This window comes from Pseudomonas sp. G7(2022) (genome assembly GCF_052660475.1).
The window spans coordinates 5,606,126-5,661,822 of sequence record NZ_CP109659.1 but is presented as its reverse complement, the minus strand read 5'-3'; the positions used below and the strand labels follow the sequence as shown (position 1 = coordinate 5,661,822).

59 protein-coding genes, 6 tRNA genes and 3 rRNA genes (2 of these 68 running past the window's edge) are annotated in these 55,697 nt (G+C 55.8%); 59 read left to right on the top strand and 9 right to left on the bottom strand.

The window, feature by feature from the left end:
* Positions 1–1,242, bottom strand: partial view of a peptidoglycan DD-metalloendopeptidase family protein gene (locus NE357_RS26000; protein ID WP_169432140.1) — the 5' portion only. It extends 183 nt beyond the left edge of the window; the window shows 1,242 of its 1,425 coding nt (coding positions 1–1,242); it begins with the start codon at positions 1,240–1,242; its stop codon lies off the left edge, out of view.
* Between the two features lie 210 nt (positions 1,243–1,452).
* Between NE357_RS26000 and tyrS the strand changes: the two genes are divergently transcribed.
* The 56 genes from tyrS (at position 1,453) to bfr (ending at position 45,130) form a co-directional block, all read left to right on the top strand.
* Positions 1,453–2,652 carry a tyrosine--tRNA ligase gene (tyrS, locus tag NE357_RS25995; protein WP_085731729.1) on the top strand — a complete coding sequence of 400 codons (1,200 nt, stop codon included), beginning with the start codon at positions 1,453–1,455 and terminating at the stop codon, positions 2,650–2,652.
* Positions 2,653–3,205: 553 nt separating this feature from the next.
* Positions 3,206–4,742, top strand: a 16S ribosomal RNA gene (locus tag NE357_RS25990).
* Between the two features lie 81 nt (positions 4,743–4,823).
* Positions 4,824–4,900 (top strand) — tRNA-Ile (locus NE357_RS25985).
* 30 nt (positions 4,901–4,930) lie between these two features.
* Positions 4,931–5,006, top strand: a tRNA-Ala gene (locus NE357_RS25980).
* A 247-nt stretch (positions 5,007–5,253) separates the two neighbouring features.
* A 23S ribosomal RNA gene (locus NE357_RS25975) occupies positions 5,254–8,144 on the top strand.
* A gap of 165 nt (positions 8,145–8,309) precedes the next feature.
* Positions 8,310–8,425 (top strand): 5S ribosomal RNA (gene rrf / locus NE357_RS25970).
* The 16S, 23S and 5S rRNA genes sit together here with 2 tRNA genes alongside, the layout of an rRNA operon.
* A 131-nt stretch (positions 8,426–8,556) precedes the next feature.
* The gene (gene birA / locus NE357_RS25965) at positions 8,557–9,510 is read left to right on the top strand and encodes a bifunctional biotin--[acetyl-CoA-carboxylase] ligase/biotin operon repressor BirA (protein ID WP_169432139.1); all 954 of its coding nucleotides are present in this window, start codon (positions 8,557–8,559) and stop codon (positions 9,508–9,510) included.
* Positions 9,500–10,249 (top strand): pantothenate kinase, encoded by a 750-nt coding sequence (locus tag NE357_RS25960; RefSeq protein WP_169432138.1) that lies wholly within the window; start codon positions 9,500–9,502, stop codon positions 10,247–10,249. The genes birA and NE357_RS25960 overlap by 11 nt, the downstream gene beginning before the upstream one ends.
* A gap of 7 nt (positions 10,250–10,256) precedes the next feature.
* Positions 10,257–10,694 (top strand): hypothetical protein, encoded by a 438-nt coding sequence (locus NE357_RS25955; RefSeq protein ID WP_169432137.1) that lies wholly within the window; start codon positions 10,257–10,259, stop codon positions 10,692–10,694.
* 142 nt (positions 10,695–10,836) lie between these two features.
* Positions 10,837–10,921 (top strand) — tRNA-Tyr (locus NE357_RS25950).
* 25 nt (positions 10,922–10,946) lie between these two features.
* Positions 10,947–11,020: transfer RNA gene (locus tag NE357_RS25945), tRNA-Gly, on the top strand.
* 26 nt (positions 11,021–11,046) lie between these two features.
* Positions 11,047–11,122, top strand: a tRNA-Thr gene (locus tag NE357_RS25940).
* An 84-nt stretch (positions 11,123–11,206) separates the two neighbouring features.
* Entirely contained in the window at positions 11,207–12,400 is a 1,194-nt protein-coding gene (gene tuf, locus NE357_RS25935; protein WP_010220303.1) for an elongation factor Tu, read from the top strand.
* Between the two features lie 53 nt (positions 12,401–12,453).
* Positions 12,454–12,529: transfer RNA gene (locus NE357_RS25930), tRNA-Trp, on the top strand.
* Between the two features lie 45 nt (positions 12,530–12,574).
* Positions 12,575–12,943 (top strand): preprotein translocase subunit SecE, encoded by a 369-nt coding sequence (secE, locus tag NE357_RS25925; protein ID WP_007916493.1) that lies wholly within the window; start codon positions 12,575–12,577, stop codon positions 12,941–12,943.
* Between the two features lie 9 nt (positions 12,944–12,952).
* Positions 12,953–13,486, top strand: a complete 534-nt coding sequence (nusG, locus tag NE357_RS25920) for a transcription termination/antitermination protein NusG (protein WP_007957598.1) — start codon at positions 12,953–12,955, stop codon at positions 13,484–13,486.
* A gap of 117 nt (positions 13,487–13,603) precedes the next feature.
* Positions 13,604–14,035 carry a 50S ribosomal protein L11 gene (rplK, locus tag NE357_RS25915; protein WP_003228756.1) on the top strand — a complete coding sequence of 144 codons (432 nt, stop codon included), beginning with the start codon at positions 13,604–13,606 and terminating at the stop codon, positions 14,033–14,035.
* Positions 14,035–14,730 carry a 50S ribosomal protein L1 gene (gene rplA, locus NE357_RS25910; RefSeq protein WP_011336175.1) on the top strand — a complete coding sequence of 232 codons (696 nt, stop codon included), beginning with the start codon at positions 14,035–14,037 and terminating at the stop codon, positions 14,728–14,730. Before rplK ends, rplA begins: the two co-directional genes overlap by 1 nt.
* Positions 14,731–14,928: 198 nt before the next feature.
* Positions 14,929–15,429 (top strand): 50S ribosomal protein L10, encoded by a 501-nt coding sequence (rplJ, locus tag NE357_RS25905; protein WP_169432136.1) that lies wholly within the window; start codon positions 14,929–14,931, stop codon positions 15,427–15,429.
* A gap of 79 nt (positions 15,430–15,508) precedes the next feature.
* Complete coding sequence (gene rplL / locus NE357_RS25900; RefSeq protein WP_007957596.1) at positions 15,509–15,874, top strand: 50S ribosomal protein L7/L12; 366 nt, start codon at positions 15,509–15,511, stop codon at positions 15,872–15,874.
* 221 nt (positions 15,875–16,095) lie between these two features.
* Positions 16,096–20,169: a DNA-directed RNA polymerase subunit beta gene (rpoB, locus tag NE357_RS25895; RefSeq protein ID WP_169432135.1), complete on the top strand. Its 4,074-nt coding sequence runs from the start codon at positions 16,096–16,098 to the stop codon at positions 20,167–20,169.
* A 63-nt stretch (positions 20,170–20,232) separates the two neighbouring features.
* The gene (gene rpoC, locus NE357_RS25890) at positions 20,233–24,432 is read left to right on the top strand and encodes a DNA-directed RNA polymerase subunit beta' (RefSeq protein WP_169432134.1); all 4,200 of its coding nucleotides are present in this window, start codon (positions 20,233–20,235) and stop codon (positions 24,430–24,432) included.
* 215 nt (positions 24,433–24,647) lie between these two features.
* Positions 24,648–25,019 (top strand): 30S ribosomal protein S12, encoded by a 372-nt coding sequence (gene rpsL, locus NE357_RS25885; RefSeq protein WP_003186084.1) that lies wholly within the window; start codon positions 24,648–24,650, stop codon positions 25,017–25,019.
* 109 nt (positions 25,020–25,128) lie between these two features.
* Complete coding sequence (gene rpsG / locus NE357_RS25880; RefSeq protein ID WP_007957592.1) at positions 25,129–25,602, top strand: 30S ribosomal protein S7; 474 nt, start codon at positions 25,129–25,131, stop codon at positions 25,600–25,602.
* A 30-nt stretch (positions 25,603–25,632) separates the two neighbouring features.
* Complete coding sequence (gene fusA, locus NE357_RS25875; RefSeq protein WP_085712351.1) at positions 25,633–27,738, top strand: elongation factor G; 2,106 nt, start codon at positions 25,633–25,635, stop codon at positions 27,736–27,738.
* A gap of 31 nt (positions 27,739–27,769) precedes the next feature.
* Positions 27,770–28,963 carry an elongation factor Tu gene (tuf, locus tag NE357_RS25870; RefSeq protein WP_010220303.1) on the top strand — a complete coding sequence of 398 codons (1,194 nt, stop codon included), beginning with the start codon at positions 27,770–27,772 and terminating at the stop codon, positions 28,961–28,963.
* A 157-nt stretch (positions 28,964–29,120) separates the two neighbouring features.
* Entirely contained in the window at positions 29,121–29,432 is a 312-nt protein-coding gene (gene rpsJ, locus NE357_RS25865; RefSeq protein ID WP_003186070.1) for a 30S ribosomal protein S10, read from the top strand.
* A gap of 80 nt (positions 29,433–29,512) precedes the next feature.
* Positions 29,513–30,148 (top strand): 50S ribosomal protein L3, encoded by a 636-nt coding sequence (rplC, locus tag NE357_RS25860; RefSeq protein ID WP_007955641.1) that lies wholly within the window; start codon positions 29,513–29,515, stop codon positions 30,146–30,148.
* 12 nt (positions 30,149–30,160) lie between these two features.
* Positions 30,161–30,763: a 50S ribosomal protein L4 gene (rplD, locus tag NE357_RS25855; RefSeq protein WP_003228735.1), complete on the top strand. Its 603-nt coding sequence runs from the start codon at positions 30,161–30,163 to the stop codon at positions 30,761–30,763.
* Positions 30,760–31,059 carry a 50S ribosomal protein L23 gene (gene rplW, locus NE357_RS25850; protein ID WP_002555488.1) on the top strand — a complete coding sequence of 100 codons (300 nt, stop codon included), beginning with the start codon at positions 30,760–30,762 and terminating at the stop codon, positions 31,057–31,059. The genes rplD and rplW overlap by 4 nt, the downstream gene beginning before the upstream one ends.
* A gap of 14 nt (positions 31,060–31,073) precedes the next feature.
* Positions 31,074–31,898: a 50S ribosomal protein L2 gene (gene rplB, locus NE357_RS25845; RefSeq protein WP_016772943.1), complete on the top strand. Its 825-nt coding sequence runs from the start codon at positions 31,074–31,076 to the stop codon at positions 31,896–31,898.
* A 16-nt stretch (positions 31,899–31,914) separates the two neighbouring features.
* Positions 31,915–32,190, top strand: coding sequence for a 30S ribosomal protein S19 (gene rpsS / locus NE357_RS25840; protein WP_011336172.1), 276 nt, complete (start codon positions 31,915–31,917; stop codon positions 32,188–32,190).
* Between the two features lie 11 nt (positions 32,191–32,201).
* Positions 32,202–32,534, top strand: a complete 333-nt coding sequence (gene rplV, locus NE357_RS25835) for a 50S ribosomal protein L22 (protein WP_003103908.1) — start codon at positions 32,202–32,204, stop codon at positions 32,532–32,534.
* Between the two features lie 13 nt (positions 32,535–32,547).
* A complete protein-coding gene (gene rpsC, locus NE357_RS25830) occupies positions 32,548–33,234 on the top strand; it encodes a 30S ribosomal protein S3 (protein WP_085688068.1) in 687 nt (228 codons plus the stop codon).
* A 12-nt stretch (positions 33,235–33,246) separates the two neighbouring features.
* Positions 33,247–33,660, top strand: a complete 414-nt coding sequence (gene rplP, locus NE357_RS25825) for a 50S ribosomal protein L16 (RefSeq protein ID WP_003228729.1) — start codon at positions 33,247–33,249, stop codon at positions 33,658–33,660.
* Positions 33,660–33,851 carry a 50S ribosomal protein L29 gene (gene rpmC / locus NE357_RS25820; RefSeq protein ID WP_002555481.1) on the top strand — a complete coding sequence of 64 codons (192 nt, stop codon included), beginning with the start codon at positions 33,660–33,662 and terminating at the stop codon, positions 33,849–33,851. Before rplP ends, rpmC begins: the two co-directional genes overlap by 1 nt.
* Positions 33,852–33,853: 2 nt before the next feature.
* Positions 33,854–34,120 (top strand): 30S ribosomal protein S17, encoded by a 267-nt coding sequence (gene rpsQ, locus NE357_RS25815; RefSeq protein ID WP_003194644.1) that lies wholly within the window; start codon positions 33,854–33,856, stop codon positions 34,118–34,120.
* Between the two features lie 23 nt (positions 34,121–34,143).
* Positions 34,144–34,512, top strand: coding sequence for a 50S ribosomal protein L14 (gene rplN / locus NE357_RS25810; RefSeq protein ID WP_002555479.1), 369 nt, complete (start codon positions 34,144–34,146; stop codon positions 34,510–34,512).
* Between the two features lie 11 nt (positions 34,513–34,523).
* Positions 34,524–34,838 (top strand): 50S ribosomal protein L24, encoded by a 315-nt coding sequence (rplX, locus tag NE357_RS25805; RefSeq protein ID WP_003186046.1) that lies wholly within the window; start codon positions 34,524–34,526, stop codon positions 34,836–34,838.
* Between the two features lie 20 nt (positions 34,839–34,858).
* The gene (gene rplE / locus NE357_RS25800) at positions 34,859–35,398 is read left to right on the top strand and encodes a 50S ribosomal protein L5 (protein ID WP_003210069.1); all 540 of its coding nucleotides are present in this window, start codon (positions 34,859–34,861) and stop codon (positions 35,396–35,398) included.
* 13 nt (positions 35,399–35,411) lie between these two features.
* Complete coding sequence (gene rpsN / locus NE357_RS25795) at positions 35,412–35,717, top strand: 30S ribosomal protein S14 (RefSeq protein WP_003228726.1); 306 nt, start codon at positions 35,412–35,414, stop codon at positions 35,715–35,717.
* Between the two features lie 208 nt (positions 35,718–35,925).
* Positions 35,926–36,318: a 30S ribosomal protein S8 gene (rpsH, locus tag NE357_RS25790; protein ID WP_011336171.1), complete on the top strand. Its 393-nt coding sequence runs from the start codon at positions 35,926–35,928 to the stop codon at positions 36,316–36,318.
* Positions 36,319–36,330: 12 nt separating this feature from the next.
* Positions 36,331–36,864: a 50S ribosomal protein L6 gene (gene rplF, locus NE357_RS25785; RefSeq protein ID WP_065259511.1), complete on the top strand. Its 534-nt coding sequence runs from the start codon at positions 36,331–36,333 to the stop codon at positions 36,862–36,864.
* Positions 36,865–36,874: 10 nt separating this feature from the next.
* Positions 36,875–37,225 (top strand): 50S ribosomal protein L18, encoded by a 351-nt coding sequence (gene rplR, locus NE357_RS25780; protein ID WP_022641372.1) that lies wholly within the window; start codon positions 36,875–36,877, stop codon positions 37,223–37,225.
* A gap of 3 nt (positions 37,226–37,228) precedes the next feature.
* The gene (gene rpsE / locus NE357_RS25775; protein ID WP_007955637.1) at positions 37,229–37,729 is read left to right on the top strand and encodes a 30S ribosomal protein S5; all 501 of its coding nucleotides are present in this window, start codon (positions 37,229–37,231) and stop codon (positions 37,727–37,729) included.
* A gap of 2 nt (positions 37,730–37,731) precedes the next feature.
* On the top strand, positions 37,732–37,908 hold the full coding sequence (rpmD, locus tag NE357_RS25770; protein ID WP_003176408.1) for a 50S ribosomal protein L30: 177 nt from the start codon (positions 37,732–37,734) through the stop codon (positions 37,906–37,908).
* A 3-nt stretch (positions 37,909–37,911) separates the two neighbouring features.
* Positions 37,912–38,349, top strand: coding sequence for a 50S ribosomal protein L15 (gene rplO, locus NE357_RS25765; RefSeq protein WP_003228720.1), 438 nt, complete (start codon positions 37,912–37,914; stop codon positions 38,347–38,349).
* Positions 38,350–39,678 carry a preprotein translocase subunit SecY gene (secY, locus tag NE357_RS25760; protein WP_003228718.1) on the top strand — a complete coding sequence of 443 codons (1,329 nt, stop codon included), beginning with the start codon at positions 38,350–38,352 and terminating at the stop codon, positions 39,676–39,678. It abuts the gene before it with no gap.
* A 27-nt stretch (positions 39,679–39,705) separates the two neighbouring features.
* Positions 39,706–39,822, top strand: coding sequence for a 50S ribosomal protein L36 (gene rpmJ / locus NE357_RS25755; protein ID WP_002555468.1), 117 nt, complete (start codon positions 39,706–39,708; stop codon positions 39,820–39,822).
* Between the two features lie 130 nt (positions 39,823–39,952).
* On the top strand, positions 39,953–40,309 hold the full coding sequence (gene rpsM / locus NE357_RS25750; RefSeq protein WP_003186020.1) for a 30S ribosomal protein S13: 357 nt from the start codon (positions 39,953–39,955) through the stop codon (positions 40,307–40,309).
* A 30-nt stretch (positions 40,310–40,339) separates the two neighbouring features.
* Positions 40,340–40,729 carry a 30S ribosomal protein S11 gene (rpsK, locus tag NE357_RS25745; protein ID WP_002555466.1) on the top strand — a complete coding sequence of 130 codons (390 nt, stop codon included), beginning with the start codon at positions 40,340–40,342 and terminating at the stop codon, positions 40,727–40,729.
* A gap of 18 nt (positions 40,730–40,747) precedes the next feature.
* Positions 40,748–41,368, top strand: coding sequence for a 30S ribosomal protein S4 (gene rpsD, locus NE357_RS25740; RefSeq protein ID WP_003176404.1), 621 nt, complete (start codon positions 40,748–40,750; stop codon positions 41,366–41,368).
* A gap of 22 nt (positions 41,369–41,390) precedes the next feature.
* Entirely contained in the window at positions 41,391–42,392 is a 1,002-nt protein-coding gene (locus tag NE357_RS25735; protein ID WP_003186012.1) for a DNA-directed RNA polymerase subunit alpha, read from the top strand.
* 42 nt (positions 42,393–42,434) lie between these two features.
* Positions 42,435–42,821 carry a 50S ribosomal protein L17 gene (gene rplQ, locus NE357_RS25730; RefSeq protein ID WP_007955635.1) on the top strand — a complete coding sequence of 129 codons (387 nt, stop codon included), beginning with the start codon at positions 42,435–42,437 and terminating at the stop codon, positions 42,819–42,821.
* A gap of 237 nt (positions 42,822–43,058) precedes the next feature.
* On the top strand, positions 43,059–44,513 hold the full coding sequence (locus NE357_RS25725) for a catalase (protein WP_169432133.1): 1,455 nt from the start codon (positions 43,059–43,061) through the stop codon (positions 44,511–44,513).
* Between the two features lie 149 nt (positions 44,514–44,662).
* A complete protein-coding gene (gene bfr / locus NE357_RS25720) occupies positions 44,663–45,130 on the top strand; it encodes a bacterioferritin (RefSeq protein WP_065259514.1) in 468 nt (155 codons plus the stop codon).
* 65 nt (positions 45,131–45,195) lie between these two features.
* Here bfr and uvrA read toward each other — a convergent pair whose 3' ends face one another.
* Complete coding sequence (uvrA, locus tag NE357_RS25715) at positions 45,196–48,030, bottom strand: excinuclease ABC subunit UvrA (protein ID WP_169432132.1); 2,835 nt, start codon at positions 48,028–48,030, stop codon at positions 45,196–45,198.
* A 191-nt stretch (positions 48,031–48,221) separates the two neighbouring features.
* Here uvrA and NE357_RS25710 point away from each other — a divergent pair, with 191 nt between their 5' ends.
* Positions 48,222–49,619 carry an MFS transporter gene (locus NE357_RS25710; protein WP_169432131.1) on the top strand — a complete coding sequence of 466 codons (1,398 nt, stop codon included), beginning with the start codon at positions 48,222–48,224 and terminating at the stop codon, positions 49,617–49,619.
* A 9-nt stretch (positions 49,620–49,628) separates the two neighbouring features.
* Entirely contained in the window at positions 49,629–50,147 is a 519-nt protein-coding gene (locus NE357_RS25705; RefSeq protein ID WP_003228709.1) for a single-stranded DNA-binding protein, read from the top strand.
* A gap of 75 nt (positions 50,148–50,222) precedes the next feature.
* On the opposite strand, the gene NE357_RS25700 is transcribed toward NE357_RS25705, so the two are convergent.
* The 7 genes from NE357_RS25700 to NE357_RS25670 form a co-directional block, all read right to left on the bottom strand.
* The gene (locus tag NE357_RS25700; RefSeq protein WP_169432130.1) at positions 50,223–51,380 is read right to left on the bottom strand and encodes a glutathionylspermidine synthase family protein; all 1,158 of its coding nucleotides are present in this window, start codon (positions 51,378–51,380) and stop codon (positions 50,223–50,225) included.
* Positions 51,380–52,066: a DUF1190 domain-containing protein gene (locus NE357_RS25695; protein ID WP_169432129.1), complete on the bottom strand. Its 687-nt coding sequence runs from the start codon at positions 52,064–52,066 to the stop codon at positions 51,380–51,382. The genes NE357_RS25700 and NE357_RS25695 overlap by 1 nt, the downstream gene beginning before the upstream one ends.
* 17 nt (positions 52,067–52,083) lie before the next feature.
* Complete coding sequence (locus NE357_RS25690) at positions 52,084–52,509, bottom strand: DUF350 domain-containing protein (RefSeq protein ID WP_169432128.1); 426 nt, start codon at positions 52,507–52,509, stop codon at positions 52,084–52,086.
* Between the two features lie 13 nt (positions 52,510–52,522).
* The gene (locus tag NE357_RS25685; protein WP_169432127.1) at positions 52,523–53,161 is read right to left on the bottom strand and encodes a DUF2491 family protein; all 639 of its coding nucleotides are present in this window, start codon (positions 53,159–53,161) and stop codon (positions 52,523–52,525) included.
* Between the two features lie 124 nt (positions 53,162–53,285).
* Positions 53,286–53,984, bottom strand: coding sequence for a PspA/IM30 family protein (locus tag NE357_RS25680; RefSeq protein WP_169432126.1), 699 nt, complete (start codon positions 53,982–53,984; stop codon positions 53,286–53,288).
* 17 nt (positions 53,985–54,001) lie between these two features.
* Entirely contained in the window at positions 54,002–54,583 is a 582-nt protein-coding gene (locus NE357_RS25675) for a YjfI family protein (protein WP_423815194.1), read from the bottom strand.
* Positions 54,584–54,824: 241 nt separating this feature from the next.
* Positions 54,825–55,379: a cysteine hydrolase family protein gene (locus NE357_RS25670; protein ID WP_169432124.1), complete on the bottom strand. Its 555-nt coding sequence runs from the start codon at positions 55,377–55,379 to the stop codon at positions 54,825–54,827.
* Between the two features lie 100 nt (positions 55,380–55,479).
* On the opposite strand from NE357_RS25670, the gene NE357_RS25665 reads away from it, so the two are divergent.
* On the top strand, positions 55,480–55,697 hold the start of the coding sequence (locus NE357_RS25665; protein ID WP_169432123.1) for a GlxA family transcriptional regulator. 778 nt of this gene lie beyond the right edge of the window; only the first 218 of its 996 coding nucleotides appear in the window; the start codon lies at positions 55,480–55,482; its stop codon lies beyond the right edge, outside the window.

Genomic DNA, 55,697 nt, shown 5'->3' with positions numbered 1-55,697 from the left:
GGTAGACAGGCCGGTAGTGCCGATGTAGCCGATGACTTGGCCCTGCTTGACCGTGCCGCCGGTTTTCACACCTTTGGCGAAGCCTTGCATGTGACCGTACAGCGTGCGGTAGGTGTTGCCGTGCTGAATGATCACGGTGTTGCCGTAACCACCACGGCGACCGGCCAACAACACTTTGCCGTCACCGGCCGCCTTGATTGGCGTGCCGCGTGGAGCCGCATAGTCGACACCTTTGTGGGCGCGGATCTTGTTGAGAATCGGATGTTTGCGGCCCATGGAAAACTTGGAGCTGATGCGGGCGAAGTCCACCGGAGTACGGATGAACGCCTTGCGCATGCTGTTGCCATCGGCGGTGTAGTAGCTGCTGTTGCCCTGTTTGTTGGTGTAGCGCACGGCGGTGTAGGTCTTGCCGCGGTTGGTGAAGCGGGCGGACAGGATCGGGCCGTTGCCGACGGCTTTGCCATTGACCACTTTCTGTTCGTAGATCACGTCGAACTCGTCACCCTGGCGGATATCCTGGGCGAAGTCGACGTCGTAGCCGAACACACTGGCCATATCCATGGTGAGGCTGTGGGACAGACCGGCGCGCGCGGCGGACTGGGACAGCGAGCTGTTGATCACGCCGTGGACATAGGCGGTACGAACGGTGGGTTTGGCGGTAACGCGATTGAAGACATACCCCTTGTCATTCTTGGTCAGGGTAATGGTTTCGACGTCACTGACTTTGCTGTGCAGGTTGGTCAGTTGGCCTTGCGGATTGAGTTCGAATTCGAGTTTCTGGCCGTGTTTGAGCTGGCTGAACTGCTTGGCCTGTTTGTCGCTTGCCAGTACTTCGTGCACTGCAGCGGCAGGGAGGCCGACCTTCTCGAACAATGTCGAAAGGGTGTCACCCTTGGATACGATCACTTCCCTGTGGCCTGGGGCTTTCTTTTCAGGAGTAACCGGTGCCGGCACTGGCGCGGCCTGGGCGGTTTCGGGTGCATCTTCTGCACCGTTTTCGATTTGTGCGAAGGGCGAAGCTACTGGTTCATTTGTGGCTTGAGCCGCGTCAGCAGCGTCTTGATCTTGTGTCAGTTGTTCAGCGGGACTTTCCAGTTCAAGGCTCAGGGTCGTCTTTTTGGCTTCAACATCACTGGAAGGGAACACCAGGAGCGCCAGGCTGAGAAGGGCGGCGATCCCACTTGCGGCGAGCAGGTGGGTCTTCGGGTAAAGCGGTGGCGCTTTAGACGGTTCAGTGGTCATAAGTAATTTTGGCTTTGAAAAGATGAATTGGAAAAGATGAATGACATGATGAAGATGAAATAACTGTATAAAATATAACCAAATCATCTCTGAGGCAAGTCCGCAGGCGTCTCGTCTATGGATTAGTGTCCGTGTGCCGGGCAAAACTTGTAATTGGTGCGCGATCTTGTATGGTTGGTTCCCTTTGAATCTGAGCCTTGCGGGTCTGTTATGAAGTCGGTTGAAGAGCAGCTAGCGCTGATTAAACGTGGTGCGGAAGAACTGTTGGTCGAGTCCGAGCTGATCGAAAAGCTCAAGCGTGGCCAGCCGCTGCGAATCAAGGCTGGCTTCGATCCAACGGCGCCGGATCTGCACCTTGGACACACTGTGCTTATTAACAAGCTGCGCCAGTTCCAGGAATTGGGGCATCAGGTGATCTTCCTTATTGGTGATTTCACTGGAATGATCGGTGATCCGAGCGGCAAAAGTGCAACTCGTCCTCCGCTGACTCGTGAGCAGGTGCTGGAAAACGCTGAAACCTACAAAACTCAGGTATTCAAGATTCTTGATCCGGCGAAAACCGAGGTGGCGTTCAACTCCACCTGGATGGATCAGATGGGGCCTGCGGATTTCATTCGCCTGACTTCTCAATACACCGTTGCTCGCATGCTCGAGCGTGACGACTTCGACAAGCGCTACACCACTAATCAGCCAATCGCCATTCACGAGTTCCTCTATCCGCTGGTTCAGGGGTATGACTCGGTTGCCTTGCGCGCTGATGTGGAACTGGGTGGCACCGATCAGAAGTTCAATCTGCTGATGGGGCGCGAGTTGCAGCGTGGTTACGGTCAGGAGGCGCAGTGCATTCTGACGATGCCGTTGCTCGAAGGTCTTGATGGTGTGAAGAAGATGTCCAAATCGTTGGGCAACTACGTCGGTATCCAGGAAGCGCCGGGTGTCATGTACAGCAAGCTGGTTTCGATTCCGGATGCGTTGATGTGGCGCTATTTCGAGTTGCTCAGCTTCCGTTCGATGGATGAGATCAATGCCTTCCGTGCTGACGTGGAGGCGGGTGCCAATCCTCGCGACATCAAGATCAAGCTGGCTGAAGAAATTGTTGCCCGTTTCCATGGGGAAGAAGCTGCTGCCAATGCTCACCGTGGTGCGGGTAACCGGATGAAGGATGGCGAGCTGCCGGATGATTTGCCAGAGGTCGAGCTGACTGCTGCCGAAGATATGCCGATTGCTGCTGTCCTTAATAAGGCAGGCCTGGTGAAAAACTCGGCGGCTGCTCGTGATCTGTTGGCTTCCGGTGGTGTGCGTATAGATGGTGAGGTTGTTGATCGCTCCTTTATATATGTACTGGGCGCGACTCACGTCTGCCAGGCTGGGAAGAAGGCATTTGCACGGATTACGCTGAAATCCGAGTAAAGTTGAAAATAGGGGTTGACGGCAGATTCTGGAGGTCTATAATTCGCCCCACTTCCGGCGCAGTCGAAACGGAAAACTCCTTGAGATTCAATGAGTTACACGGTTATCGATAGCGGTTTGCTTCAGATCATCGAAGCCTGGAAGGAGTTGGAAATGCCGGTTTTTCTGGCGCTTTCAACGGTTCGATCTTCTCGGTCGAAAGCGGAGAAAAAGAGGTGTTGACAGCAGCGTGTAACGCTGTAGAATTCGCCTCCCGCTGACGAGAGATCGGAAGCGCAAGTGGTTGAAGTTGTTGAGGAAATCTTCGAAAACTTCTGAAAATAATCACTTGACAGCAAATGAGGCTGCTGTAGAATGCGCGCCTCGGTTGAGACGAAAGCTCTTAACCAACCGCTCTTTAACAACTGAATCAAGCAATTCGTGTGGGTGCTTGTGGAGTCAGACTGATAGTCAACAAGATTATCAGCATCACAAGTTACTCCGCGAGAAATCAAAGATGTAACCAACGATTGCTGAGCCAAGTTTAGGGTTTCTTAAAAACCCAAAGATGTTTGAACTGAAGAGTTTGATCATGGCTCAGATTGAACGCTGGCGGCAGGCCTAACACATGCAAGTCGAGCGGATGAAGGGAGCTTGCTCCTGGATTCAGCGGCGGACGGGTGAGTAATGCCTAGGAATCTGCCTGGTAGTGGGGGACAACGTTTCGAAAGGAACGCTAATACCGCATACGTCCTACGGGAGAAAGCAGGGGACCTTCGGGCCTTGCGCTATCAGATGAGCCTAGGTCGGATTAGCTAGTTGGTGAGGTAATGGCTCACCAAGGCGACGATCCGTAACTGGTCTGAGAGGATGATCAGTCACACTGGAACTGAGACACGGTCCAGACTCCTACGGGAGGCAGCAGTGGGGAATATTGGACAATGGGCGAAAGCCTGATCCAGCCATGCCGCGTGTGTGAAGAAGGTCTTCGGATTGTAAAGCACTTTAAGTTGGGAGGAAGGGTTGTAGATTAATACTCTGCAATTTTGACGTTACCGACAGAATAAGCACCGGCTAACTCTGTGCCAGCAGCCGCGGTAATACAGAGGGTGCAAGCGTTAATCGGAATTACTGGGCGTAAAGCGCGCGTAGGTGGTTCGTTAAGTTGGATGTGAAATCCCCGGGCTCAACCTGGGAACTGCATCCAAAACTGGCGAGCTAGAGTATGGTAGAGGGTGGTGGAATTTCCTGTGTAGCGGTGAAATGCGTAGATATAGGAAGGAACACCAGTGGCGAAGGCGACCACCTGGACTGATACTGACACTGAGGTGCGAAAGCGTGGGGAGCAAACAGGATTAGATACCCTGGTAGTCCACGCCGTAAACGATGTCAACTAGCCGTTGGGAGCCTTGAGCTCTTAGTGGCGCAGCTAACGCATTAAGTTGACCGCCTGGGGAGTACGGCCGCAAGGTTAAAACTCAAATGAATTGACGGGGGCCCGCACAAGCGGTGGAGCATGTGGTTTAATTCGAAGCAACGCGAAGAACCTTACCAGGCCTTGACATCCAATGAACTTTCCAGAGATGGATTGGTGCCTTCGGGAACATTGAGACAGGTGCTGCATGGCTGTCGTCAGCTCGTGTCGTGAGATGTTGGGTTAAGTCCCGTAACGAGCGCAACCCTTGTCCTTAGTTACCAGCACGTAATGGTGGGCACTCTAAGGAGACTGCCGGTGACAAACCGGAGGAAGGTGGGGATGACGTCAAGTCATCATGGCCCTTACGGCCTGGGCTACACACGTGCTACAATGGTCGGTACAAAGGGTTGCCAAGCCGCGAGGTGGAGCTAATCCCATAAAACCGATCGTAGTCCGGATCGCAGTCTGCAACTCGACTGCGTGAAGTCGGAATCGCTAGTAATCGCGAATCAGAATGTCGCGGTGAATACGTTCCCGGGCCTTGTACACACCGCCCGTCACACCATGGGAGTGGGTTGCACCAGAAGTAGCTAGTCTAACCTTCGGGAGGACGGTTACCACGGTGTGATTCATGACTGGGGTGAAGTCGTAACAAGGTAGCCGTAGGGGAACCTGCGGCTGGATCACCTCCTTAATCGACGACATCAGCTGCTCCATAAGTTCCCACACGAATTGCTTGATTCATTGAAGAAGACGATAGAAGCAGCCCGAAATTGGGTCTGTAGCTCAGTTGGTTAGAGCGCACCCCTGATAAGGGTGAGGTCGGCAGTTCGAATCTGCCCAGACCCACCAATTTTGTGTGGGAAACGCCTGTAGAAATACGGGGCCATAGCTCAGCTGGGAGAGCGCCTGCCTTGCACGCAGGAGGTCAGCGGTTCGATCCCGCTTGGCTCCACCACTACTGCTTCTGAAGTTTGAAAGCTTAGAAATGAGCATTCCATCAGTGTGATGATGAATGTTGATTTCTAGTCTTTGACTGGATCGTTCTTTAAAAATTTGGGTATGTGATAGAAAGATAGACTGAACGTTACTTTCACTGGTAACGGATCAGGCTAAGGTAAAATTTGTGAGTTCTCTTAATTGAGAAATTCGAATTTTCGGCGAATGTCGTCTTCACAGTATAACCAGATTGCTTGGGGTTATATGGTCAAGTGAAGAAGCGCATACGGTGGATGCCTTGGCAGTCAGAGGCGATGAAAGACGTGGTAGCCTGCGAAAAGCTTCGGGGAGTCGGCAAACAGACTTTGATCCGGAGATGTCTGAATGGGGGAACCCAGCCATCACAAGATGGTTATCTTGTACTGAATACATAGGTGCAAGAGGCGAACCAGGGGAACTGAAACATCTAAGTACCCTGAGGAAAAGAAATCAACCGAGATTCCCTTAGTAGTGGCGAGCGAACGGGGACTAGCCCTTAAGTGGCTTTGAGATTAGCGGAACGCTCTGGAAAGTGCGGCCATAGTGGGTGATAGCCCTGTACGCGAAAATCTCTTGGTCATGAAATCGAGTAGGACGGAGCACGAGAAACTTTGTCTGAATATGGGGGGACCATCCTCCAAGGCTAAATACTACTGACTGACCGATAGTGAACTAGTACCGTGAGGGAAAGGCGAAAAGAACCCCGGAGAGGGGAGTGAAATAGATCCTGAAACCGTATGCGTACAAGCAGTGGGAGCAGACTTTGTTCTGTGACTGCGTACCTTTTGTATAATGGGTCAGCGACTTATTTTCAGTGGCGAGCTTAACCGAATAGGGGAGGCGTAGCGAAAGCGAGTCTTAATAGGGCGTCTAGTCGCTGGGAATAGACCCGAAACCGGGCGATCTATCCATGGGCAGGTTGAAGGTTAGGTAACACTGACTGGAGGACCGAACCGACTACCGTTGAAAAGTTAGCGGATGACCTGTGGATCGGAGTGAAAGGCTAATCAAGCTCGGAGATAGCTGGTTCTCCTCGAAAGCTATTTAGGTAGCGCCTCATGTATCACTGTAGGGGGTAGAGCACTGTTTCGGCTAGGGGGTCATCCCGACTTACCAAACCGATGCAAACTCCGAATACCTACAAGTGCCGAGCATGGGAGACACACGGCGGGTGCTAACGTCCGTCGTGAAAAGGGAAACAACCCAGACCGTCAGCTAAGGTCCCAAAGTTATGGTTAAGTGGGAAACGATGTGGGAAGGCTTAGACAGCTAGGAGGTTGGCTTAGAAGCAGCCACCCTTTAAAGAAAGCGTAATAGCTCACTAGTCGAGTCGGCCTGCGCGGAAGATGTAACGGGGCTCAAACCATACACCGAAGCTACGGGTATCACGTAAGTGATGCGGTAGAGGAGCGTTCTGTAAGCCTGTGAAGGTGAGTTGAGAAGCTTGCTGGAGGTATCAGAAGTGCGAATGCTGACATGAGTAACGACAATGGGTGTGAAAAACACCCACGCCGAAAGACCAAGGTTTCCTGCGCAACGTTAATCGACGCAGGGTTAGTCGGTCCCTAAGGCGAGGCTGAAAAGCGTAGTCGATGGAAAACAGGTTAATATTCCTGTACTTCTGGTTATTGCGATGGAGGGACGGAGAAGGCTAGGCCAGCTTGGCGTTGGTTGTCCAAGTTTAAGGTGGTAGGCTGAGATCTTAGGTAAATCCGGGATCTTAAGGCCGAGAGCTGATGACGAGTGTTCTTTTAGAACACGAAGTGGTTGATGCCATGCTTCCAAGAAAAGCTTCTAAGCTTCAGATAACCAGGAACCGTACCCCAAACCGACACAGGTGGTTGGGTAGAGAATACCAAGGCGCTTGAGAGAACTCGGGTGAAGGAACTAGGCAAAATGGCACCGTAACTTCGGGAGAAGGTGCGCCGGTGAGGGTGAAGGACTTGCTCCGTAAGCTCATGCCGGTCGAAGATACCAGGCCGCTGCGACTGTTTATTAAAACACAGCACTCTGCAAACACGAAAGTGGACGTATAGGGTGTGACGCCTGCCCGGTGCCGGAAGGTTAATTGATGGGGTTAGCTAACGCGAAGCTCTTGATCGAAGCCCCGGTAAACGGCGGCCGTAACTATAACGGTCCTAAGGTAGCGAAATTCCTTGTCGGGTAAGTTCCGACCTGCACGAATGGCGTAACGATGGCGGCGCTGTCTCCACCCGAGACTCAGTGAAATTGAAATCGCTGTGAAGATGCAGTGTATCCGCGGCTAGACGGAAAGACCCCGTGAACCTTTACTATAGCTTTGCACTGGACTTTGAATTTGCTTGTGTAGGATAGGTGGGAGGCTTTGAAGCGTGGACGCCAGTTCGCGTGGAGCCATCCTTGAAATACCACCCTGGCAACTTTGAGGTTCTAACTCAGGTCCGTTATCCGGATCGAGGACAGTGTATGGTGGGTAGTTTGACTGGGGCGGTCTCCTCCTAAAGAGTAACGGAGGAGTACGAAGGTGCGCTCAGACCGGTCGGAAATCGGTCGTAGAGTATAAAGGCAAAAGCGCGCTTGACTGCGAGACAGACACGTCGAGCAGGTACGAAAGTAGGTCTTAGTGATCCGGTGGTTCTGTATGGAAGGGCCATCGCTCAACGGATAAAAGGTACTCCGGGGATAACAGGCTGATACCGCCCAAGAGTTCATATCGACGGCGGTGTTTGGCACCTCGATGTCGGCTCATCACATCCTGGGGCTGAAGCCGGTCCCAAGGGTATGGCTGTTCGCCATTTAAAGTGGTACGCGAGCTGGGTTTAGAACGTCGTGAGACAGTTCGGTCCCTATCTGCCGTGGACGTTTGAGATTTGAGAGGGGCTGCTCCTAGTACGAGAGGACCGGAGTGGACGAACCTCTGGTGTTCCGGTTGTCACGCCAGTGGCATTGCCGGGTAGCTATGTTCGGAAAAGATAACCGCTGAAAGCATCTAAGCGGGAAACTTGCCTCAAGATGAGATCTCACTGGAACCTTGAGTTCCCTGAAGGGCCGTCGAAGACTACGACGTTGATAGGTTGGGTGTGTAAGCGCTGTGAGGCGTTGAGCTAACCAATACTAATTGCCCGTGAGGCTTGACCATATAACACCCAAGCAATTTGCGTCGGCTCTCTAAACCAGAGCAACCAGATTGCGGTGTGTGAAGACGAAACGAACCGAAAGTTCGACGATCACAAAGCACCGAAAACTATCCCATACCCAATTTGCTGAAGCGAGGCCGTCCGGTCACGAGTCAGTACCCGAATTTCTTGACGACCATAGAGCGTTGGAACCACCTGATCCCATCCCGAACTCAGAAGTGAAACGATGCATCGCCGATGGTAGTGTGGGGTTTCCCCATGTGAGAGTAGGTCATCGTCAAGATTAAATTCCGAAACCCCAATTGCGAAAGCAGTTGGGGTTTTGTTTTGCCCGCAAAAAAACGGCCGTTTGATTTCTATGCAACGGCTCGGTGCATGGCTATTATTCGGGCCTCATTGTGAGGCGAGACCTGCATGTTGACGTTGTTGAACCTTCTGAAGGATGGTCGATTCCATTCTGGTCAGGCTCTGGGAGTTGCCCTGGGTATTAGTCGAAGTGCAGTCTGGAAGCAGCTACAGCACTTGGAGGCCGAGCTCGGATTGACCATACATAAAGTTCGAGGTCGGGGTTACCAATTGGCTGCGCCTCTCACCTTGCTTGATTTGCACAGAATTGAGGCGAATCTTGCCGGCTGGCCTATCAGCCTCTTTGACTCAATCGACTCTACTAACGCCGAATCATTACGCGCGGTCGATCGTGGCCAAGTGGCGCCTTTTCTAGTTTTAGCTGAGCGACAGATTGCCGGGCGTGGGCGCAGGGGGCGAAAGTGGGTCAGCCCATTTGCCGAAAACCTTTATTACAGTCTCGTATTGCGCATTGATGGCGGAATGCGTCAGCTCGAGGGCTTGAGCCTGGTCGTGGGGCTCGCTGTCATGCAAACCCTGCGCTCGGTTGGGGTCTCTGGTGCCGGGTTGAAATGGCCTAATGACGTTCTCGTCGGTCGAAAAAAGATCGCCGGGATTCTGCTCGAGCTCGTAGGGGATCCGGCAGATGTGTGTCACGTGGTACTGGGGGTTGGTATCAACGTGAATATGCAGGCCACTGATGAGGTCGATCAGCAGTGGACTTCGGTTCGCTTGGAATCGGGTCGAAATTGCGATCGTAATAATCTGGTGGTGGAGTTGAGCAAGCAGTTGCAGCTCTATTTGCAGCGCCATCAGTCAGATGGTTTTACTTCGCTTCAGGCAGAGTGGGAAGCGAATCATCTCTGGCAAGCACAGCCAGTTTCGCTAACGGCGGGTGTCACTCAGGTGGATGGTGTGGTCCTGGGTATCGATAATCAGGGTGCGTTGCGGCTGAAGGTTGATGGAGTGGAAAAAGTCTTTAGTGGCGGAGAGCTCAGCTTGAGGTTGCGTGATGATTCTTGAGCTCGATTGCGGTAACAGCTTTATCAAATGGCGGGTGTTGCACGCTGAAGTCGGTGCTTTGATCGCTGAGGGTGTGGTTGACACTGATAAGGCGTTGGTCGACGCGCTTCGCTCGCCAGTGAAGCTCTCGTTGAGTAAGTGCCGCCTTGTCAGCGTAAGAACGGACGAGGAGACCAGTGATCTTATTGCGCTACTCAAGCGGGAGTTCGGTATTTCCGTTGTTTGTGCGGCGCCCGCCCGTGAGATGTCTGGTGTCAAGAATGGTTATGAAGACTACGAGCGTCTTGGACTCGATCGCTGGCTGGCTATGCTGGGTGGTTTTCATTTGGCCAATGGCGCTTGTGTGGTCTTGGATTTCGGAACTGCAGTGACGGCAGATTTCATTTCGCCGGATGGTGAGCATCTGGGGGGCTTCATTTGTCCCGGCATGCCGCTGATGCGAAACCAGTTACGTACGCATACGCGCAAGATTCGCTATGGGGATCAAGCTGCGGAGCAGGCATTGGCCAGTCAGGCTCCAGGGCGAAACACGGTTGAAGCAGTGGAGCGCGGTTGTTTGCTGATGTTGAGAGGGTTCGTTTTGACTCAACTGGAAATGGCGCGGTCCTATTGGGGGGACTCCTTCACTGTTTTCATCACTGGTGGGGACGCAGAGCTGGTTTCTGATGTTGCGCCAGGGGCTCGGGTCGTCTCCGATCTGGTGTTCGTGGGTTTGGCTATGGCGTGTCCTTTATCCTGAGGTTTGTATGCGTTGGTTGTTCCTCCTGCTTCTGGTACTCAATATTTTTTATTACGTCTGGCATCAGCAAGAAGCACCTCTGCGCGCAAAGGATGTGACACCTCTCAGTCTCTATCGGGGTTCGCAGCAGGATATTCGTTTGTTGAGTGAGACAAGCGATGCTTCGCGTGAAAGACGATCTGGCGGGAAGGTCGACGGGCAGTGTCTATATATAGGTGGTTTGGCGCGCCCTGACTCCGCTCAGGCGTTGGAGCAGCGTTTGACAGAACTTGGGGCGAAGGCGTTGCCGGTATCCAGAGAGCTTTCCGGGGGGCTGTACTGGTTCCGAGTTTCGTCCGAAACCCAGCGTTTGTTGGGGGATGTCCAATTGCAAAACCTTTCCAAGGAATTCAATGAGTTAAAACACAAAATAATGCTGTGCGAGGGGGTTGCACCTGCGGAATAGTTTGCATAGAATGGCGCCCGCTCCACAGCGAAGACCAAATAGGTTAACGCGGTAGAGTGGTGTCAATGCAGCTAACCTCAGGTTTTTAAATGAGAAAATGCTTGACAGGGGTTTGGCATAGTATAGAATGCCGGCCTGATTAGGAGGGGTTCCCGAGCGGCCAAAGGGATCAGACTGTAAATCTGACGTCTACGACTTCGAAGGTTCGAATCCTTCTCCCTCCACCAGATTTTAGCGTGAGCTGCAGGCTCCGCGGGTATAGTTTAGTGGTAGAACCTCAGCCTTCCAAGCTGATGATGCGGGTTCGATTCCCGCTACCCGCTCCAAGTTTGCAGGTTGTGCAAGGCGTTACGCTCTTGTAGCTCAGTTGGTAGAGCACACCCTTGGTAAGGGTGAGGTCAGCGGTTCAAATCCGCTCAAGAGCTCCATATAACAAGGCAGATATGAAAATATCTGCCTTTGTTTTAATGGCTAGGGTTGTTTGCTTATTTCTTCTGTTAGGGGTGATATCGATGGCTAAGGAAAAATTTGATCGTTCCCTACCGCACGTCAACGTCGGAACTATCGGTCACGTTGACCACGGTAAAACCACTCTGACCGCTGCTCTGACTCGCGTCTGCTCCGAAGTTTTCGGTTCGGCCGTAGTTGAATTCGACAAGATCGACAGCGCTCCAGAAGAAAAAGCTCGCGGTATCACCATCAACACCGCGCACGTTGAGTACAACTCGAACATTCGTCACTACGCTCACGTTGACTGCCCAGGTCACGCTGACTACGTGAAGAACATGATCACTGGTGCTGCCCAGATGGACGGCGCGATCCTGGTTTGCTCGGCCGCTGATGGTCCGATGCCACAAACCCGTGAGCACATCCTGCTGTCCCGTCAGGTAGGCGTTCCGTACATCGTGGTTTTCCTGAACAAGGCAGACCTGGTAGACGACGCTGAGCTGCTGGAACTGGTTGAGATGGAAGTTCGCGACCTGCTGTCCACCTACGACTTCCCAGGCGACGACACTCCGATCATCATCGGTTCTGCTCGTATGGCGCTGGAAGGCAAAGACGACAACGAAATGGGCACCACTGCTGTTAAGAAGCTGGTGGAAACTCTGGACAGCTACATCCCAGAGCCAGAGCGTGCTATCGACAAGCCTTTCCTGATGCCAATCGAAGACGTGTTCTCGATCTCGGGTCGCGGTACTGTTGTTACCGGTCGTATCGAGCGCGGTATCGTTCGCGTTCAAGATGCCCTGGAAATCGTTGGTCTGCGTGACACCACCACCACCACCTGCACCGGTGTTGAGATGTTCCGCAAGCTGCTGGACGAAGGTCGTGCTGGCGAGAACTGCGGCGTTCTGCTGCGTGGTACCAAGCGTGACGACGTTGAGCGTGGTCAGGTTCTGGTTAAGCCGGGTTCGGTTAAGCCGCACACCAAGTTCACCGCAGAAGTTTACGTTCTGAGCAAGGAAGAAGGCGGTCGTCACACTCCGTTCTTCAAAGGCTACCGTCCACAGTTCTACTTCCGCACTACTGACGTGACCGGTAACTGCGAGCTGCCAGAAGGCGTTGAAATGGTAATGCCAGGTGACAACATTCAGATGACTGTTACCCTGATCAAAACCATCGCAATGGAAGACGGTCTGCGTTTCGCTATCCGTGAAGGCGGTCGTACCGTCGGCGCTGGCGTCGTAGCCAAAATCATCGAGTAAGTAGTTGTAATGTATTTTTCGGGCCGGCATAATGGTCGGCCTGATTTTGTTTTAGGTCAGTAGCTCAATTGGCAGAGCGACGGTCTCCAAAACCGTAGGTTGGGGGTTCGATTCCCTCCTGACCTGCCAGATTCACTCGGTGTGTCTGGCTTTCTTTTCACAGGATCTTCATAGATGACTCCTAAGGCTGAAGCTCAAGGCTCTCGCTTCGATCTGCTCAAGTGGCTTGTAGTGGTCGCTTTGGTGGTGGTTGGCGTTGTAGGCAATCAGTATTACTCTGCTTCGCCGATCCTGTACCGTGTACTCGCATTGCTTGTCATTGCTGCTGTAGCTGCCTTTGTAGGCCTGCAGACTGCCAAGGGCAAGTCTTTCTTTGTGCTGGTTAAGGAAGCTCGTACCGAGATTCGTAAAGTCGTATGGCCAACTCGCCAAGAAACCACGCAGACCACGCTTATTGTTGTGGCTGTTGTTCTGGTTATGGCGTTGCTGTTGTGGGGGCTCGATTCCCTGCTCGGCTGGCTTGTTTCCTTGATTGTCGGCTAAGGGTGTCCCGTGGCTAAGCGTTGGTACGTTGTGCATGCTTACTCGGGTTACGAGAAGCATGTCATGCGTTCGTTGATCGAGCGCGTAAAGCTGGCTGGCATGGAAGATGGCTTCGGCGAAATTCTGGTTCCCACTGAAGAAGTGGTTGAGATGCGTAATGGCCAGAAGCGCAAAAGCGAACGCAAGTTCTTCCCTGGTTATGTGCTGGTACAGATGGATATGAACGAGGGTACTTGGCACTTGGTCAAGGATACTCCTCGGGTGATGGGTTTTATCGGCGGTACTGCTGACAAGCCTGCGCCAATCACTGATAAAGAAGCAGAGGCGATCCTGCGTCGCGTTGCTGACGGTAGCGACAAGCCGAAGCCGAAGACGTTGTTCGAGCCAGGCGAAACCGTTCGAGTCAATGACGGCCCGTTCGCTGACTTTAACGGTGTTGTTGAAGAAGTTAACTACGAAAAGAGCCGGATCCAAGTGGCGGTGCTCATTTTCGGACGCTCTACTCCGGTAGAGTTGGAGTTCAGTCAGGTCGAAAAGGTCTAGCTGAACAAGCATCCCAACCCCGCAGCCCTAGGCTGTGGGGTTTTGTCGTCACTGGGATAAACGCGCAAGTAACCGGGGAGCCTTTCGGGGCGTTCGAACCCGTAATTGGAGTGCCTCATGGCCAAGAAGATTACCGCTTACATCAAGCTGCAAGTGAAGGCCGCTCAGGCTAACCCAAGCCCACCTGTTGGTCCTGCTTTGGGTCAGCACGGCGTGAACATCATGGAATTCTGCAAAGCTTTCAACGCCCGTACCCAGGGTCTGGAAGCTGGTCTGCCGACTCCAGTGATCATCACTGTCTACAGCGACCGTAGCTTCACTTTCGAAACCAAATCCACCCCTGCTTCGGTTCTGCTGAAGAAAGCGGCCGGTCTGACCAGCGGTTCCGCTCGTCCGAACACCGTTAAGGTTGGCACTGTTACCCGTGCTCAGCTGGAAGAAATCGCGAAAACCAAAAACGCGGATCTGACTGCAGCTGATATGGATGCAGCCGTGCGCACTATCGCCGGTTCTGCTCGTAGCATGGGCCTTAACGTGGAGGGTGTGTAATGGCTAAGCTGACCAAGCGCCAAAAGGCTATCGCTGAAAAAATCGAAGCGGGCAAGTCCTACAACTTCGAAGAGGCCGCAACTCTGCTGGCTTCGCTGCCAGCTGCCAAATTCGTCGAGTCGTTCGACGTAGCTGTAAACCTGGGCGTAGACCCGCGTAAATCCGACCAGGTCGTTCGTAGCGCTACTGTGCTGCCACACGGTACTGGCAAGACTGTTCGCGTTGCTGTGTTCACCCAGGGTCCAGCTGCTGAGGCCGCTCTGGCTGCCGGCGCTGACCGTGTAGGTATGGACGAACTGGCCGCCGAAATGAAAGGTGGCGACCTGAACTATGACGTAGTGATCGCATCCCCGGATGCCATGCGCGTTGTAGGTCAGCTGGGTCAGATCCTCGGTCCACGTGGTCTGATGCCTAACCCGAAAGTCGGCACTGTTACCCCAGACGTCGCTACCGCGGTTAAAAATGCCAAGGCTGGTCAGGTTCGTTATCGCACCGACAAAAACGGCATCATCCACACTTCCGTTGGCAAGATCGGCTTCGATGCCGTCAAGCTGAAGGAAAACGTTGAAGCCCTGATCGCTGATCTGAAGCGTATCAAGCCAGCTTCCTCGAAAGGTATCTACGTCAAGCGCGTTACCCTGAGCACCACTATGGGCCCAGGTCTGGTCATCGACCAGAGCTCGCTGGACGCGTAAGACAAGAATTGGCGCAGTTGACTGCGTCAATTGAAAGATTGGGGTCCCTGCCTGGCGGGGGCTATCCAAGACCGTAGGCGACGCAAGTCTTAAACCTCAAGCCTACGCAGATGGTGCTCCCGGTTCCTTACCGAATCAGACACCAAAACGACATTCGGTTTCGATCGAATGAAACGGTAACAAGCAGGAGTTAAACCCGTGGCAATTAATCTCGAAGACAAGAAGGCCATCGTCGCTGAAGTCAACGAGGCTGCCAAAGTCGCTCTGTCCGCTGTCGTGGTTGATGCCCGTGGCGTAACAGTAGGCGCAATGACCGGACTCCGTAAAGAGGCTCGTGAAGCTGGCGTTTACGTACGTGTTGTACGTAACACCCTGCTCAAGCGCGCTGTTGCTGACACTCAATACAGTGTCCTCAATGACGTGTTCACCGGCCCGACCCTGATTGCATTCTCCAACGAACACCCGGGCGCTGCTGCTCGTCTGTTCAAGGAATTTGCCAAGGGTCAGGACAAGTTCGAGATCAAGGCAGCTTCGTTCGAGGGCAAGTTCCTCGCAGCGAATGAGATCGACGTGCTGGCAAGCCTGCCAACTCGCGACGAAGCTATTGCGAAACTGATGAGCGTGATTCAAGGCGCTACCAGCAAGCTGGCTCGTACTCTGGCGGCAATTCGCGATCAGAAAGAAGCAGCTGCAGCCTGAGGCTGAGCGTTTCCACTCTCGCGTATTTTTGTTTATTTCGACGGCCGTACAGGCTGTCCACCAAATCAGGAATTGAGTCATGTCTCTGACTAACGAACAAATCATCGAAGCAATCGGCCAGAAAACCGTTCTGGAAGTTGTTGAGCTGATCAAAGCAATGGAAGAAACCTTCGGCGTGACCGCTGCTGTTGCTGCTGCTGGTCCAGCTGCTGCTGCCGCTGTTGTTGAAGAGCAAACCGAGTTCAACGTTGTTCTGGTTGAAGCCGGCGAGAAGAAAGTAAACGTGATCAAGGCAGTTCGTGAGCTGACCGGTCTGGGCCTGAAAGAAGCCAAAGAGAAAGTCGACGGCGCTCCTCAGGTTGTAGCTGAAGGCGTTTCGAAAGAAGCTGCTGAAGACGCCAAGAAGAAGCTGGAAGAAGCAGGCGCTAAAGTCGAGCTGAAGTAAGCATCGACTTTGCTCCTCCAGCCCGAGCGTCAAGCGACAGGCTGATGGCTGGTGGCTCTTGCCACCGGCCTTTTTCCGTTATTGGCAGCCGACTGGGTCGGTGCTGATAAAGGCGCTGTAACCACCCGATGCGGTGGCGCAAACCATGGGGTTTGCACGATTTTCTGGCTGCTCCCGTCGGGAGGGGCCAAACAAGCAGGTGACCAAGCTGGGGAACGCTGATGGCTTACTCATATACTGAGAAAAAACGTATCCGCAAGGACTTTAGCAAGTTGCCGGACGTCATGGATGTGCCTTACCTCCTGGCCATCCAGCTGGATTCGTATCGTGAATTCTTGCAAGCGGGAGCGACTAAAGATCAGTTCCGCGACGTGGGCCTGCATGCGGCCTTCAAATCCGTTTTCCCGATCATCAGCTACTCCGGCAATGCTGCGCTGGAGTACGTCGGTTATCGCCTGGGCGAACCGGCATTTGATGTCAAAGAATGCGTATTGCGCGGTGTAACTTTCGCCGTACCTTTGCGGGTAAAAGTGCGCCTGATCATTTTCGACAAAGAATCGTCGAACAAAGCGATCAAGGACATCAAAGAGCAAGAAGTCTACATGGGTGAAATCCCATTGATGACTGAGAACGGTACCTTCGTAATCAACGGTACCGAGCGTGTGATCGTTTCCCAGTTGCACCGCTCCCCGGGCGTGTTCTTCGACCACGACCGTGGCAAGACGCACAGCTCCGGCAAACTGCTGTACTCCGCGCGCATCATTCCTTACCGCGGTTCGTGGCTGGACTTCGAATTCGACCCGAAAGACTGCGTATTCGTGCGTATCGACCGTCGTCGCAAGCTGCCGGCCTCGGTACTGCTGCGCGCGCTCGGTTATACCACCGAGGAAGTGCTGGACGCGTTCTACACCACCAACGTATTCCACGTGAAAGGCGAAGGCCTGAGCCTGGAGCTGGTGCCTCAGCGCCTGCGTGGTGAAGTTGCTGTTCTCGACATCCAGGACGACAAAGGCAAGGTGATTGTCGAGCAGGGTCGTCGTATTACTGCCCGCCACATCAACCAGCTGGAAAAAGCCGGGATCAAAGAGCTGGACGTGCCTCTGGATTACGTTCTGGGTCGTACCACCGCCAAGGCCATCGTGCACCCGGCTACCGGTGAGATCCTGGCAGAGTGCAACACCGAACTGAGCACTGAAGTTCTGGCGAAGGTCGCCAAGGCCGGTGTCGTTCGTATTGAAACTCTGTACACCAACGATATCGACTGCGGTCCGTTCATCTCCGACACACTGAAGATCGACTCCACCAGCAACCAATTGGAAGCGCTGGTCGAAATCTATCGCATGATGCGTCCGGGCGAGCCGCCAACCAAGGATGCTGCCGAGACCCTGTTCAACAACCTGTTCTTCAGCCCTGAGCGCTATGACCTGTCTGCGGTCGGTCGGATGAAGTTCAACCGTCGTATCGGTCGTACCGAGATCGAAGGTTCGGGCGTGCTGTGCAAGGAAGACATCGTCGCGGTACTGAAGACTCTGGTCGACATCCGTAACGGTAAAGGCATCGTCGATGACATCGACCACCTGGGTAACCGTCGTGTTCGCTGCGTAGGCGAAATGGCCGAGAACCAGTTCCGCGTTGGCCTGGTACGTGTTGAGCGTGCGGTCAAAGAGCGTCTGTCGATGGCAGAAAGCGAAGGTCTGATGCCGCAAGACCTGATCAACGCCAAGCCAGTGGCTGCGGCGGTGAAAGAGTTCTTCGGTTCCAGCCAGCTGTCGCAGTTCATGGACCAGAACAACCCGCTGTCCGAGATCACCCACAAGCGTCGTGTCTCCGCACTCGGCCCTGGCGGTCTGACTCGTGAGCGCGCAGGCTTCGAAGTCCGTGACGTACACCCGACTCACTACGGTCGTGTCTGCCCGATTGAAACGCCGGAAGGTCCGAACATCGGTCTGATCAACTCCCTCGCCGCTTATGCGCGTACCAACCAGTACGGCTTCCTTGAGAGCCCGTACCGTGTGGTGAAAGAGGGTGTGGTCACCGACGATATCGTGTTCCTGTCCGCTATCGAAGAAGCCGATCACGTGATCGCGCAGGCTTCGGCGACCATGAACGAGCAGAAAGTCCTGGTCGACGAACTGGTAGCCGTACGTCACCTGAACGAATTCACCGTCAAGGCGCCTGAAGAAGTCACCTTGATGGACGTTTCGCCGAAGCAGGTAGTTTCGGTTGCAGCGTCGTTGATTCCGTTCCTCGAGCACGACGACGCCAACCGTGCGTTGATGGGTTCGAACATGCAGCGTCAGGCTGTACCAACCCTGCGTGCCGACAAGCCGCTGGTAGGTACCGGCATGGAGCGTAACGTGGCTCGCGACTCCGGCGTTTGCGTCGTGGCTCGTCGTGGCGGCGTGATCGACTCCGTTGATGCCAGCCGTATCGTGGTTCGTGTTGCCGATGACGAAGTTGAAACCGGTGAAGCTGGTGTCGACATCTACAACCTGACCAAGTACACCCGCTCGAACCAGAACACCTGCATCAACCAGCGTCCGCTGGTGAGCAAAGGTGATCGCGTTCAGCGTAGTGACATCATGGCTGACGGCCCGTCCACCGACATGGGTGAGCTGGCTCTGGGTCAGAACATGCGCATCGCGTTCATGGCGTGGAACGGCTTCAACTTCGAAGACTCCATCTGCCTGTCCGAGCGTGTGGTTCAGGAAGACCGCTTTACCACGATCCACATCCAGGAACTGACCTGTGTGGCTCGTGACACCAAGCTTGGCCCAGAGGAAATCACTGCGGACATCCCGAACGTGGGTGAAGCTGCACTGAACAAGCTGGACGAAGCCGGTATCGTTTATGTAGGTGCCGAAGTTGGCGCAGGCGACATCCTGGTAGGCAAGGTCACTCCGAAAGGCGAGACCCAACTGACCCCGGAAGAAAAACTGCTGCGTGCGATCTTCGGTGAAAAAGCCAGCGACGTTAAAGACACTTCCCTGCGCGTACCTACCGGTACCAAAGGTACGGTCATCGACGTGCAGGTCTTCACTCGCGACGGCGTTGAGCGTGATGCTCGTGCACTGTCGATCGAGAAGTCCCAGCTGGACGAGATCCGCAAGGATCTGAACGAAGAGTTCCGCATCGTTGAAGGCGCGACCTTCGAACGTCTGCGTTCCGCTCTGGTAGGCCACAAGGCTGAAGGCGGCGCAGGTCTGAAGAAAGGTCAGGACATCACCGACGAAGTACTCGACGGTCTTGAGCATGGTCAGTGGTTCAAACTGCGCATGGCTGAAGATGCTCTGAACGAGCAGCTCGAGAAGGCTCAGGCCTACATCGTTGATCGTCGCCGTCTGCTGGACGACAAGTTCGAAGACAAGAAGCGCAAACTGCAGCAGGGCGATGACCTGGCTCCAGGCGTGCTGAAGATCGTCAAGGTTTACCTGGCAATCCGTCGTCGCATCCAGCCGGGCGACAAGATGGCCGGTCGTCACGGTAACAAGGGTGTGGTCTCTGTGATCATGCCGGTTGAAGACATGCCGCACGATGCCAATGGCACCCCGGTCGACGTGGTCCTCAACCCGCTGGGCGTACCTTCGCGTATGAACGTTGGTCAGATCCTTGAAACCCACCTGGGTCTCGCGGCCAAAGGTCTGGGCGAGAAGATCAACCGGATGGTCGAAGAGCAGCGCAAGGTCGCTGAACTGCGCACCTTCCTGGACGAGATCTACAACCAGATCGGCGGTCGTAACGAAGATCTGGACAGCTTCTCCGATCAGGAAATCCTCGATCTGGCGAAGAACCTGCGTGGCGGCGTTCCAATGGCCACTCCAGTGTTCGACGGTGCCAAGGAAAGCGAAATCAAGGCCATGCTGAAACTGGCGGACCTGCCAGAAAGCGGCCAGATGCAGCTGACCGACGGTCGTACCGGCAACAAGTTCGAGCGTCCAGTTACCGTTGGCTACATGTACATGCTGAAGCTGAACCACTTGGTAGACGACAAGATGCACGCGCGTTCTACCGGTTCGTACAGCCTGGTTACCCAGCAGCCGCTGGGTGGTAAGGCGCAGTTCGGTGGTCAGCGTTTCGGGGAGATGGAGGTCTGGGCACTGGAAGCATACGGTGCTGCTTACACTCTGCAAGAAATGCTCACAGTGAAGTCGGACGATGTGAACGGCCGGACCAAGATGTACAAAAACATCGTGGACGGCGATCACCGTATGGAGCCGGGCATGCCCGAGTCCTTCAACGTGTTGATCAAGGAAATTCGTTCCCTCGGCATCGATATCGATCTGGAAACCGAATAACACGTGACGCGATCGAGAGCGGGGCAGGATTGCCCGCTCTCTGCTCCGCCAGGAGGAAAGGCCTTGAAAGACCTACTGAATTTGCTGAAAAACCAGGGTCAAGTCGAAGAGTTCGACGCCATCCGTATCGGATTGGCCTCGCCTGAGATGATCCGCTCGTGGTCGTTCGGTGAAGTTAAAAAGCCGGAAACCATCAACTATCGTACGTTCAAGCCTGAGCGTGACGGTCTGTTCTGCGCCAAGATCTTTGGCCCGGTAAAGGATTACGAGTGCCTGTGCGGTAAGTACAAGCGCTTGAAGCACCGTGGTGTGATCTGCGAGAAGTGCGGCGTTGAAGTTGCACTCGCCAAGGTTCGTCGTGAGCGCATGGCGCACATCGAACTGGCTTCGCCGGTTGCCCACATCTGGTTCCTGAAATCGCTGCCGTCCCGTATCGGCCTGCTGATGGACATGACCCTGCGTGATATCGAACGCGTTCTCTACTTCGAGAGCTATGTCGTTATCGATCCGGGCATGACCACTCTTGAAAAAGGTCAGCTGCTGAACGACGAGCAGTACTTCGAAGCGCTGGAAGAGTTCGGTGACGATTTCGACGCCCGCATGGGTGCCGAAGCTGTCCGCGAACTGCTGCACGCTATCGACCTGGAACACGAGATTGGCCGTCTGCGTGAAGAAATTCCGCAAACCAACTCCGAAACCAAGATCAAGAAGCTGTCCAAGCGTCTGAAGTTGATGGAAGCCTTCCAGGGTTCCGGCAACCTGCCAGAGTGGATGGTACTGACCGTTCTGCCGGTTCTGCCGCCGGATCTGCGTCCACTGGTTCCGCTGGATGGCGGTCGTTTCGCGACTTCCGACCTCAACGATCTGTATCGTCGAGTGATCAACCGTAACAACCGTTTGAAGCGCCTGCTGGATCTGTCCGCTCCGGACATCATCGTGCGCAACGAAAAGCGTATGTTGCAGGAAGCTGTCGACGCACTGCTCGACAACGGTCGTCGTGGCCGCGCTATCACCGGTTCCAACAAGCGTCCTCTGAAATCCCTGGCTGACATGATCAAGGGTAAGCAAGGTCGTTTCCGTCAGAACCTGCTCGGTAAGCGTGTTGACTACTCCGGTCGTTCGGTAATTACCGTAGGTCCGACCCTGCGTCTGCATCAGTGCGGTCTGCCGAAGAAGATGGCTCTCGAGCTGTTCAAACCGTTCATTTTCGGCAAGCTGGAAATGCGTGGTCTGGCGACCACCATCAAAGCGGCCAAGAAAATGGTCGAGCGTGAGCTGCCGGAAGTTTGGGACGTTCTCGCTGAAGTGATTCGCGAACACCCGGTTCTTCTCAACCGTGCACCAACCCTTCACCGTCTGGGTATCCAGGCGTTTGAGCCGGTACTGATCGAAGGCAAGGCTATCCAGCTGCACCCTCTGGTCTGCGCCGCGTACAACGCCGACTTCGACGGCGACCAAATGGCCGTGCACGTACCGCTGACGCTGGAAGCCCAGCTCGAAGCGCGTGCGTTGATGATGTCGACCAACAACATTCTGTCGCCAGCCAACGGTGAGCCAATCATCGTTCCGTCGCAGGACGTTGTATTGGGTCTGTACTACATGACTCGCGAAGCGATCAACGCCAAGGGCGAAGGTCGTGTGTTCGCGGATCTGCAGGAAGTTGACCGTGTGTTCCGTGCCGGCGAAGCCGCACTGCACGCCAAGGTCAAGGTTCGTATCAACGAAACCGTGAACGATCGTGACGGCAACAGCGTGAACAACACTCGTATCGTCGACACTACTGTCGGCCGTGCGCTGCTGTTCCAGGTTGTGCCAAAAGGTCTGTCGTTCGACGTCGTCAACCTGCCGATGAAGAAGAAGGCGATCTCCAAGCTGATCAACCAGTGCTACCGCGTGGTTGGTCTGAAAGAGACCGTGATCTTTGCCGACCAGTTGATGTACACCGGTTTTGCCTACTCGACCATTTCCGGCGTTTCCATCGGTGTTAACGACTTCGTTATCCCGGATGAAAAAGCCCGCATCATCGGTGCAGCCACCGACGAAGTGAAAGAGATCGAGAGCCAGTACGCCTCCGGCCTGGTTACCCAGGGCGAGAAGTACAACAAAGTGATCGACCTTTGGTCGAAAGCGAACGACGAAGTCTCCAAGGCGATGATGGCCAACCTCTCGAAAGAGAAAGTCATCGACCGTCACGGCGTCGAAGTCGATCAAGAATCGTTCAACTCGATGTACATGATGGCCGACTCGGGTGCGCGGGGTTCCGCAGCACAGATTCGTCAGCTGGCCGGTATGCGTGGTCTGATGGCCAAGCCGGACGGTTCCATCATTGAAACGCCGATTACTGCGAACTTCCGTGAAGGTCTGAGCGTACTCCAGTACTTCATCTCGACTCACGGTGCTCGTAAAGGTCTGGCGGATACCGCGTTGAAAACCGCGAACTCCGGTTACCTGACTCGTCGTCTGGTAGACGTGGCGCAGGATCTGGTCGTGACCGAGATCGATTGCGGCACCGAACACGGCCTGCTGATGACTCCGCACATTGAAGGCGGTGACGTTGTAGAGCCGTTGGGTGAGCGCGTATTGGGTCGTGTCATTGCCCGTGACGTATTCAAGCCGGGTACCGAGGACGTCATCGTTCCTGCAGGCACTCTGGTAGACGAGAAGTGGGTCGAGTTCATCGAGCTGAACAGCATCGACGAAGTGATCGTGCGTTCGCCGATCAGCTGTGAAACCCGCTACGGCATCTGCGCCAAGTGCTACGGCCGTGACCTGGCTCGTGGTCACCAGGTGAACATCGGTGAGTCGGTCGGCGTAATCGCTGCCCAGTCCATCGGTGAGCCGGGTACTCAGCTGACGATGCGTACGTTCCACATCGGTGGTGCGGCAAGCCGTACTTCCGCAGCCGACAGCGTTCAGGTGAAGAATGGCGGTACCGTCCGTTTGCACAACCTGAAGCACGTTGAGCGTGTGGATGGCAACCTGGTTGCCGTGTCCCGTTCCGGTGAGCTGGCGATTGCTGACGACTTCGGTCGTGAGCGCGAGCGTTACAAGCTGCCGTACGGTGCTGTGATTTCGGTTAAAGAAGGTGACAAGGTCGACGCTGGCGCCATCGTGGCCAAGTGGGATCCGCACACTCACCCGATCGTTACCGAAATGAAAGGTACCGTGACCTACGTGGGCATGGAAGAAGGCATCACGATCAAGCGTCAGACTGACGAATTGACCGGTATGACCAACATTGAAGTACTTGATCCGAAAGATCGTCCGGCTGCCGGCAAAGACATTCGTCCTGCTGTGAAGATGGTCGATGACAACGGCAAGGATCTGTTGCTGCCAGGCACTGACGTTATTGCTCAGTACTTCCTGCCAGCCAACGCCCTGGTCGGCGTTGCGGACGGTGCGAAGATTGCGATCGGTGATGTTATCGCTCGTATCCCGCAGGAAACTTCGAAGACTCGTGACATCACCGGTGGTCTGCCGCGTGTTGCCGACCTGTTCGAAGCCCGTCGTCCGAAAGAGGCGTCGATTCTGGCTGAAGTCAGCGGCACCATCGCGTTCGGTAAAGAGACCAAGGGCAAGCGCCGTCTGGTCATCACCCCGAACGACGGTAGCGATCCGTACGAAGAGCTGATTCCGAAGTGGCGTCACCTGAACGTGTTCGAAGGCGAACAGGTAAACCGCGGCGAAGTTATCTCCGACGGTCCGAGCGATCCGCACGACATCCTGCGTTTGTTGGGTGTTAGCGCGCTGGCCAAGTACATCGTGAACGAGATCCAGGACGTTTACCGTCTGCAAGGCGTGAAGATCAACGACAAGCACATCGAGACCATTCTGCGTCAGATGCTGCGTAAGGTTGAGATCTCCGAATCCGGCGATTCCAGCTTCATCAAGGGCGACCAGATGGAACTGACTCACGTGCTGGTAGAGAACGAGCGTCTGAACGCGGAAGACAAGTTTGTCGCCAAGTTCACCCGCGTTCTGCTGGGTATCACCAAGGCGTCGTTGTCGACCGAATCGTTCATCTCGGCGGCTTCCTTCCAGGAAACCACCCGTGTACTGACCGAAGCGGCCGTAACCGGCAAGCGCGATTACCTGCGCGGCCTGAAGGAAAACGTGGTCGTGGGTCGTCTGATCCCGGCCGGTACCGGTCTGGCTTATCACAGCGAGCGCAAGCGTCGTCGTGATGCAGACAAACCGTTGCGCGTAAGCGCCAGTGAAGTGGAAGCTGCACTGACCGAAGCGCTGAACTCGAGCGGTAACTGAGTTCTGCGATAAATGAGCTGAGGCCCTGATCGCGCCGTTCATCGAATCGAGACAATTTGTCGAGGTTCGACGAGCGGGGAGGTCGGGGCCTTGCCTTGACTGGGGGCAAGATCCTCTTTAGACTCTTGATCCCCTAAATTTGGCGGGAATCCGTTCCTGCCATTTTGCTTTTCTTGCAAGACAATAGCGTCGCAAGACAACAGTGGAGCTAGTAGATGGCAACTATCAACCAGCTGGTACGTCAGCCGCGTAAGCGTATCGTCGAGAAATCCGACGTACCTGCGCTGCAGAACTGCCCGCAACGTCGTGGCGTGTGCACCCGTGTGTACACCACTACGCCGAAAAAACCTAACTCGGCACTGCGTAAAGTATGCCGTGTGCGTCTGACCAACGGTTTCGAGGTTTCCTCGTACATCGGTGGTGAAGGCCACAACCTGCAAGAGCACAGCGTGGTACTGATCCGCGGCGGTCGTGTAAAAGACTTGCCAGGTGTTCGTTACCACACCGTTCGCGGCTCCTTGGATACTTCCGGCGTTAAAGGCCGTAACCAGGGTCGTTCGAAGTACGGTACCAAGCGTCCGAAGTAATCGGCCGTTTTGCAGATTTTCATTTTATTGAGTCGATAAGAGTAAGGTCGGGCGCGAATCCTCAAGGATCTGTCCCGAACTAACCTGAAGACCGTTTGAGGGCTTATCAATGCCAAGACGTCGCGTAGCAGCAAAGCGTGAGATTCTGGACGATCCGAAATACGGAAGCCAAATCCTCGCCAAATTCATGAACCACGTTATGGAAAGCGGCAAGAAAGCCGTTGCCGAGCGTATCGTTTATGGTGCCCTGGAAACCGTTGCGGCTCGCAAGACCGGCACCGATCCCCTGGAACTCTTCGAAAAAGCACTCGACGCCATCGCTCCGCTGGTCGAAGTGAAGTCGCGCCGCGTTGGCGGTGCTACTTACCAGGTTCCGGTCGAAGTTCGTCCGTCCCGTCGTAACGCTCTGGCAATGCGCTGGTTGGTAGACTTCGCCCGCAAGCGTGGCGAGAAGTCTATGGCTCTGCGCTTGGCTGGCGAGCTGCTGGATGCCGCTGAAGGTAAAGGTGCTGCTGTTAAGAAGCGTGAAGACGTGCACCGTATGGCCGAAGCTAACAAAGCTTTCTCGCACTACCGCTTCTAATTTTAGCTTCACTAATTTTGCGAGGGCTTTATGGCTCGTACTACTCCGATTAGTCGCTACCGTAACATCGGTATCGTCGCTCACGTGGATGCTGGTAAAACCACCACCACCGAGCGCGTCCTTTTTTACACTGGCAAAAGTCACAAAATGGGCGAGGTGCATGACGGCGCCGCGACCACAGACTGGATGGTTCAGGAGCAGGAGCGTGGTATTACCATTACTTCTGCTGCCATTACCGCCTTCTGGAAAGGTTCCGAGAAGCAGTACCCACACGAGCATCGCTTCAACGTAATCGATACCCCGGGCCACGTGGACTTCACCATTGAAGTAGAACGTTCCCTGCGCGTACTCGACGGCGCTGTCGTTGTGTTCTGCGGTACTTCGGGTGTTGAGCCTCAGTCGGAAACCGTATGGCGTCAGGCCAACAAATACGGCGTTCCACGTCTTGTTTACGTAAACAAGATGGACCGTGCTGGTGCCAACTTCCTGCGCGTGATCGGTCAGATCAAGCAGCGTCTGGGTCATACTCCGGTGCCGATCCAGCTGGCTATCGGTTCGGAAGACAACTTCCAGGGCCAGATCGACCTGATCAACATGCAAGCTGTCTACTGGAACGACTCTGACAAGGGTATGGTTCCGGTTCGCAAGGAAATCCCTGCGGACATGCTCGAGCTGGCTACTGAGTGGCGCAGCAACATGGTTGAGGCTGCGGCCGAAGCCAGCGAAGAGCTGATGAACAAGTACCTGGAAGGTGAAGAACTGTCGATCGCCGAGATCAAGGCAGCTCTGCGTCAGCGTACTATCGCCGGCGAAATCGTTCTGGCTGTTTGCGGTTCTTCGTTCAAGAACAAGGGTGTTCCCCTGGTTCTCGACGCCGTTATCGACTTCCTGCCTGCTCCGACCGACATTCCTGCTATCAAGGGTTCCAACCCTGATAACGAGGAAGAAGAGATGGAGCGTCATGCAAGCGACGACGAGCCGTTCGCGGCCTTGGCGTTCAAGATCGCTACCGACCCATTCGTGGGTACCTTGACCTTCGTCCGCGTTTACTCGGGCGTGTTGAACTCCGGCGACGGCGTGATCAACTCGGTTAAAGGCAAGAAAGAGCGCGTGGGTCGTATGGTGCAAATGCACGCAAACGCCCGTGAAGAGATCAAGGAAGTGCGCGCTGGCGACATCGCGGCCCTGATCGGCATGAAGGACGTCACCACTGGTGAAACCCTCTGCAACGCTGACAAGCCAATCATCCTGGTTCGCATGGACTTCCCGGAGCCGGTTATTTCGGTTGCCGTAGAGCCTAAGACCAAGGATGACCAGGAAAAAATGGGTATCGCTCTGGGCAAGCTTGCTCAGGAAGACCCATCTTTCCGCGTCAAAACTGATGAAGAGACTGGTCAAACGATCATCTCCGGCATGGGCGAGCTGCACCTGGACATCCTGGTTGATCGGATGCGCCGTGAGTTCAACGTCGAAGCCAACATCGGCAAGCCACAGGTTTCGTACCGTGAGCGCATCACGAAGAACTGCGAAATCGAAGGCAAGTTCGTTCGTCAGTCCGGCGGTCGTGGCCAGTTCGGTCACTGCTGGATTCGCTTTGCTCCTGCTGACGAAGGTCAGGAAGGTCTGCAATTCCTGAACGAAGTAGTGGGTGGTGTGGTTCCTAAGGAATACATCCCGGCTATCCAGAAGGGTATCGAAGAGCAGATGAAGAACGGCGTTGTTGCCGGCTATCCGCTGATCGGCCTGAAGGCTACCGTGTTCGATGGTTCTTACCACGACGTCGACTCCAACGAGATGGCGTTTAAAGTGGCTGCTTCCATGGCGACCAAGCAACTGGCCCAGAAGGGCGGTGGTGAGTTGCTCGAGCCGATCATGGCGGTAGAGGTTGTTACGCCTGAAGACTATATGGGTGATGTGATGGGCGACCTTAACCGTCGTCGCGGCATGATCCAGGGTATGGAAGACACAGTGTCCGGCAAGGTTATCCGTGCCGAGGTTCCGCTGGGTGAGATGTTCGGTTATGCGACCGACGTTCGCTCCATGTCCCAGGGTCGCGCAAGCTACTCTATGGAATTCAAAAAATACGATACGGCTCCGTCGCACATCGTCGAATCCGTTACCAAAAAACAAGGCTGATTCAGCCCCTTTAGGCTAGGAGTTAATTGTCGTGGCTAAAGAAAAATTTGATCGTTCCCTACCGCACGTAAACGTTGGCACCATCGGCCACGTTGACCACGGTAAAACCACTCTGACCGCTGCTCTGACTCGCGTCTGCTCCGAAGTTTTCGGTTCGGCCGTAGTTGAATTCGACAAGATCGACAGCGCTCCAGAAGAAAAAGCTCGCGGTATCACCATCAACACCGCGCACGTTGAGTACAACTCGAACATTCGTCACTACGCTCACGTTGACTGCCCAGGTCACGCTGACTACGTGAAGAACATGATCACTGGTGCTGCCCAGATGGACGGCGCGATCCTGGTTTGCTCGGCCGCTGATGGTCCGATGCCACAAACCCGTGAGCACATCCTGCTGTCCCGTCAGGTAGGCGTTCCGTACATCGTGGTTTTCCTGAACAAGGCAGACCTGGTAGACGACGCTGAGCTGCTGGAACTGGTTGAGATGGAAGTTCGCGACCTGCTGTCCACCTACGACTTCCCAGGCGACGACACTCCGATCATCATCGGTTCTGCTCGTATGGCGCTGGAAGGCAAAGACGACAACGAAATGGGCACCACTGCTGTTAAGAAGCTGGTGGAAACTCTGGACAGCTACATCCCAGAGCCAGAGCGTGCTATCGACAAGCCTTTCCTGATGCCAATCGAAGACGTGTTCTCGATCTCGGGTCGCGGTACTGTTGTTACCGGTCGTATCGAGCGCGGTATCGTTCGCGTTCAAGATGCCCTGGAAATCGTTGGTCTGCGTGACACCACCACCACCACCTGCACCGGTGTTGAGATGTTCCGCAAGCTGCTGGACGAAGGTCGTGCTGGCGAGAACTGCGGCGTTCTGCTGCGTGGTACCAAGCGTGACGACGTTGAGCGTGGTCAGGTTCTGGTTAAGCCGGGTTCGGTTAAGCCGCACACCAAGTTCACCGCAGAAGTTTACGTTCTGAGCAAGGAAGAAGGCGGTCGTCACACTCCGTTCTTCAAAGGCTACCGTCCACAGTTCTACTTCCGTACTACTGACGTGACCGGTAACTGCGAGCTGCCAGAAGGCGTTGAAATGGTAATGCCAGGTGACAACATTCAGATGACTGTTACCCTGATCAAAACCATCGCAATGGAAGACGGTCTGCGTTTCGCTATCCGTGAAGGCGGTCGTACCGTCGGCGCTGGCGTCGTAGCCAAAATCATCGAGTAATCTCTTTTTTGAGATAGCTTCGATGAGTTGAAAAAGCCCCCGCTTAGCGGGGGCTTTTTTATTGGGTTGACACCTATCTGGGGCGTCTATAGAATTGCGCCTCCTTTTAACGGGCGTATTGCGCCCGGTGGGAATAGCAGCCGGAGTCTGAAATCCAATGCAAAATCAGCAAATCCGTATCAGGTTGAAGGCTTTTGACCATCGCCTGATCGACCAATCAACCCAGGAAATCGTGGAAACCGCGAAACGTACTGGTGCTCAAGTGCGTGGTCCAATTCCACTGCCTACCCGTAAAGAGCGGTTCACCGTTCTGGTTTCCCCGCACGTCAACAAAGACGCGCGTGACCAGTACGAAATCCGCACTCATAAGCGCGTTCTGGACATCGTCCAGCCAACGGATAAAACCGTTGATGCACTTATGAAGCTTGATCTTGCGGCCGGTGTGGAAGTGCAGATCAGCCTCGGCTAAGACTCGGTCTTGGTCGTGTAACGCTCTGAAATGGGCGGCCATAGCGGGTGAAAGCCCCGTACACTCATGAGGTTTACAACATGACTATTGGTGTAGTCGGTCGTAAAGCGGGTATGACCCGTATTTTCACCGAAGAAGGTGTCTCCATTCCGGTCACGGTCATTGAGATCGAGCCGAATCGCGTCACCCAGTTCAAAACTGAAGAAACCGATGGCTATCGTGCAGTGCAAGTCACTGTCGGCGAGCGTCGTGCTTCCCGTGTAACAGCTGCTCAGGCTGGCCACTTCGCCAAGGCGAACGTTGCCGCTGGTCGTACCGTAATGGAATTCCGTCTTGAAGAAGGCGAGTACCAGGCCGGCGATCTGATCAACGCTGAAATCTTCGCTGCTGGTCAACTGGTTGATGTAACCGGTCAGTCCAAAGGTAAAGGCTTCCAGGGTACGATCAAGCGTTGGAACTTCCGCGGGCAAGATAACACCCACGGTAACTCCGTATCCCACCGCGTCCCAGGCTCTATCGGCCAGTGCCAGACTCCTGGTCGTGTATTCAAGGGCAAAAAAATGTCCGGTCATATGGGCGCTGAGCGCGTGACCGTGCAGTCCCTGGAAGTAGTGCGCGTGGACGCTGAACGCAATCTGTTGTTGGTCAAGGGTGCTGTTCCTGGCGCTACTGGCGGCAACCTGGTTGTACGTCCAGCAGCCAAGGCTCGCGGTTAAGGGGAAGCTGACATGCAATTAAATGTAAATGACGCTCAAGCGATCGAAGTTTCCGAACTGACATTTGGCGGCGAGTTCAACGAGACGCTGGTTCACCAAGCAGTCGTGGCCTACATGGCTGGCGGCCGTCAAGGTAGCAAGCAGCAAAAGACCCGTTCCGACGTTCGTGGTGGCGGTAAGCGCCCATGGCGTCAGAAAGGTACTGGCCGTGCTCGTGCCGGTACTATCCGTAGCCCAATCTGGCGCGGCGGCGGCACCACTTTCGCAGCTCGTCCACAAGATCACTCCCAGAAGCTGAACAAGAAGATGTATCGCGCAGCAATGCGTTCCATCCTTGCTGAGCTGGTGCGTACTGATCGTCTGGTCGTGGTTCAGGATTTCGCAGTTGAAACTCCGAAAACCAAAGACCTGTTGGGCAAACTGAACAACATGAGCCTGACCGACGTTCTGATCGTGTCTGACGCTGTTGATCAGAACCTGTACCTGGCTGCTCGCAACCTGCCACACGTAGATGTACGTGACGTGCAAGGTTCCGATCCAGTTAGTCTGATCGCATACGACAAGGTGTTGATCACCGTGTCGGCCGTGAAGAAATTCGAGGAGCTGCTGGGATGAACCAGGAACGCGTATTTAAAGTTCTGCTTGGCCCGCACGTTTCCGAGAAGGCTACGGTTCTGGCAGACAAGAAAGGCCAGTTCGTTTTCAAGGTTGCTACTGATGCAACCAAGCTGGAAATCAAGAAGGCCGTCGAAAGCCTGTTCAGCGTGAAAGTTGAGCGTGTTACTACCCTGAACGTTCTGGGTAAGAGCAAGCGCACCGCTCGCGGTCTGGGCAAGCGTAATGACTGGAAGAAGGCAGTTATCTCCCTTCAGCCAGGCCAAGATCTCGATTTCAGCAGCAGTGCTGAGTAAGGAAGGGGTGCATCATGGCAATCGTTAAATGCAAACCGACTTCCCCTGGCCGCCGTTTTGTGGTCAAGGTGGTCAACCAGGAGCTGCATAAAGGCGCTCCTCACGCACCGCTGCTCGAGAAAAAATCGAAGTCTGGTGGTCGTAACAACAATGGCCGTATTACCACTCGTCACATCGGTGGTGGTCATAAGCAGCATTACCGTATGGTCGATTTTCGTCGCAACGACAAAGATGGCATCGTCGCCACTGTCGAGCGTATCGAATACGATCCAAACCGTACTGCTCACATCGCACTGCTGTGCTACGCAGACGGCGAGCGCCGCTACATCATTGCCCCTAAAGGCGTGAGTGCTGGCGACCAGCTGATCGCAGGCGCTCTGGCTCCAATCAAGCCAGGCAACGCTCTGCAACTGCGCAACATTCCAGTCGGTTCTACCGTACACGGCATCGAACTGAAGCCAGGTAAAGGCGCACAGATCGCTCGCTCCGCTGGTGCTTCGGCTCAGCTGATCGCTCGTGAAGGTGTGTACGTTACCCTGCGTCTGCGTTCCGGTGAAATGCGTAAAGTGCTGGCTGAGTGCCGTGCGACCCTGGGCGAAGTCTCGAACTCCGAGCACAGCCTGCGTTCGCTGGGTAAAGCTGGTGCCAAGCGCTGGCGTGGCGTTCGCCCAACCGTTCGTGGTGTTGCCATGAACCCGGTTGACCACCCACATGGTGGTGGTGAAGGTCGTACCTCTGGTGGTCGTCATCCGGTATCGCCATGGGGCTTCCCGACTAAGGGCGCGAAGACTCGTGGTAATAAGCGTACCGACAAAATGATCGTCCGTCGTCGCAAGTAAATAGAGGGATACGACAGTGCCACGTTCTCTGAAAAAAGGTCCTTTTATTGATCTTCACCTACTGAAGAAGATCGAAGTGGCGGCGGAAAAGAACGATCGCAAACCAATTAAGACTTGGTCGCGCCGTTCGATGATCCTGCCACAAATGGTCGGTCTGACCATCGCAGTACACAACGGTCGTCAGCACGTCCCAGTTCTCGTTAACGAAGACATGGTCGGCCACAAACTGGGCGAGTTCGCCGGTACCCGCAACTATCGCGGGCACGTGGCAGACAAGAAAGCCAAGCGTTAAGGGGTAAGGAAATGGAAGTAGCCGCTAAGTTGTCGGGCGCTCGAATCTCCGCCCAGAAAGCCCGCTTGGTCGCCGACCAGATCCGCGGGAAGAAGGTGGGCGAAGCGCTCAACCTGTTGGCTTTCAGCAGTAAGAAAGCCGCCGAGATCATGAAAAAAGTGCTGGAGTCGGCCGTAGCCAACGCCGAGCATAACGAAGGCGCAGACGTTGATGACCTGAAGGTCAGCACCGTTTTCGTCAACGAAGGGCGTTCGCTGAAGCGCATCATGCCACGTGCCAAAGGCCGTGCTGATCGCATCGTCAAGCGGTCTTGCCATATCACTGTCAAGGTTGCTGACAAGTAACGGAGTCGAAGAGATGGGTCAGAAAGTACATCCCATTGGCATTCGCCTGGGAATCGTCAAGGAGCACACCTCCGTCTGGTACGCAGACGGTCGGACTTATGCGGACTATTTGCTCGCAGATCTGAAGGTGCGTGAGTATCTCCAAGACAAACTAAAAAGCGCGTCCGTAAGCCGTATCGATATCCATCGTCCGGCTCAAACTGCACGCATCACCATCCACACCGCTCGTCCAGGTATCGTTATCGGGAAGAAAGGTGAAGATGTTGAAAAACTGCGTCAGGACCTGACCAAGCAAATGGGTGTGCCTGTGCACATCAATATCGAAGAGATCCGCAAGCCGGAACTCGACGGTATGCTGGTTGCCCAGAGCGTAGCTCAGCAGCTGGAGCGTCGTGTGATGTTCCGTCGCGCCATGAAGCGCGCCGTACAGAACGCCATGCGCATTGGTGCCAAAGGCATCAAAATCCAAGTGAGCGGTCGTCTCGGCGGTGCTGAAATCGCACGTACTGAATGGTATCGCGAAGGTCGTGTGCCACTGCACACCCTGCGTGCCGATATCGACTATGCCACCTACGAAGCTCACACCACTTACGGTGTGATCGGTGTAAAGGTTTGGATCTTCAAAGGCGAAGTAATTGGTGGTCGCCAAGAAGAACTGAAACCACAAGCACCAGCGCCTCGTAAAAAAGCTGCTAAGTAAGGGGTACGCCAAATGTTGCAACCAAAGCGTACGAAGTTCCGCAAGCAGATGACCGGCCACAACCGTGGTCTGGCACTGCGCGGTAGCAAAGTCAGCTTCGGCGAGTTCGCGCTGAAGTCTGTTGCTCGTGGTCGTCTCACCGCTCGTCAGATCGAGTCAGCGCGTCGTGCTCTGACCCGTCACGTAAAACGTGGCGGCAAGATCTGGATCCGTGTATTCCCGGACAAGCCGATATCCAAGAAACCTCTCGAGGTTCGTATGGGTAAAGGTAAGGGTAACGTGGAGTACTGGGTTGCCCAGATTCAGCCAGGCAAAGTCCTGTATGAAATCGAGGGTGTTTCTGAAGAGCTGGCGCGTGAGGCTTTCGCCCTGGCTGCTGCAAAGCTGCCGCTCGCCACCTCCTTTGTTAAACGGACGGTGATGTGATGAAAGCGAATGAACTTCGTGAAAAATCCGCACAGCAGCTGAACGAGCAACTGCTCGGCTTGCTGCGCGACCAGTTCAATCTGCGCATGCAGAAAGCAACTGGCCAGTTGGGGCAGTCTCATCTGCTCTCGCAAGTTAAGCGTGACATCGCTCGCGTGAAGACTGTGCTCAACCAGCAGGCAGGTAAGTGATCATGGCTGAAGCCGAAAAAACTGTCCGTACGCTGACTGGCCGTGTTGTCAGCGACAAGATGGACAAAACCATCACCGTTCTGATCGAGCGTCGCGTTAAGCACCCGATCTACGGTAAATACGTTAAGCGTTCGACTAAGCTGCACGCGCACGACGAAACCAATCAGTGCCACATCGGCGACAAAGTCACTATTCGTGAAACTCGTCCGATGGCCAAGACCAAGTCTTGGGCGCTGGTTGATGTTCTCGAACGCGCTGTGGAAGTCTAAGGGCTAGGGGTCGGAGAAATTATATGATTCAGACTCAATCCATGCTCGATGTGGCCGATAACAGCGGCGCTCGCCGTGTTATGTGCATCAAGGTGCTGGGTGGCTCCCATCGTCGTTACGCTGGTATCGGTGACATCATCAAAGTTACCGTGAAGGAAGCAATTCCTCGCGGTAAGGTGAAAAAAGGCCAAGTGATGACTGCTGTCGTAGTCCGCACTCGTCACGGCGTACGTCGTGCTGATGGCTCCATTATCCGCTTTGATGGCAACGCTGCTGTTCTTCTGAACAACAAGCAAGAGCCGATCGGCACCCGTATCTTTGGGCCAGTGACCCGTGAACTTCGTACTGAGAAGTTCATGAAGATCGTCTCGCTCGCCCCAGAAGTGCTGTAAGGAGATCCGACATGCAAAAGATTCGTCGTGACGACGAGATCATCGTGATCGCCGGCAAAGACAAAGGTAAGCGCGGTAAGGTGCTGAAGGTTCTTGCTGACAACCGTCTGGTTGTTGGTGGTCTGAACCTGGTCAAGCGTCATACCAAGCCTAACCCGATGTCGGGCGTACAGGGCGGTATCGTCGAGAAAGAAGCGCCACTGCACGCTTCCAACGTCGCCATCTTCAACGGCGAAACCAACAAGGCTGACCGCGTTGGTTTCAAAGTAGAAGACGGTAAGAAAATTCGTGTCTTCAAGTCGACCCAAAAAGCGGTTGATGCTTGAACACTGCTAGGTAGAAGACCATGGCACGACTAAAAGAGATTTACCGGAAGGAAATCGCACCGAAACTTAAGGAAGAACTTAAGCTTTCGAACGTGATGGAAGTTCCGCGCGTTACCAAAATCACCCTGAACATGGGTCTGGGCGAAGCGATCGGCGACAAAAAAGTCATCGAGCACGCTGTTGCTGACCTGGAAAAGATCACCGGCCAGAAAGTCGTTGTGACCTACGCTCGCAAATCCATCGCTGGCTTTAAAGTCCGTGAAGGTTGGCCGATCGGCGTCAAAGTGACCCTGCGCCGTGAGCGTATGTACGAGTTCCTGGATCGTCTGCTGTCGATCTCCCTGCCTCGGGTTCGCGACTTCCGCGGCCTGAATGCCAAGTCCTTCGATGGTCGTGGCAACTACAGCATGGGCGTGAAAGAGCAGATCATTTTCCCGGAAATCGACTACGACAAGATCGATGCTCTCCGCGGTCTGGACATTACCCTGACCACCACTGCCAAGAACGATGACGAAGGCCGCGCTCTGCTGCGTGCTTTCAAATTCCCGTTCCGCAACTGATTGGAGTAGGAAAATGGCCAAGAAGAGCATGAAAAACCGTGAGCTGAAGCGTCAGCTCACCGTTGCCAAGTACGCCACCAAGCGTGCAGCGCTGAAAGCTATCATCGTTGATCTGAACGCAAGTCCAGAAGCGCGTTGGGAAGCTACCGTAGCTCTGCAGAAGCAGCCACGTGACGCAAGCGCTTCGCGCATGCGTAACCGCTGCCGCCTGACTGGTCGTCCGCACGGCGTTTACCGCAAGTTCGGCCTGGGCCGTAACAAGCTGCGTGAAGCTGCCATGCGTGGTGACGTTCCAGGTCTGGTTAAAGCCAGCTGGTAATTGCTGTCAAAGTCTCGATGGTCAGGATCGCAAGAACCTGACCATCGGTGGCCTTGAAAATGAATCAAGCCCCTTTTGGGGCTTGATTCATTTCTGGGGTGTGTCTAGAATGACCGGCTCGCCTGAGCCCGTGTTTTTCTGCCCGGAATTTCTCGGCGACAAGTAGTAGCCGCGAGGCTAATTTTTCTGTATTAGGAGCGTCTAGCCCATGAGTATGCAGGACCCGTTAGCGGACATGCTAACTCGAATCCGTAATGCCCAGATGGCTGAAAAGTCCGTCGTAAGCATGCCTTCTTCCACGTTGAAGGTGGCTGTAGCTAAAGTCCTGAAGGACGAAGGTTACATCGCGGGTTATCAGATCAGCAGCGAAACCAAACCACTGCTGTCTATCGAGCTGAAATATTTCGAAGGCCGTCCGGTTATCGAAGAAGTCAAGCGCGTTAGCCGTCCAGGCCTGCGTCAGTACAAGTCCGTCGAAGAGCTGCCAAAAGTACGTGGCGGTCTCGGCGTGTCTATCGTCTCCACCAACAAAGGTGTGATGACTGATCGTGCTGCGCGCGCTGCCGGTGTCGGCGGCGAAGTTCTTTGCACTGTGTTCTAAGGGGGGATAAGCATGTCTCGCGTCGCTAAGAACCCCGTTAAGCTGCCAGCCGGTGTCGAAGTAAAATTCGCAGGCCAACAGCTTTCGGTGAAGGGTGCCAAGGGTACTCTTGAACTGAACGTCCATTCGTCCGTTGAGATCGTTGAAGAAGCCGGTGAGCTGCGTTTTGCTGCTCGCAATGGCGATCAACAGACTCGCGCAATGGCCGGTACCACTCGTGCGTTGGTAAACAACATGGTCCAGGGCGTAAGCCAAGGCTTCGAGCGCAAGCTCCAGCTGGTCGGTGTTGGTTACAAGGCGCAAGCAAAAGGTCAGGTGCTGAACCTGGCTCTTGGCTTCTCGCACCCAGTGGATTACGAACTGCCGGAAGGCATCACCGCTGAGACTCCTAGCCAGACCGATATCCTGATCAAGGGCATCGACAAGCAGCTGGTAGGTCAAGTGGCCGCCGAGATCCGCGACTTCCGTCCACCAGAGCCGTACAAAGGCAAAGGTGTGCGCTACGCGGACGAAGTCGTCCGTCGTAAAGAAGCCAAGAAGAAGTAGGGCATAGCAAATGACCGACAAAAAAGTTACTCGACTGCGTCGCGCTCGCAAAGCACGCCTGAAAATGCACGAACTCGAAGTCGTGCGTCTCTGCGTGTTCCGCTCTTCGCAGCACATCTACGCCCAGGTCATTTCGGCCGACGGCAACAAAGTCCTGGCAAGTGCCTCGACTTTGGATAAAGAACTGCGTGATGGCGCCACTGGCAACATCGACGCGGCCACTAAGGTTGGCCAGCTGGTCGCTACGCGTGCTAAGGCCGCTGGCGTCTCGCAGGTGGCTTTCGACCGCTCTGGCTTCAAGTACCACGGCCGCGTAAAAGCGCTGGCTGAGGCTGCTCGTGAAGCTGGGCTGGAGTTCTAAGTTATGTCAAATAACGACCAAAAGCGCGACGAAGGCTACATCGAGAAGCTGGTTCAAGTTAACCGCGTAGCCAAAACCGTTAAAGGTGGCCGTATCTTCACTTTCACCGCGTTGACCGTGGTTGGTGATGGTAAGGGCCGTGTTGGCTTCGGCCGTGGCAAGTCGCGTGAAGTGCCTGCTGCGATCCAGAAGGCAATGGAAGCTGCTCGCCGCAACATGATCCAGGTTGATCTGAACGGCACTACCCTGCAGTACGCAATGAAGTCCGCTCACGGCGCTTCGAAGGTGTACATGCAGCCTGCTTCTGAAGGTACCGGTATCATCGCTGGCGGCGCTATGCGTGCTGTCCTCGAAGTTGCTGGCGTTCAGAACGTTCTGGCCAAGTGCTACGGCTCGACTAACCCTGTAAACGTGGTTCACGCCACTTTCAAGGGTCTGAAAGCCATGCAGTCTCCTGAATCCATTGCAGCCAAGCGTGGCCTGCGTGTTGAGGAGATCAAGTAATCATGGCTACCGTTAAAGTTACGCTGATCAAAAGCATGACCGGCCGCATCCCTAACCACAAACTGTGCGTTAAGGGTCTGGGTCTGCGTCGCATCGGTCACACTGTAGAAGTCCAGGATACTCCCGAGAATCGCGGGATGATCAACAAGGCTTACTACATGCTGCGTGTCGAGGGTTAATCGATGAAACTCAATGATCTGAGTCCAGCGCCGGGTTCCCGTCGCGAAAAGCATCGTCCGGGCCGTGGTATCGGTAGTGGTTTGGGTAAGACTGGTGGCCGTGGTCACAAAGGTCAGACCTCTCGCTCCGGTGGCACCATTGCTCCAGGCTTTGAAGGCGGTCAACAGCCGCTGCATCGTCGCCTGCCGAAGTTCGGTTTCGTTTCCCTGAAGGCCATGGATCGCGCAGAAGTGCGTCTGTCCGAGCTGGCTAAAGTGGAAGGCGACATCGTCACTGTGCAGTCCCTGAAAGATGCCAACGTGATCAACGTCAACGTACAGCGTGTGAAAATCATGCTGTCCGGTGAAGTGACTCGCGCTGTCACTATCGGCAAGGGAATCGGCGCCACCAAAGGTGCGCGTGCGGCTATCGAAGCAGCTGGCGGCAAGTTCGAGGAATAAATGGCTAAGCAAGGTGCTCTCTCTGCGCTCGGCAAAGGCGGTATGTCTGAACTCTGGGCTCGTCTGCGTTTTCTGTTCCTGGCGATTATCGTCTACCGAATAGGCGCACACATCCCGGTTCCAGGTATCAACCCGGACCGACTCGCGGACCTGTTTCGACAGAATGAGGGGACCATTCTTAGCTTGTTCAACATGTTTTCCGGCGGCGCGCTGGAGCGGATGAGCATCTTTGCACTGGGGATCATGCCGTACATTTCGGCATCGATCATCATGCAGCTGATGACCGCCGTCAGCCCGCAGCTGGAGCAGTTGAAGAAGGAAGGTGAAGCTGGCCGTCGCAAGATCAGCCAGTACACCCGCTACGGCACCGTCGTCCTCGCTCTCGTCCAGGCCATTGGCATGTCCATTGGTCTGGCAGGGCAGGGCGTTGCGTTCACTGGTGACTTTGGCTTCCATTTCGTCGCGGTATCCACGTTTGTGGCCGGTGCGATGTTCATGATGTGGCTGGGTGAGCAGATTACTGAGCGTGGTGTAGGCAACGGTATCTCGATGTTGATTTTTTCGGGTATCGTCGCCGGTCTTCCGAGAGCAATCGGGCAGTCTTTCGAGTCTGCGCGTCAGGGTGATATCAATATCTTCGCCCTGGTTGCCATCGGTTTGCTGGCAGTAGCGATTATCGGTTTCGTGGTGTTCATTGAGCGTGGTCAGCGTCGTATCGCTGTTCACTACGCCAAGCGTCAGCAAGGCCGCAAGGTTTTCGCTGCGCAGACTAGCCACTTGCCGCTGAAGGTGAACATGGCCGGTGTTATTCCGGCTATTTTCGCGAGCAGCATTTTGCTGTTCCCGGCTTCGTTGGGTGCCTGGTTTGGTCAGTCTGAAGGTATGGGCTGGTTGCAGGACATCTCGCAGTCGATCGCTCCTGGTCAGCCGTTGAATATTCTGCTGTTTAGTGCAGGGATTATTTTCTTCTGCTTCTTCTATACGGCGTTGATGTTCAATCCGAAAGACGTAGCGGAAAACCTGAAGAAGTCCGGTGCCTTTATTCCGGGCATCCGTCCAGGTGAGCAGTCTGCGCGCTACATTGATGGCGTTCTGACTCGCTTGACCATGTTCGGTGCTCTTTACATGACGGCCGTGTGCCTGTTGCCCCAGTTTCTGGTGGTTGCAGCAAACGTTCCGTTCTACCTTGGCGGGACCTCGTTGCTGATCGTGGTCGTGGTTGTGATGGACTTCATGTCCCAAGTACAATCGCACCTCGTTTCGCACCAGTACGAATCCCTGATGAAGAAAGCCAACCTGAAGGGTTACGGCAGCGGCATGTTGCGCTGAGTACCCATAAGGTTCGAGGAGTTGGTGATGAAAGTTCGTGCATCGGTGAAAAAGCTGTGCCGTAACTGCAAGATTATTCGCCGCGAAGGTGTTGTTCGAGTAATTTGCAGCGCGGAACCGCGTCACAAACAGCGCCAAGGCTGAGTGTGATTGTGCTTCAAGCCCGGCAGCTAGTGCGCTGCCGGGTTGATTATTTGTTATTACAGCGATATTATCTCGCGCCCTATTTCTTGGCTTCCGGGGCGTAGGTAGCTGTCAATTGGAGTCCCACTGAATGGCCCGTATTGCAGGCGTTAACATTCCAGATAACAAGCATACTGTTATCTCGCTGACCTACATCTATGGTGTTGGTCGCACTACTGCGCAGAAAATCTGTGCAGTGACTGGGGTAAACCCAGCAGCAAAGATCAAGGATCTGAGCGACGAGCAAATTGAACAGCTGCGTGGCGAAGTGGCGAAGTTCACCACTGAAGGTGATCTGCGTCGCGAAATCAACATGAAAATCAAGCGCTTGATGGACCTCGGTTGCTATCGCGGTCTGCGTCATCGTCGTGGTCTGCCAGTACGCGGTCAGCGTACCAAGACCAACGCGCGTACCCGTAAAGGTCCGCGTAAGCCGATCCGCAAGTAATCGCCCCAGCGAATCGACAGGAATTTAATCATGGCAAAACCTGCTGCTCGTCCTCGTAAAAAAGTTAAAAAGACAGTGGTTGATGGCATCGCCCACATCCATGCTTCTTTTAACAACACCATCGTGACCATTACCGACCGTCAAGGTAACGCTCTTTCCTGGGCTACCTCCGGTGGTTCGGGTTTCCGCGGTTCCCGCAAGTCCACCCCGTTCGCTGCTCAAGTAGCTGCTGAGCGTGCTGGTCAAGCTGCGCTGGAATACGGCCTGAAAAACCTCGACGTAAACGTCAAGGGCCCAGGTCCAGGTCGTGAATCCGCAGTCCGCGCTTTGAACGGCTGTGGCTACAAGATCGCCAGCATCACCGACGTGACGCCAATCCCGCACAACGGGTGCCGTCCGCCGAAGAAGCGCCGCGTGTAATCCAGGAGATTGTAAAGAATGGCTCGTTACATTGGTCCAAAATGCAAACTCGCTCGTCGCGAAGGCACCGATCTCTTCCTGAAGAGCGGCGTGCGCGCGATCGAATCGAAGTGCAACATTGAAGCAGCACCTGGTATCCACGGCCAACGCCGCGGTCGCCAGTCCGACTACGGCACCCAACTGCGTGAGAAGCAGAAGGTTCGTCGTATCTACGGCGTTCTCGAGCGTCAGTTCAGCGGCTACTACAAAGAAGCTGCTGGCAAGAAAGGTGCAACCGGTGAAAACCTGCTGCAACTGCTCGAATGCCGTCTGGACAACGTCGTATACCGTATGGGCTTTGGTTCGACTCGTGCCGAATCCCGTCAGCTGGTATCGCACAAGTCGATCAGCGTTAACGGTCAGACCGTAAACGTTCCTTCCTACCAGGTTCGTGCTGGTGACGTGGTCGCTGTTCGCGAGAAAGCAAAAAATCAACTTCGCATTGTCCAAGCTCTCGATCTGTGTGCTCAACGTGGCCGCGTAGAGTGGGTAGAAGTAGACACTGAGAAGAAGTCGGGCGTTTTCAAGAACGTTCCTGCTCGCAGTGATCTGTCCGCCGACATCAACGAAAGCCTGATTGTCGAGCTCTACTCCAAGTAAGGGCTAGAAAATAGGTGCATCCATGCAGATTTCGGTAAATGAGTTCCTGACACCCCGCCATATTGATGTGCAGGTTGTCAGTCCAACCCGCGCCAAGATCACTCTCGAGCCTCTCGAGCGTGGTTTCGGCCACACCCTGGGCAACGCGCTGCGCCGCATCCTGTTGTCCTCAATGCCCGGCTGCGCAGTAGTCGAGGCCGAGATTGACGGTGTGCTCCACGAGTACAGCGCCATCGAAGGTGTACAGGAAGACGTAATTGAAATCCTGTTGAACCTTAAAGGTCTGGCTATCAAGCTGCACGGCCGTGACGAAGTTACGCTGACCTTGTCGAAGAAGGGTTCGGGGGTGGTTACCGCTGCCGATATTCAGCTGGATCATGATGTCGAGATCGTTAATCCCGATCACGTAATCGCTAACCTGGCGTCTAACGGCGCCCTGAACATGAAGCTCACCGTAGCTCGTGGTCGTGGTTATGAACCAGCCGACTCGCGTCAGAGCGATGAAGACGAAAGCCGCAGCATCGGTCGCTTGCAGCTCGACTCTTCGTTCAGCCCGGTTCGCCGTATCGCATACGTGGTGGAAAACGCCCGTGTCGAACAGCGTACCAACCTGGACAAGCTGGTTATTGATCTGGAAACCAACGGTACTCTGGATCCTGAAGAGGCTATCCGTCGTGCTGCAACCATTCTGCAACAGCAGTTGGCTGCGTTCGTCGACCTCAAAGGTGACAGTGAGCCAGTGGTTGTCGAGCAGGAAGACGAGATCGATCCGATCCTGCTTCGCCCGGTTGACGATCTGGAACTGACTGTACGTTCGGCTAACTGCCTTAAGGCGGAAAACATCTACTACATCGGTGACCTGATTCAGCGTACCGAAGTAGAGCTGTTGAAGACTCCGAACCTGGGCAAGAAATCCTTGACTGAAATCAAGGACGTTCTGGCCTCCCGCGGTCTGTCCCTCGGCATGCGCCTCGACAACTGGCCGCCTGCAAGTCTTAAGAAGGACGACAAGGCGACTGCCTGATCGTCGTAATCACCGAACGTAGTGTTTGGTAAGGAATGAACCATGCGTCATCGTAAAAGTGGTCGCCACCTGAGCCGCACCAGCTCGCACCGCAAGGCCATGTTCCAAAACATGGCTGTGTCGCTGTTCGAGCACGAGCTGATCAAAACTACTCTGCCAAAAGCCAAAGAACTGCGCCGCGTTGCCGAGCCGCTGATCACTCTGGCCAAGACAGACAGCGTTGCTAACCGTCGTCTGGCTTTCGACCGTACTCGTTCGAAAGCTATCGTTGGTAAGCTCTTCAACGACCTGGGCAAGCGTTACGCTACCCGTGAGGGTGGCTACCTGCGCATCCTCAAGTGCGGTTTCCGCGCTGGCGACAACGCGCCTATGGCGTACGTCGAACTGGTTGATCGTGCTGTTGGCGGTGAAGCTGTATCCGCTGAGTAAGACGTCAGTCTGAAACAAAGAACCGGGCCTAGTGCCCGGTTTTTTGTGCCCGTAAGAAATGCGCGGTTCGTACAAGCTTCTACCCTGTCTGGGTCTGCACTATGTGTGGGGATCTTTCGTTAGTTTTTTTCTATTGACTGCCATAAGTTAATGAATTTGTGGCTGTCATGTTGATGATCGATACTCCCCAACAAGCCGATTAGCCGGCAGTTCAAGACTACAGAGGACGAAGATCGCATGAGCCAGAACAAGACGCTTACGACTGCCAGCGGCGCGCCAGTCGCCGACAACCAGAACTCCCGCTCCGCTGGGCCGCGTGGTCCGTTGTTGCTCGATGACTTTCACTTGATCGAGAAGCTTGCCCATTTCAACCGCGAAAACATTCCTGAGCGCCGCGTGCATGCCAAGGGTTCGGGCGCCTACGGTACTTTCACCGTCACTCGCGATATCACGCAGTACACCAGCGCCAGGCTGTTCTCTGCCGTAGGCAAGCAGACCCCGACTTTCCTGCGATTCTCCACAGTAGGCGGTGAGCGCGGATCGGCCGACACCGAGCGTGACCCTCGTGGATTCGCCCTGAAGTTCTACACCGAAGAAGGCAACTGGGACATTGTTGGCAACAACACACCGGTGTTCTTCATTCGCGATCCGCTGAAATTCCCTGACTTTATCCACACCCAGAAACGCCTGCCGCAAAGCAACCTGAAAAGTGCGCAGATGATGTGGGATTTCTGGTCGCACTCGCCCGAGGCGCTGCATCAGGTCACCATTCTGTTTTCTGACCGAGGCATTCCTGACGGCTATCGCCACATGCACGGTTTCGGCAGTCACACGTACAGCCTGATCAACGCTCAAGGCGAGCGTCACTGGGTGAAGTGGCATTACAAGACCAAGCAAGGGGTCAAGAACCTTGCGCCGGCTGAGGCAGCGCGCCTGGCGGGCACTGATCCGGATTACGCGCAGCGTGACCTGTTCGAGGCTATCGAGCGCGGTGATTTTCCGAAATGGCGGGTGTGCATCCAGATCATGACCGAAGCCCAGGCCGCGGCGCATTACGAGAACCCGTTCGACGTGACCAAGACCTGGTCGCAGAAAGAGTTCCCGCTGATCGAAGTCGGTGAGCTGGAGTTGAATCGCAACCCGCTGAACTACTTTGCTGAAGTCGAGCAGGCGGCGTTCGGTCCAAGCAACATGGTTCCGGGTGTCGGTCTTTCACCGGACCGCATGTTGCAAGGTCGCGTGTTCGCCTATGCCGATGCGCATCGCTATCGCGTAGGCACCAATCACCAGCAACTGCCGGTGAACGCCCCGCGCAGCCCGGTCAACACCTACCAGCGTGATGGTTCGATGGCTTTTGGCAGTAACGGTGGCGCGGCACCGAATTACGAGCCGAACAGCTACGTAGAGTCGCCGAAACAAGCGCCACACTACGCCGAACCTGCACTGGCCTTGAGCGGTGCGGCTGACCGTTACGATCATCGCGAAGACGCCGACTACTACAGCCATGCGGGCGCGCTGTTCCGTTTGATGAGCGACGAGCAGAAAGCCCTGCTGGTGGGCAATATCGCAGGTGCCATGGCGGGTGTTTCCAGTGATGTCATCGACCGCCAGTTACAGCATTTCCACAAGGCCGATCCGGCGTATGGAGAAGCAATCGCAAAGCTGCTCAACGTACAGCTTAACGAAGTCTAAACGAGAAGCAGAACCGCCCTCATTGGGGCGGTTTTTGCGTTATTTAACCTGCTTTTCTCAGAATATCTTCGCTTTTATTGCGCGAAGTGAGTGACCTTGCAGTCATGTTGGTTCAAACTACAGACTTTCAAGAAGGGAGATGTAGGGCGATGCAAGGCCACCCAGACGTTATCGATTACCTCAACACGTTGCTGACCGGCGAACTGGCCGCCCGTGACCAATATTTCGTTCACTCGCGGATGTATGAGGACTGGGGATTCACCAAGCTCTACGAACGAATCAACCATGAGATGGAAGAGGAAGCCGGTCATGCCGATGCGCTGATGCGCCGGATTCTGATGCTCGAAGGCACCCCGCGCATGCGTCCGGATGACCTGGATGTCGGCACCACAGTGGAAACCATGCTCGAAGCGGATCTGCGTCTTGAGTACAAGGTGCGTGCTGCACTGTGCAAAGGCATTGAACTGTGCGAGAAGCATGGCGACTACGTCAGCCGTGACATCCTCAAGCTTCAGTTGCACGACACTGAAGAAGATCATACCTACTGGCTTGAAAAGCAGTTGGGCCTGATCAAGCTGATCGGCATTCAGAACTACCTGCAATCTCACACATCCTGATTGCGTCAGATACAAAAAAGCCCCTGTCACTGACGAAGTGACAGGGGCTTTTTCATGCCCGGCGATCAGGCCCGATCGCGGATCAGCAGCGGCTTGAGGTAATGACCTGTATGAGACTGTTTCATCTCGGCCACTTCCTCCGGCGTACCGGTGGCGATGATCTGTCCACCTTTCGAACCTCCCTCGGGGCCAAGGTCCACCAGCCAGTCGGCGGTCTTGATCACGTCGAGGTTGTGCTCGATCACCACCACGGTGTTGCCGTGGTCGCGCAGGCGATGCAGTACGTCGAGCAGTTGCTGGATATCTGCGAAGTGCAGACCGGTGGTCGGCTCGTCGAGGATGTACAGGGTCTTGCCGGTATCGCGCTTGGACAGCTCGCGGGACAACTTGACCCGCTGTGCTTCGCCACCAGACAGTGTCGTGGCTGATTGCCCGAGCTTGATGTACGACAGGCCCACATCCATCAGCGTCTGCAGTTTGCGCGCCAGTGCCGGCACCGCGTCGAAGAACTCCCGCGCTTCCTCGATGGTCATCTCGAGGGTTTCGTGGATGCTCTTGCCCTTGTATTTGATCTCCAGGGTTTCGCGGTTATAGCGCTTGCTCTTGCACACGTCGCACGGGACGTAGATGTCCGGCAGGAAGTGCATTTCAACCTTGATCAGACCGTCGCCCTGGCAAGCCTCGCAACGACCGCCCTTGACGTTGAACGAAAAGCGCCCCGGGCCATAACCACGAGAGCGGGATTCCGGCACGCCGGCAAACAGTTCGCGAATCGGCGTGAACAGGCCGGTGTAGGTCGCCGGGTTGGAGCGTGGCGTACGACCGATCGGGCTCTGGTCGATATCGACGACCTTGTCCAGATGCTCCAGGCCCTTGATGCTGTCGTGGGCTGCTGCTTCGAGAGTGGTCGCGCCATTGAGTGCCGTGGCGCTCAGCGGGAACAGCGTGTTGTTGATCAATGTCGATTTGCCTGAGCCGGAAACGCCGGTCACGCAAGTCAGCAAGCCGATCGGGATCTCCAGGTCGACATTGCGCAGGTTGTTGCCCCGCGCGCCCTTGAGCGACAGCACCTGCTTCTTGTTGCGCGGTGTGCGCTTGGCCGGCACTTTGATCTTCACTCGGCCCGACAGGTATTTGCCGGTGAGCGAGTCCGGGTGGGCCATGACTTCGTCCGGTGTGCCTTCGGCGACGATTTGCCCGCCATGGACCCCGGCGCCAGGGCCGATATCCACTACGTAGTCGGCCAGACGGATTGCGTCTTCATCGTGCTCGACCACGATCACCGTGTTACCGATATCGCGCAGATGCTTGAGGGTGCCGAGCAGGCGATCATTGTCACGCTGGTGCAGGCCGATGGACGGCTCATCGAGGATGTACAGCACCCCGACCAGGCCCGCGCCGATCTGACTGGCCAGACGAATCCGCTGTGCTTCGCCGCCGGACAGTGTGTCGGCGCTGCGATCAAGCGACAGGTAGTCCAGGCCCACGTTGACCAGGAACTGCAGACGCTCGCGGATTTCCTTGAGAATCTTGTCGGCGATTTCGCCACGGCGGCCGGTCATCTTCAGCTCGCCGAAGTAGTTGCAGGCATCGCCGATCGGCAGGTTGGTCACCGCCGGCAGGGTTTTCTCGCCAACCCACACATGTCGCGCTTCACGACGCAGGCGGGTGCCGCGACAGTCCGGGCACGACTGGGTGCTGAGGAACTTCGCCAGTTCTTCGCGCACGCTCGCCGATTCGGTTTCGCGGTAGCGACGCTCGAGGTTCGGCACAATGCCCTCGAATGGGTGCGAACGTTTGACAATGTCGCCGCGGTCATTGAGGTATTTGAAGTCGACATTCTGCGAGCCGCTGCCATGCAGAATGTGTTTCTGCTGATCGGCCGGCAGTTCGTTGAAGGGTTTTTCCAGGCTGAAGCCATAGTGTGCGGCCAGCGATCCAAGCATCTGGAAGTAATAGACGTTGCGCCGGTCCCAGCCGCGTATTGCGCCTTCGGCCAGCGTCAGTTCACCGTTGACCAGTCGTTTGATGTCGAAGAACTGTTTCACCCCTAGACCGTCGCAGGTCGGACAGGCGCCGGCCGGGTTGTTGAAGGAAAACAGCTTGGGTTCCAGCTCGCTGATCGCATGGCCGCAGATCGGGCAGGCGAAGCGCGCGGAGAAGATCATCTCTTCGCCCGGCTCGTCGTCCATCGGTGCCACGAGAGCGATGCCGTCCGCCAGTTTCAGTGCGGTCTCGAAGGACTCGGCCAGACGTTGCTGCAGATCGGCGCGAACCTTGAAACGGTCGACTACCACCTCGATCGAGTGCTTCTTCTGTTTATCCAGTTTCGGCAGCTCGTCCAGCTCGCAGAGCCGGCCGTTGACCCGGGCCCGGACGAAGCCCTGGGCACGCAGTTCCTCGAATACCGACAGATGCTCGCCCTTGCGCTCTCGGATCACCGGTGCCAGCAACATCAGCTTGCTGCCTTCCGGCTGTGCCAGCACCAGGTCGACCATCTGGCTGACGGTCTGCGCTTCCAGCGGAATGTCGTGATCCGGGCAGCGCGGCGTACCGACGCGGGCATAAAGCAGGCGCAGGTAGTCGTAGATTTCGGTGATGGTGCCGACCGTGGAACGCGGGTTGTGCGAGGTCGACTTCTGTTCGATGGAGATCGCCGGCGACAGGCCTTCGATGGTGTCGACGTCGGGTTTTTCCATCATCGACAGGAACTGCCGGGCATAGGCCGACAGGGATTCGACATAGCGGCGCTGACCTTCGGCGTACAGCGTGTCGAAGGCCAGGGACGACTTGCCGGATCCGGACAGGCCGGTGATGACGATCAGTTTGTCCCGTGGCAGGGTCAGGTCGATGTTCTTCAGGTTGTGGGTGCGGGCCCCACGAATCAGGATCTTGTCCAAAATGGCCTCGCTCGGCGGGCGTCGAAAACACAGGAGTATACGGCCAAATACTGGATGGATGCACACTATCAAATGAAGGGTTTTCTGCCTTGCATGAAGAGAGTTTCATCTATACGCGTCATAGCGTCGCGATATACCCCGTCTTTCGATGGGACTGGTAGAATCGCCGCCGGTTCACACGAGGTTTTTCCATGCACGATCCCCACAGCGAACGCATGAGTGGCAGCGAGACCCGCGCGGCGAGCGGTCTGGCCCTGGTGTTCGCCTTCCGTATGCTTGGCATGTTCATGGTGCTGCCGGTGCTGGCAACCTATGGCATGGATCTGGCGGGAGCGACCCCGGCCCTCATCGGGCTGGCGATTGGCGCTTACGGCCTGACCCAGGCGATTTTCCAGATTCCGTTCGGGATCATTTCCGACCGTATCGGCCGTCGTCCGGTGATTTACCTGGGACTGATCGTCTTCGCCCTCGGCAGCGTGCTGGCGGCCCAGGCCGATTCGATCTGGGGCGTGATCGCCGGTCGTGTCCTGCAAGGCGCCGGGGCGATTTCCGCTGCGGTCATGGCACTGCTTTCCGACCTGACCCGCGAACAGCACCGCACCAAAGCGATGGCGATGATCGGCATGACCATCGGCCTGTCGTTTGCCGTGGCCATGGTGGTCGGCCCGTTGCTGACTCGCGCATTTGGACTTTCCGGCCTGTTCCTGGCCACCGGCGGCATGGCGCTGGTCGGGATCGTGATCGTGCTGTTCATGGTGCCGAAGTCCACCGGGCCGCTGAGTCATCGGGAATCCGGTGTGGCGCGTCAGGCATTGATGCCGACGCTCAAGCACCCGGACCTGCTGCGCCTGGATCTGGGCATTTTTGTATTACATGCGATGTTGATGTCGAGCTTCGTCGCGCTGCCCCTGGCCCTGGTGGAAAAAGCCGGGCTGCCCAAGGAACAGCACTGGTGGGTCTATCTCACAGCCTTGCTGATCTCGTTCTTCGCCATGATCCCGTTCATCATCTATGGCGAGAAGAAACGCAAAATGAAACGAGTTTTGCTCGGCGCCGTCATGACGTTGATGCTCACTGAGCTATTCTTCTGGCAGTTCGGTGACAGCCTGCGGGCTCTGGTGATCGGGACGGTGGTGTTCTTTACCGCGTTCAATCTGCTGGAAGCTTCGCTGCCGTCGCTGATCAGCAAGGTTTCACCGGCAGGTGGCAAGGGCACGGCGATGGGCGTGTACTCCACCAGCCAGTTCCTCGGTTCGGCACTCGGCGGGATTCTCGGCGGCTGGATGTTCCAGCATGGCGGTCTGTCGGTTGTGTTCCTAGGATGTGCCGGGCTGGCTGCCATCTGGCTGGCCTTTGCTGTTACCATGCGCGAACCTCCCTACGTGACGAGCCTGCGCTTGCCGTTGTCGCCCGAGGCGATCCGCGAAGCGGGTCTGGTCGAGCGCCTCAGGGCCCTCGTGGGGGTAACAGATGCAGTGATAGTCGCCGATGAGGCGGCTGTTTACATCAAACTGGATAAAGAATTAGTGGATCGCGACACCCTCGAACGCCTGGTGAACAACCCGGCCGAGGCTGCTTGCGAAGCCTAGGAGAACGTTATGGCCCGTGGGGTTAACAAAGTCATATTGGTCGGCACTTGCGGCCAGGATCCCGAAGTTCGCTACTTGCCTAACGGTAACGCCGTGACCAACCTGAGTCTGGCAACCAGCGAACAGTGGACCGACAAGCAGACTGGTCAGAAGGTCGAGAAGACCGAGTGGCACCGCGTATCGATGTTCGGCAAGGTTGCCGAAATCGCCGGCGAATACCTGCGCAAGGGTTCGCAGGTGTACATCGAAGGCAAGCTGCAGACCCGCGAGTGGGAAAAAGACGGTATCAAGCGTTACACCACCGAAATCGTGGTCGACATGCAAGGCACCATGCAACTGCTCGGCGGCCGTCCACAGCAGGGCGACCAGCAAGGCGGTGGCAACAACTATCAGCAGCAGGCGCCACGCCAACAGGCTCCGCGTCCGCAGCAGTCGGCTCCTCAGCAGCGTTCGGCCCCGGCTCCACAGCAAGCCGCACCGCAACCAGCCCCGGATTTCGACAGCTTCGATGACGACATTCCGTTCTGATTCTTCGCTGTATCCGCTTTGAATAAAAAGGCCCGTCGCTGAACACGACGGGCCTTTTTCATGGGCGCAGGTTTTTCAGTCAAGAATCAGGTGTGGCAAGAACCGGCTCGAATCCTTGGTGATCAAGCTGTTGTCTTCGCGCACGCCAATCCCCGCCGCCTGATCGCCTATGACCCAGGAACCGATCAGCGTGTAGCTGTCATCGAACTTCGGCAGCGGCGCAAATTCCTGCAGGATGAAAGGCGCATCCGTGTAGGGGCCGTCCTCTTTGACGATCAGGCCTTCGGCTGTTTGCAACTCGATGTTGGCACCTTCCCGGGAGAAGTACGGTTTGCGCACCCAGCCTTTCGGTACAGCGCCGCCCGGATTCGGATCGAGATGGGCGGCCAGCAGATTCGGATGGCCCTTGTGCAATTCCCAGAGCAGAGGCAGGGCGCCTTTATTGGAGAGAATGGCCTTCCACGCCGGTTCGAAAAACTGCGTATCGCAATCGGCAATGGCCGCACCGAACGGTTCGTGGAAGATGAACTCCCAGGCATGCAGCTTGAACAGATGCGGGATCCAGCGGTCTTCGAGATCGACGAAACGTCCATCGGTTGTCAGGCCGATGTCTTCGATATCGATGTGTCGGGATTCGATGCCGACCTTTTCCGCGATCAGGCGCAGATAGTCGGTGGTGCCCTTGTCCTCGACGGAGCCTTTCATCGAGGCAAAGTAGAACGGGCGCTTGAGTTTCAGCGCGGCAAAGGCTTCATGCAGTCGGGTATCGATGCTGTTGAACTGGTCGGCATGGCGCGGCAGCATCCCGCGCTCGATGCATTGTTCCAGCCAGCCCCACTGGAACGCCGCGGCCTCGTACAGGCTGGTGGGGGTGTCGTAGTTGAGCTCCAGCAACTTCGCCGGCCCGGTGCCGTTGTAGGAGAAGTCCATGCGCCCATACAGATGCGGATGACCTTCCAGCCACGACGTTCGGATCATGTCGTAGTACGGCGCGGGGATGCTCAGGCGATCGAGCAGTTCCTCGCTGTGCACGACCCGGTCCACCAGATCCATGCACATCTCGTGCAGTTCGGCGGTCGGATCCTCGAGATCGTTTTCGATCTGTGCGAGCGTGAACTGATAATACGCGCGCTCGTCCCAGTAAGGCTCATCGTCGATGGTGTGGAACAGAAAGCCGAGGCTTTCGGCCGTCTGTTTCCAGTCGTGGCGCTCGGCGCAATGGATCTTCTTCATCAGCTGCTCGAACTGCCCCAGCCGCCCCAACCGCTGCGTGCGCTGGACTGGCTGCCGAAACCGCCACGGGAAGTAGAGGATGCCACGTTGACCGGTTTGCTCCGGGAGCTGGTGTAGTCCGAATTGCTGCGAGTGGTCGGCGCCGATTCGATACGCCGGTTCAGCGTCGAAGTGTCGTACGTCTGACGCGTATCGCGGTCGCGATACACCGTCCGCGAGTTGTTGCTCATGGCATTGCCGATCAGCCATCCGGTGAGCCAGCCGTTGCTCGACCCGCCACCGCTGGAAACGTGGGTCGTGCTCTGAGTTGTCTGGGCAGGTTCGGCATTGCCCGCCGGCATCTGCGCATTGGCAATCGAATCGAGGTTCTGTACCGGTTCGGAATTTTGCGCCACCTTGAAACCACCGAGTTTCGGTGCAAAGCGGCCGTCGGAATTCTTCTGACACCAGCCGGCGGCAAAGTCTGCGTCGCACTTCGCTTTGTCGTCATAGGCCGGGGCGATGCGCCGGTGCTCGGCCAGGGCCGCGACGTAGGCATTCGAGCAGGCATCGGCTGCCACTTCGGCGTCGACGCACTGTTCCACGCTCTGGAAGGTGCGCTGTTGTTCCTGCGCGGCCGCTTCACCGGAAATCGCCAGGGCCACCGAAGCGGCCAGGGACAGTTGAACGTACTTGCTTCGTTTCATCTCGGGCTTCCTGCCGATCAGTAGGACGGGGTCATGCAGGCGGCGTTGAGCATGCCGACGCTGATCGCCACCGCTGCCACGTAGATGCCGGCGGCCACTTCACCGTTGGCGATGCGCTGGGACGTGCCCTTGAGCACCAGCCCGGTGGCCAGAAATGCCAGCAGTTGCACCGCGGCCGCAATCACGGCCCAGAGGACGAAGTCGAGGACGTTGATCGAGTGGGCGATGATGTTGCTTGCCGGTATCGCGAAACCGATGATCGCGCCCGACAGGGCAATGGCCGCTGCGTTGTTGCCGGAGCGAATCAGCTCGAATTCCTTGTGCGGCGTAATGCGCGTGTAGACGAATTGAAACAGCATGAACAGCAGCACGGCGCCGATCAGGTAGGCGGCGAATCCGACCAGCGCGGCCTTGTTCAGGGAAACGGACAACACTTCCAGCATGGGGAACTTCCTTTTAAATGGTGCTCAGATCGGTGGTGTACAGCGAGATGCCCAGCGATGTGCTCAGGCTGACAGTGCCTTCTTCATCCTGTTCGACGGAGAACAGCAGCAGTTCGCGACGGTCGGTCAGGCCGGTTTCCCGGGCATACAGCATCGAATGGTGTTCGATGGTGTAGGACTCGTCGGGATTGATCACCTGCTCGGTGAGCGGGACCAGTTCGGTCTGGCCGCGTTCGGTGCCCCATTCCCGGGTGAAGGACACGCCGTCATGGGTGTAGGCCGGCAGGCCGATCAGGCTGTTCGGGCCCGCCAGGCGCTGCAGCTCGGCATCGCTGTTGACCGTGACGTAGCTGAGGTAATTGAACAGCGTCACTGATTCGATCTGATCGTCGCCGGTGACATGGACCTGCAGCCAGAAGTCTTCGTTGTTCAGGTAATAGCGATACAGCTTGTTCGACTGGCCGAGGTCGATCCAGCCGGCGCTCCAGATCGCCTGGGCATCGGGAACCCGTACCGAGGTGCTGCCGTCGAGCAGCAGAGCGAGGGTCGTATCGAAGCGGATCGCCTTGCCCTGCGCCAGACCCAGCGGGCCGCTGGCCGCCTCGCGTGCGGGTGCCGAGCCGGTGCCGAGCAAGTTCTTTAACCATCCCATGGGTACATTCCTTGAAGCGGGTGGAAGTGTTCGTTGGCAAAACGCCGCTAGTGTACCGGCCTCGCGACGAACGAGCAGGCAAAAAAGAAGGGCACCCGGTGCCCTTCTTTTCTTCTGGCTGCCCTTACTGGGCCGACTTCTGCTTCAAGCGTTCGAGGATTGCGTTGGCGCTGCCCTCGTTCGGCGTGATGCCGGCCTCGCGCAGTTTGCGCTCCAGATCGTTGCCGGTCGTGGCATCGGCCAGTTCGTCCTGAGCGTTCAGCTCGGCGGCGCGCTGCTTTTGCTTTTCTTGCAGACGGTTCAGGGTGCCGACTGCAGTTTCCAGCTTGCCATTGGCGCCGCCGCTGGCGATGGATGCGCTGACCTGCGCTTTCTGCACGCTGTCACGGGCCTTGGCCATGTCCACTTGCTGACGCAGGCTCTTGATCCGCGCTTCGGCCTTGTTGATGTCCTTGCGCATGTTGTCGGCGTAGGTACCGAACTCGTCGCTCTGGGCTTTCTCGGTGGCCAGGTCGTTGGTCAGGGTCGAAATCGCTTCGGCCACTTCCATCGCCAGGTCTTCACGGCCGGCATTCAGGGCGGAGACCGCCTTGGCTTCCAGGTCCTTGATCTTGGCGTCGTACTCGCTCACGCGATCGGCGGACAGTTTGTGCTTGGCCATGATGGTGACCAGTTCACGACGAGCGTTGGACAGGGCGCTGTCGGCGTCACGGATTTCCTGATCGAGGATGCGCAGGGCTTGTTGGTCGACAATCGCTTCGCCGACTTCATTGGCGCCGCCGCGCAGTGCGGTGAACAACTTGCTCCAGATGGACTGAGTCATTGGATTTTCCCTGTTGATTACTTGAAGAAGTGTTCGAAGGCTTCGCTGGCGCGCTGCACGTTATCGACCAGGGTTTTCACCTCGGTGACCACGTTGGTCAGGCTCGAATCCGCACTCAGCGCGCCGAACATGTTGTAGACGGTCTGGCCGTTGGGCATGGTTTCGATGCCGATCGACGACAGTGGGAACATTTCCCGGCTGCGCAGTACCGCGTCGTTGAAGGCGCGCACGTCGGTGATCGAATCGATGTCCACCAGTACGGTGTCGACGATGATCTGCTGACCCGCGATGGCGATATGAATCGGCAGGCCGCCGAATTCGTTCATTTCCAGCTTGAGGCTGGGTTCGGAGCTCTGGATCAGGGACAGCGTGATCTCTTGCGAAGCCACCTCGTCCAGTGCCTTGAAAGCGTTGTAGAGGCTATCGATGTTCCAGTTGTTGCCTGCGCTCATGTAATTCTCCGACATGAATGAGCCAGCCAGAATCGGTTGGCGTAGCTGTTGCTCCATTTGCTTGAGCAAGCTTCGGTTTTCGGGAAGCACCCAAGTTTCGTGTTTCACATAACCGGCGGCAGCCAGGCCCGCGCGCATCTGCTTCATGTAGAAGCTGGATGGTTTTTTCACGGACGTTGTCGAGCGCACTCCCTTCGGGCTCTCCGATTTTGTTGGCGGGGAGTTGCTTTTCATGGCGATGACTCCGTTATGAACATCTCACGCGTGAGCCACACTACAATCAATTCAAAGTGCCATCAATGGCTCACGCGTGAGATTTTCTCAGCCCACGAAAAAAAGCCCGCAACAGGGCGGGCCGGGTTTCATTTCACAAACGTGCGACAGGCGCTCAACGACTGTTGGAGAGGAACTCCTGCGCGCAAACCACGTTGGCGTAGGCGAACGCCAGCGAAGACATGAATGCCGCATGCACCTGAGCGGCCGGCACGGTCAGGCCATTGAATTCCAGGTCGCGGGTGGCGCAGGCATCGTGGATCACTGTGACCGTATAGCCCAGGTCTGCCGCTGCCCGGACCACGCCGTCGATGCACATGTGGCTCATGCTGCCGACCACCACCAGTTCCTTGATGTCTTGTTCGTCCAGGATCGATTGCAGCTCGGTTTCGCGGAACGCGTTGACGAAGTGCTTGAGCACCACGGGTTCATCGGCGCGGTTGAGTACCTTGGGGTGCAGCCTTGCGCCCTCGGAGCCCGGGGTAAAGAACGGGGCATCCGCCGAGGTAAATTCGTGACGGATGTGGATCACCGGATCACCCGCTTCACGGAACGCGGCGATCAGCCGCGCGGCATTGTCGGCGGCGGCATCGACGCCCGTCAGCGGCCACTTGCCTTGGGGGAAGTAGTCGTTCTGGATATCGACTACGATGAGTGCTTGCCTGGCCATGGGGGTGTCCTCGAAGTGTTGTTGGCAGTGGATTGAGTATTGGCGCTGGCCACGGTTTCGAGGATTGGCCGCACCGACAATAGACAGGGGAAAACTGACAATGGGCGTTGAAAGGGCCGTTGCCGAGCTGGGCGTGCTGATTTATCCCGGCGCGCAAATGGCGGCGGTGCATGGCTTGACCGACCTGTTCGGCGTGGCCGACCGGATCGCTGTCGAGCATCAGACCGTACAATTGCCGCGGCTGCGCGTGAGTCACTGGCAGGTCGAGAACGAGCAGGCTCCGGTCAGGGTTTACGACAGTCATCCCGTTGAAGAAAC

Bases quoted from the DNA above. Each gene is read 5' to 3' on its own strand.
- tyrS (WP_085731729.1), top strand. From the start codon at position 1,453: ATGAAGTCGGTTGAAGAGCAGCTAGCGCTGATTAAACGTGGTGCGGAA.
- birA (WP_169432139.1), top strand. From the start codon at position 8,557: ATGTTGACGTTGTTGAACCTTCTGAAGGATGGTCGATTCCATTCTGGT.
- NE357_RS25960 (WP_169432138.1), top strand. From the start codon at position 9,500: ATGATTCTTGAGCTCGATTGCGGTAACAGCTTTATCAAATGGCGGGTG.
- NE357_RS25955 (WP_169432137.1), top strand. From the start codon at position 10,257: ATGCGTTGGTTGTTCCTCCTGCTTCTGGTACTCAATATTTTTTATTAC.
- tuf (WP_010220303.1), top strand. From the start codon at position 11,207: ATGGCTAAGGAAAAATTTGATCGTTCCCTACCGCACGTCAACGTCGGA.
- secE (WP_007916493.1), top strand. From the start codon at position 12,575: ATGACTCCTAAGGCTGAAGCTCAAGGCTCTCGCTTCGATCTGCTCAAG.
- rplK (WP_003228756.1), top strand. From the start codon at position 13,604: ATGGCCAAGAAGATTACCGCTTACATCAAGCTGCAAGTGAAGGCCGCT.
- rplA (WP_011336175.1), top strand. From the start codon at position 14,035: ATGGCTAAGCTGACCAAGCGCCAAAAGGCTATCGCTGAAAAAATCGAA.
- rplL (WP_007957596.1), top strand. From the start codon at position 15,509: ATGTCTCTGACTAACGAACAAATCATCGAAGCAATCGGCCAGAAAACC.
- rpoB (WP_169432135.1), top strand. From the start codon at position 16,096: ATGGCTTACTCATATACTGAGAAAAAACGTATCCGCAAGGACTTTAGC.
- rpsL (WP_003186084.1), top strand. From the start codon at position 24,648: ATGGCAACTATCAACCAGCTGGTACGTCAGCCGCGTAAGCGTATCGTC.
- rpsG (WP_007957592.1), top strand. From the start codon at position 25,129: ATGCCAAGACGTCGCGTAGCAGCAAAGCGTGAGATTCTGGACGATCCG.
- fusA (WP_085712351.1), top strand. From the start codon at position 25,633: ATGGCTCGTACTACTCCGATTAGTCGCTACCGTAACATCGGTATCGTC.
- rpsJ (WP_003186070.1), top strand. From the start codon at position 29,121: ATGCAAAATCAGCAAATCCGTATCAGGTTGAAGGCTTTTGACCATCGC.
- rplC (WP_007955641.1), top strand. From the start codon at position 29,513: ATGACTATTGGTGTAGTCGGTCGTAAAGCGGGTATGACCCGTATTTTC.
- rplD (WP_003228735.1), top strand. From the start codon at position 30,161: ATGCAATTAAATGTAAATGACGCTCAAGCGATCGAAGTTTCCGAACTG.
- rplW (WP_002555488.1), top strand. From the start codon at position 30,760: ATGAACCAGGAACGCGTATTTAAAGTTCTGCTTGGCCCGCACGTTTCC.
- rplB (WP_016772943.1), top strand. From the start codon at position 31,074: ATGGCAATCGTTAAATGCAAACCGACTTCCCCTGGCCGCCGTTTTGTG.
- rplV (WP_003103908.1), top strand. From the start codon at position 32,202: ATGGAAGTAGCCGCTAAGTTGTCGGGCGCTCGAATCTCCGCCCAGAAA.
- rpsC (WP_085688068.1), top strand. From the start codon at position 32,548: ATGGGTCAGAAAGTACATCCCATTGGCATTCGCCTGGGAATCGTCAAG.
- rplP (WP_003228729.1), top strand. From the start codon at position 33,247: ATGTTGCAACCAAAGCGTACGAAGTTCCGCAAGCAGATGACCGGCCAC.
- rpmC (WP_002555481.1), top strand. From the start codon at position 33,660: ATGAAAGCGAATGAACTTCGTGAAAAATCCGCACAGCAGCTGAACGAG.
- rpsQ (WP_003194644.1), top strand. From the start codon at position 33,854: ATGGCTGAAGCCGAAAAAACTGTCCGTACGCTGACTGGCCGTGTTGTC.
- rplN (WP_002555479.1), top strand. From the start codon at position 34,144: ATGATTCAGACTCAATCCATGCTCGATGTGGCCGATAACAGCGGCGCT.
- rplX (WP_003186046.1), top strand. From the start codon at position 34,524: ATGCAAAAGATTCGTCGTGACGACGAGATCATCGTGATCGCCGGCAAA.
- rplE (WP_003210069.1), top strand. From the start codon at position 34,859: ATGGCACGACTAAAAGAGATTTACCGGAAGGAAATCGCACCGAAACTT.
- rpsN (WP_003228726.1), top strand. From the start codon at position 35,412: ATGGCCAAGAAGAGCATGAAAAACCGTGAGCTGAAGCGTCAGCTCACC.
- rpsH (WP_011336171.1), top strand. From the start codon at position 35,926: ATGAGTATGCAGGACCCGTTAGCGGACATGCTAACTCGAATCCGTAAT.
- rplF (WP_065259511.1), top strand. From the start codon at position 36,331: ATGTCTCGCGTCGCTAAGAACCCCGTTAAGCTGCCAGCCGGTGTCGAA.
- rplR (WP_022641372.1), top strand. From the start codon at position 36,875: ATGACCGACAAAAAAGTTACTCGACTGCGTCGCGCTCGCAAAGCACGC.
- rpsE (WP_007955637.1), top strand. From the start codon at position 37,229: ATGTCAAATAACGACCAAAAGCGCGACGAAGGCTACATCGAGAAGCTG.
- rpmD (WP_003176408.1), top strand. From the start codon at position 37,732: ATGGCTACCGTTAAAGTTACGCTGATCAAAAGCATGACCGGCCGCATC.
- rplO (WP_003228720.1), top strand. From the start codon at position 37,912: ATGAAACTCAATGATCTGAGTCCAGCGCCGGGTTCCCGTCGCGAAAAG.
- secY (WP_003228718.1), top strand. From the start codon at position 38,350: ATGGCTAAGCAAGGTGCTCTCTCTGCGCTCGGCAAAGGCGGTATGTCT.
- rpmJ (WP_002555468.1), top strand. From the start codon at position 39,706: ATGAAAGTTCGTGCATCGGTGAAAAAGCTGTGCCGTAACTGCAAGATT.
- rpsM (WP_003186020.1), top strand. From the start codon at position 39,953: ATGGCCCGTATTGCAGGCGTTAACATTCCAGATAACAAGCATACTGTT.
- rpsK (WP_002555466.1), top strand. From the start codon at position 40,340: ATGGCAAAACCTGCTGCTCGTCCTCGTAAAAAAGTTAAAAAGACAGTG.
- rpsD (WP_003176404.1), top strand. From the start codon at position 40,748: ATGGCTCGTTACATTGGTCCAAAATGCAAACTCGCTCGTCGCGAAGGC.
- NE357_RS25735 (WP_003186012.1), top strand. From the start codon at position 41,391: ATGCAGATTTCGGTAAATGAGTTCCTGACACCCCGCCATATTGATGTG.
- rplQ (WP_007955635.1), top strand. From the start codon at position 42,435: ATGCGTCATCGTAAAAGTGGTCGCCACCTGAGCCGCACCAGCTCGCAC.
- NE357_RS25725 (WP_169432133.1), top strand. From the start codon at position 43,059: ATGAGCCAGAACAAGACGCTTACGACTGCCAGCGGCGCGCCAGTCGCC.
- bfr (WP_065259514.1), top strand. From the start codon at position 44,663: ATGCAAGGCCACCCAGACGTTATCGATTACCTCAACACGTTGCTGACC.
- NE357_RS25710 (WP_169432131.1), top strand. From the start codon at position 48,222: ATGCACGATCCCCACAGCGAACGCATGAGTGGCAGCGAGACCCGCGCG.
- NE357_RS25705 (WP_003228709.1), top strand. From the start codon at position 49,629: ATGGCCCGTGGGGTTAACAAAGTCATATTGGTCGGCACTTGCGGCCAG.
- NE357_RS25700 (WP_169432130.1), bottom strand. From the start codon at position 51,380: ATGAAGAAGATCCATTGCGCCGAGCGCCACGACTGGAAACAGACGGCC.
- NE357_RS25695 (WP_169432129.1), bottom strand. From the start codon at position 52,066: ATGAAACGAAGCAAGTACGTTCAACTGTCCCTGGCCGCTTCGGTGGCC.
- NE357_RS25690 (WP_169432128.1), bottom strand. From the start codon at position 52,509: ATGCTGGAAGTGTTGTCCGTTTCCCTGAACAAGGCCGCGCTGGTCGGA.
- NE357_RS25685 (WP_169432127.1), bottom strand. From the start codon at position 53,161: ATGGGATGGTTAAAGAACTTGCTCGGCACCGGCTCGGCACCCGCACGC.
- NE357_RS25680 (WP_169432126.1), bottom strand. From the start codon at position 53,984: ATGACTCAGTCCATCTGGAGCAAGTTGTTCACCGCACTGCGCGGCGGC.
- NE357_RS25675 (WP_423815194.1), bottom strand. From the start codon at position 54,583: ATGAAGCAGATGCGCGCGGGCCTGGCTGCCGCCGGTTATGTGAAACAC.
- NE357_RS25670 (WP_169432124.1), bottom strand. From the start codon at position 55,379: ATGGCCAGGCAAGCACTCATCGTAGTCGATATCCAGAACGACTACTTC.